This window comes from Mycobacterium sp. P7213 (genome assembly GCF_900604305.1).
Lineage (GTDB): Bacteria > Actinomycetota > Actinomycetes > Mycobacteriales > Mycobacteriaceae > Mycobacterium.
In genome coordinates, this window is record NZ_UWOA01000013.1 from 1 (window position 1) to 56116 (window position 56116).

Genomic DNA, 56116 nt, shown 5'->3' on the forward strand with positions numbered 1-56116 from the left:
CCGCACCCCCGCACCCACCGTCACACCCTGCCCCGGACCCACCGGYGAACGCGCCCACTGGTGGTGGTACCAACCCTTCCAACCCCAAGCACCACCAACCACCAACTGACTTGCTGCCTACTTCGCGATCGCCATCACCGCGCCCGGCCGTAGCCAACCGATGATCTTCACCAGCGTGGCGTCATCGATGGCCACGCAGCCCGCCGTCGGTCCCCCGTCGGTGGTGTGAAAGAAGTAGGCGGAGCCGTCGCCGGGCGTGCGGGATTTGTTGACGCCGATGACCACCGCGTGCCGGTACTGCGGGATGTTGAGGTTCTCGCTGGCCGCCGTGCTGAACGGGCACTGGGCTTTTTTGCAGACCTGCATGGTGTTGTAGGTCGGGCTGTTGGAGTCGCTGTCCCACCAGTGGTCGGATCCGACCTGCACATACGGCAGGCCTCCGCCGGGATTCGGCGCGGTGCCGAACGCCGAATCGAGCGTGTAAAACCCCATCGGGGTCGACGGCTCGCCTTCTTTGGTCCCTGGCGTGATGCCCGCCGAACCGACATGTGCCGGAATCCCTGCCGCGACCGCCTCCCAGCCCACCGGAGTCCGCTGATAGACATCGATCTTTGCAGTCGAATGACCCACTCCGACAACCGAAACCACCTGTGTGGCGTTGCCGACCGCATTGCCGAACCAGGGTTCGACGACCGCTGCGGCCAGCGGCGCGGTCGCCACGGTCACCCCCATCGCGCACAACGCGGCGCACAGCAGAACTACCAGTGGACGCACCGCACCATGGTCAGCGACCGGAGGCGTCAGCGTCAAACAATGATTGCGGCGCGGCGTGTCCAGCGCCGAGATCAGCCTGCTTCGCGGCAGCTGAATCGGGCAACCACCCGCTGCGCCTGCAACTCCCGGCAACCGTTGGCCAGCAGGCCGTCGTAATGGCTGGAACCCGCATAGATGGCCGGCAGGCCGATGGCGGCCGCGGTGCGGGCCCCAGACTCATAGCCGGCGATCACCAGCGCCTCCCCGGCCACAATGCCAAGCTCCCACAGCGCCAGCCGGTAGAGCTCGGCGTCCCCGGCGGGGCCGGTCAGGTCGTCGGCGCTCACCACCGTCTCGGCCATGCCGTCACCGATCAGCTCCCGCACCCGCTCCTGCACCCAGGCACGCGGGCCGGCGCCCACCACCGCGATCCACAGACCCGTCGCGAACAGGCTCAACACCAGGTCCACCAGGCCCGAGCGGGGTTCGCCGTCGGCGTCGGCGAGCGCGTCTAGATCGAAGATCACCGCTTGCAGGGGGTACACCTCGGCATCCGGGTGCGCCTGGTCCCACCAGAACGGGCGGCCCGGACCGGTCCATGTCGCGAGTTCAGTTGTGATCTGCATAACAGACACCGTGCCGGACGCGAGCCTCGGTGTCCTCCCCCATTGGGGGGATCTGGGTGGGGTAATCACCGGGGGCCTGATTCGGCGGTCCCAGCTTCACCTCGCCTCCGCCACCCCTACGGGCCGACTCCATCGAGCCTCGCTGAACCGCCGGGCTGATTCGGCGGTCCCAGCTTCACCTCGCCTCCGCCACCCCTACGGGCCGACTCCATCGAGCCTCGCTGAACCGCCGCAGGGCCCTATTGTCTTGCTATGCCCGTGCGCCTGGTCCTCGTCGACGACCACGAAATGGTGATCGAGGGCCTGCGGGCCATGCTCACCGCGTTCGCCGATCGGATCGAAGTGGTCGGCCAGGCGATCAATGCCGAGCAGGCCATGGCCGTGATCGCCGAGACCGACCCCGACATCGTGCTGTGCGACGTACGGATGCGCGGTGAGAGCGGCCTGGACCTGTGTCTGGCGCTGCGGGAACGCGACCCGGAACGCAAGGTCGTGATGCTGTCGGTCTACGACGACGAGCAGTACCTGTTCGAGGCGCTGCGCGTCGGCGCGACCGGCTACCTGCTCAAGAGCATCAGCAGCGACGACCTGGTGCATCAGATCGAGTTGGCCCACCGCGGCGAGACAGTGATCGACCCGGGGCTGGCGGCGCGGGCGGCCGGCACCGCCGCCCGGCTGCAACGCGATGAATTCTGGCCCGGCGCCCGCCAGGGCCTCACCCAGCGGGAAAGTGAGATCCTGGCTTACATGGTCAGCGGGCTGTCCAATCGCGGGATCGCCACCAAGCTGGTGATCGGCGACGAGACGGTCAAATCCCATCTCCGCTCCATCTACCGCAAGCTCGGGGTGTCCGACCGGACCGGTGCCGTGGCGACCGCGCTGCGCGAAGGCATCTACCGGTGAGCTCCAGCAACGGGCCGCGTTCCCGCCCCCGCAAGACCACGGCGGTGCGGGATTTTGTAGACGCGAACCACGAGCTGGCGCTGCTGCGGGAACTGATCCAGGCCGCCTCCAGCGGCCCCGGCGTGGAACCGCTGGCCGCCGCAGCGGCCCGGATGATCACCGCGGCCACCGGAACCGACGTCTGCTTCGTGCACGTCCTCGACGACACCGAGCGCTCGCTGACCCTGACCGGCGCGACCCCGCCGTTCGACACTGAAGTGGGCAAGATCCGGCTGCCGCTGGGATCGGGGGTGTCGGGCTGGGTGGCGCGGCATCGCGAGCCGGTGGTGATCAGCGACAACAAAGAGGCCGACTCGCGCTACCTGCCGATCGAGTCGCTGCGTGGGCGCGACTTCACCTCGATGGTGTCGGTGCCGATGGAGACCGATCCCGGCGGGCTGGTGGGTGTGCTCAACGTGCACACCGTGACCCGCCGCGAGTTCACCCCCGGTGACGTCGAGCTGCTTCGGGTGATCGGCCGGCTCATCGCCGGCGCCATGCACCAGGCCCGGCTGCACCGGCAGCTGGTGGCGCGCGAACGTGCCCACGAGCTCTTCGTAGAGCAGGTGATCGAAGCCCAGGAGATCGAGCGGCGCCGGTTGGCCGGCGACATTCACGACGGCATCTCGCAGCGGCTGGTGACGCTGTCTTACCGGCTCGACGCCGCCGCCCGCGCGGTCGGCAATGACCCGGATGAGGCGTCGGCGCAACTGGAGGCCGCTCGTGAACTCGCCGGGCTGACCCTGCAGGAGACCCGGGTGGCGATCAGCGGGCTACGGCCTCCGGTGCTCGACGATCTGGGCCTGTCCGGTGGCCTGGCCAGCCTGGCTCGGTCGATCCCGCAGCTCACCATCGAGCTGGACCTGGCCGAGACCCGGCTGCCCGAGCACATCGAGCTGGCGCTGTACCGGATCGCGCAGGAAGGCCTGCAGAACGTGGTCAAACACGCGGCCGCGACGACGGTGCGGCTGGGATTCGCGATCACCGCCGACCCCGACACCGCGCGGCTGGAGATCATCGACGACGGGGTGGGGTTCGACACCTTCGAGCACCCGGTGGGCGGCGACGAGATGGGCGGCTACGGGGTGCTGTCGATGGCCGAGCGCGCCGAGCTGGTCGGCGGCCGGCTCAATATCCGGTCACGGCCCGGGGCGGGCACCGCCGTCACCGCCACCATCCCGATCCCGTCCCCCGCCGCGCGAGAGTCCACATGAACCCGCCGGCCAGGGGCCTAGAAGTCTCCGGCATTGCGCCGCAACGTCTCAATCGCCGAGGACAGCGTTCGCGACTCCTCCTCCGACATGCCGACGTCGGCGAACACCTCCCGGTTCAGGCTGACCGTCGCGTCGGCGACCGTGGCCCGGCCCAAGTCGGTGATCGACACCAGCGTGGTGCGCCCGTCGGTGGGGTGCGGCAGCCGCTCGACCAATCCGGCCGCCTCCAGCCGCCGGATCGCGTGGGTGACGCTGGTGACGTGGACCTGCAGCCGGTCGGAGGCCTTGGTGATCGGCAACTCGCCAGAACGGCTGAACGCCAGCAACCGCAGCAGCTCGAATCGGGAGAAGCTCAAGTCGTAGGGCCGCAGCGTCGCCTCCACCCGTGCCAGCAGGATCTGGTGGGCGCGCATCACCGATGTCACCGCGACCATTCCGTCGGCGACCTCACCCCAGCCGGCCCGCTCCCAGTTGGCGCGGGCCAACGCGATCGGGTCGGCATCGCCGGAGGAACTGGAAGCTGCCACGCCCTTTTCTTACCGCACCGCGTGGCGCGGTCGCTTCGGTGTGCGGCAATTGACATCATGGCGCCGGTCGCTGCACGCGGAGGCAGGGCCGGAAGAGTCGTCGCGGTAGGGGAATTGAACCGATGAGTGCTCGGCTACGTGACACCGACATGACCCCCTCGTCGCCTTCGCTTGCCGCGGTAGCCGTTGAATTCCCACTGAACCGATACAGCCAAGACGAATCGGCCCAGGCATTGGGCGACATCGCCGGTCCCGAGTTTCGGCGGTTCTTCGATGCCAGCGGCGTCGCATCCCGGCACCTGGCGTTGCCGTTGCCCCGCTATGCCGAGCTGAGCGGTTTCACCGAGGCCAACAACACCTTCATCGATGTCGCCCTCGACCTCGGTGAGCATGCGCTACTGGCGGCCCTGGATGCCGCCAAGGTCAAGCCGGCCGACGTCGACCTGGTGGTGTCGACGACGGTAACCGGGCTTGCCGTACCGACTTTGGAGGCCAGGCTGGCGGCCAGGGTTGGACTGCGGCCCGACGTCAAGCGGATCCCGTTGTTCGGCTTGGGCTGTGTCGCAGGTGCTGCCGGGGTGGCCAGGATGCACGACTACCTGCGCGCCTACCCCGACCACGTGGCCGCGTTGCTCGCGGTCGAACTGTGCTCGCTGACCATCCAGCGCGACGACCGTTCGATGGCCAATTTCGTAGCCGCCAGTCTGTTCGGCGACGGCGCGGCCGCCGTGATCGCGACCGGGGCGAACCGGCGCCCGGTCCGGCCGAAGGCGCCGAAGGTACTGGCCACCCGCAGCAGGCTCTACCCCGACACCCAGGACGTGATGGGCTGGGATATCGGCACCAGCGGGTTTCAGATCAAGCTGTCCGTCGAGGTCGCCACCGTCGTCGAGAAGTATCTGGCCGAGGATGTCCGCAACTTCCTGGCCGACTGTGGCATGACCTCCGCTGACGTGTCGACTTACGTCTGCCATCCCGGTGGGCCGAAGGTCATCGAGGCGGTCCAGGACGTGTTGGACCTGCCTGCAGATGCGCTGGATCGAACCCGAACGTCGTTGCGCGAGAACGGGAATCTGTCATCAGCCTCGGTGCTCGACGTGCTGCGGGCCACCATGGCCGATCCGCCTCCGCCGGGCTCGTTCGGACTGATGGTCGCGATGGGACCGGGATTCTGCTCCGAACTCGTGCTGCTCGGCTGGTAGCCCGCGCGATCGGTTGATTCCGCCACCCGAAGACCGGCCCACCAGGATGCGCGAGGCTGATGCAGCGTTCCAGACGCGCACCCTCACCGTGGTGAGACGGTTCAGCGTGGAGTTCGGTTCTTTCTCGTTCCGGGGTCAGCCGGCGGCCGGGCTGGTCAGAATTCTGGGCCCGTCCTCGGTCACCGCGACGCTGTGTTCCCAGTGCGCGGCGCGTGACCCATCGGCGGTGACGACGGTCCACTCGTCTTCGAGGATCACCGTTTGATCGGTGCCCAAGGTGAGCATCGGCTCGATGGCCAGCACCGAGCCCGCCACCAGCAGCGGTCCGTGGCCCGGCGATCCCTCATTGGGTAGGAATGGGTCCATGTGCATCTGGCGGCCGATACCATGGCCGCCGTAGCCGGCCACGATGCCGAACGAGCGCTTGAACTCGGTCGACGCGGCCCGGGCGCCCATTTCGATAGCGTGCGACACATCACTGAGTCGGTTGCCGACCACCATCGCCGCGATGCCGGCCTCCATCGCCTGCCGGGTCGCCGCAGACAGGTTTTCGTCGGCGGCGCTCAGCGTCCCGATCCCGAAGGTCACTGCGGCATCGCCGTGCCAGCCGTCCAGGATCGCACCACAGTCGATGGACACCAGATCCCCGGCCACCAGCACCTCGGCCGCCGTCGGGATGCCGTGCACCACCCGGTCGTTGACCGAGCTGCAGATCGACGCCGGGAAGCCGTGGTAGCCCAGGAACGACGGCGTGGCGCCCGCGTCCCGGATCACCGATTCGGCGATCTCGTCCAGTTGCAGGGTCGAGACGCCGACGGCCGCCGCTTCGCGGACTGCGGCCAGGGCAGCGGCGACGACGGCGCCGGCCGCAGCCATCGCGTCGAGCTCACCCGGGCTGCGATGCGGCACCGCTTTGCGCCGCTTCGCCCACCCGATCACTACTGTCCCAGGGCGTTCAGGGCGCGGGTGAACACCTCATCGAGCGTGCCGAGCGCATCCACGACATGCAGGTCGTGCTCGTCCTGGTAGTAGTCCAACAACGGCGTGGTCTCCTCGCGGTAGACCATCATCCGATTGTGGATGACCTCAGCGGTGTCGTCGGCGCGACCGCGTTCCTTGAGCCGCTTGAGCAGTTCGCTCTCGGTGACCCGGAACTCCAGGACCGCATCCAGCTTGGTCTGACGGTTTTCCAGCATGGCGTGCAATGCCTCCGCCTGCTCCACCGAACGGGGATAGCCGTCCAGGATGAAGCCGTTGGCGGCGTCGGGCTGGTCCAGCCGATCTTCGACCAGCGCGTTGGTCAGCTCCGGCGGAACCAGGTCGCCCGCATCGAGGTACTGCTTGGCCTGCTTGCCCAGCGCGGTGCCCTCGGCGATGTTGTGCCGGAACAGGTCACCGGTGGAGATCTGTGGGACGCCCAGCTTCTCCGAGAGCTTCACCGCCTGGGTGCCCTTGCCTGCTCCCGGCGGTCCCAGCAGTACGACTCTCACTTGAGGAACCCTTCGTAGTTGCGCTGCATGAGCTGACTCTCGATCTGCTTCACCGTGTCCAGACCCACGCCGATCATGATCAGCACCGCGGTGCCGCCGAAGGGCAGGTTCTGAACGGTGCCCGAGCTGCCCATGTTCAGGAACAGGTTCGGCAGCACCGAGATCACGCCGAGGTAGATCGAGCCGGGCAGCGTGATCCGGCTGAGCACATAGCGCAGGTAGTCCGCGGTCGGGCGTCCCGGGCGGATGCCCGGGATGAAGCCACCGAACTTCTTCATCTCGTCGGCCCGCTCGTCCGGGTTGAACGTGATCGACACGTAGAAGTACGTGAAGAAGATGATCAAACCGAAGTACAGCCCGATGTAGACGAAGTTGGACGGGTCGGACAGGTAGGTGCTGACGAACTTGTCCCACCAGCTGTTGCCGGGGCCGCTGCCGCCACTGTGGACCAACTGGGTGATCAGCTGCGGAATGTAGATCAGCGACGAGGCGAAGATGACCGGGATAACGCCAGCCTGGTTGACCTTCAGCGGCAGGTACGTCGAGGTGCCGCCGTACATGCGCCGGCCGACCATGCGCTTGGCGTACTGCACCGGGATACGACGCTGGCCCTGCTCCACGAAGACCACGCCGACGACGATGATCAGTGCCGCCAGGCAGACCATGGTGAACACCACGGCGCCGCGGGAGTCGAGGATGGTCTTGCCCTCGATCGGAATGCGGGCGGCGATACCGACGAAGATCAGCAGCGACATGCCGTTGCCGATGCCGCGCTCGGTGATGAGCTCTCCGAGCCACATCACCAGGACCGCGCCGGAGGTCATCACCAGCACGATCACCATCAGGGTGAAGATGCTGTGGTCGGCGATGATGTCGTGCCGCAGGCTGCAGGTCTGCAGCAGGCCGCCGTTGGCGGCCAGCGCCACGATGCTGGTGGCCTGCAGAATAGCCAGCGCAACCGTCAGGTAGCGGGTGTACTGCGTCATCTTGTTCTGGCCGGACTGGCCTTCTTTACGCAGTTCCTCGAAGCGCGGGATCACCACGGTGAGCAGCTGCACGATGATGCTGGCGGTGATGTAGGGCATCACGCCGATCGCGAACACCGTCAGCTGCAGCAGCGCGCCGCCGGAGAACAGGTTGATCAGTGAGTACACCTGCGCGGCATCGCCACCACTGACTTCCTTGATGCACTGCTGCACGTTCTGGTAGTCGACGCCGGGCGACGGGATCGCGGCTCCCAAGCGGTACACCACGATGATGCCCAGCGCGAACAAGATCTTGCGCCTCAGGTCGACCGTCCGCAGTGATGAGATGAAAGCCGAGAACACTCTTCTCCTCCTGCGCAGCCGAGGTCCGGTCGCGGCGTTCAATGGGCTGTTGTGTCCCAGCCCCGGTTAGTCCTGGGTTAGTCCTGCGTTTTCGCGTCCACGGGCCAGCCGATCACGACGAGGCCACGCGTGTCTTATGCGCGTCAGCAGTCTACGAGAGTAACAGCTGCGCACCGCAGGCCGGGCGGGCGTTGGCGGCACTCCCAGCGCGTGATCAGCGTAGCGGCGTAGAGTCGTCGACGACTCGTTAAATACGCTAACTAACTTCCGGCGGCGCCCGACCGGCAGAGCTAGATAGGCGCTAGAGAGATAGGAGTATGCACCGTGGCAAGTACCGGCCGACTTCCTGGAGACACCTGGGACCTGGCCTCCAGCGTGGGCGCCACCGCCACCATGGTCGCCGCCGCCCGAGCCCTGGCCACCGCCGAAGCCGAACCGCTCATCTCCGACCCGTTCGCGGCGCCGCTGGTACGTGCGGTGGGCATCGACTTCTTCACCAAAATGGTCGACGGCGCCCTGGACCCGGCGGTGGCCGCCGAGGCCAAGACCGCCGCCGGCCCGATGACCGCCGTGATGGCGGTACGCACCCGGTTCTTCGACGACTTCTTCGGCCAGGCCGCGGACGCCGGCATCCGGCAGTCGGTCATCCTGGCCGCAGGACTGGATTCGCGGGCCTACCGGCTGGGTTGGCCGGCCGGCAGCGTGGTCTATGAGATCGACCAGCCGGACGTCATCGAGTTCAAGTCCCGCACGCTGGCCGACTTGGGAGCCCAGCCGACCGCCGATCGCCACGCCGTGGCCGTCGACCTGCGCGACGACTGGCCGGCGGCATTGCGCGAGAGCGGTTTTGACCCGACTAAGCCCACCGCATGGAGCGCAGAGGGCCTGCTCATCTATCTGCCGCCGGAAGCGCAGGACCGGCTGTTCGACCACATCACCGCGCTGAGCGCCCCGGGCAGCAGGATTGCCACCGAGTACCACCCCGACGGCGCGGCCACCCTGAGCGACTCGAACCAGTCGCTGGGTCAGCGCTTCGCCAACCAGGGCCTGGATCTCGACATCGCCACCCTGGTGTACTCCGGCGAGCGAAACCCGGTCGGGGCATACCTGACCGAGCGCGGATGGCAGGTGCGCGAACGCGGCCGAGAGACCGTGTTCGCCGACTACGGCCGCACCTTTCCCGACGGTGACATAGTGGCCCGGCTGCGCAACTCGGTTGCGATCGAGGCGATCCGGCTCTAAGCGGAATTTCGCCACTTACAACGACGATGGCCGCCGGTCTCGAAGGACCGGCGGCCATCGTCGTGTTGCGCGGTGGCCGCGCTATCAGCTCGGGGGGATGACCCCGCCGCCCTTGCCGCCCTCGCCGGGCTGCCCGGGCGGGCCGGCGGTGCCGCCGCCGGCAGCCGAACCGCCACCGCCGGCGGGGCCACCAGGCCCGGCGGCGCCGGGGCCACCCGGAGTGCCATCGGCGCCGTTGCCACCGTCTTGGCCCGCGGTGCCGTTGGGGTTGTTGGCCGCACCGCCTTTACCGCCGAGGTTGCCGCCGGCCGCGTTTCCGCCGCTGCCGCCGTTTCCGCCGCTGCCGCCGTTACCGCCGGCGCCACCGTTGGGGTTCGTCGCGCTGCCGTTACCGCCGCTCGCGCCGGCACCACCGGCGCCACCGTCGCCGCCCCTGCTGCCGTTACCGCCGGCGCCACCCTTGCCGCCGTCGCCGCCGTTGCCGGAGTTGCTGCCGCCGAGGCCGCCGTCGCCGCCCTTACCGCCGTAGCCACCGTCGGCGCCGTTGGACCCGTTGCCGCCGGTACCACCGGTGCCACCGGCACCTGCCGACTCGCCAGGCGCGCTACCGGCGTCGGCGCCGGTACCACCGCTGCCGCCGTTTCCGCCCTTGCCGCCGATTCCGGTGCCATTGCCGCCGGTGCCGCCAGTGCCGCCGTTGGGGTTGCCGGACTGATCGCCGTCGGTGCCGGCCGACCCGGTCCCCCCGGTCGTGCCGGGGCCGGTCGGGGCATTGGCGCCCTTACCGGCGTCGCCACCGTTACCGCCGTTTCCGTCGGCGCCGGCGTTGCCGCCCTTGCCGCCGTTGCCGCCGTACTGGCCAGTGCTGGTCGCATCGGCACCCTTGCCACCGTTGCCGCCGTTACCGCCGGTGCCGGTCGATCCGGCCTTGCCGTTCGCGGCTTGGCTCCCGTCACCGCCGGTGCCGCCCGTGCCGGCGGTTCCTGCTGTGCCACGGTCGCCGCCGTCACCACCGTTGCCGCCGTGGCCGCCGTGCGCGCCCGATCCGGTGGTGTTGGTGGCGATCCCGTCGCCGCCGTTGCCGCCGTTGCCGGCGTTACCGGCGTTACCGGCGTTGCCGCCCTTGCCGCCAGCACCGGCGCTGCCGCTGCCGCTGGCCCCGGTACCGGCCGCGCCACCGTTGCCGCCACTGGCGCCGTTGCCACCGTTGCCGCCGCTGCTGGCGTCGCCGCCGGCGGAGCCGTCCGGGTTCGCGGTGGTGCCATTGCCCCCGGTGGTGCCGTTGCTGCCGTGGCCGCCGTTGCCGCCGTTGCCACCAGCACCGCCGGTTCCACCGTTGCCCCCGACGCCGGAGTTGGTGCCGCCCAGACCGCCCGCACCGCCGTTACCGCCGGCGGTGCCGTTGCCGCCGTTGGTGCCGTCGACGCTCGAGTCCGTGGAGTTGGTGCCGTTGGCGCCGTTGAAGCCGTTGCCGCCCGCACCGCCGTTACCACCCCGGCCATCGGGACCGGCGTTACCGCCCTTGCCGCCGTCGCCGCCGGTCTGGTTCGCGTTGGTCGCCGTACCGCCCTTGCCGCCGGCGCCACCGTCGCCGCCGGTCGCATTGGCACCGGTGGAACCGTTGTCCGCCTGGGTGGCTCCGTCGCCGCTGGTTCCGCCCTGGCCGCCGGCCCCGGCCGTACCACGCACGCCGCCGTCGCCACCGTCGCCACCGTTGCCGGCCGCCGCACCGGCACCACCGCCTAGGCCGGCGCCACCGGCACCGCCGTTACCGGCGCTGCCGGCGTTTCCGCCCGCACCACCGACTCCGCCGTCGCCGGCGTTGCCATCCTTGCCGTCGGTGGCAGTGCCGCCGACACCGCCGTTGCCGCCACTACCACCCGTGCCGCCGATACCGCCGTTGCCGGCGTCGCCGCCGTCCGTACCGTTGCCGCCCGACAGGGTGGCGTCGATACCAGCGGTGCCGKTGGCGCCGCTTCCGCCGATACCGCCGACGCCCCCGGCCCCGCCGACACCGCCGTTTCCGGCGTCACCGGAGGTGGTGCCCCCTGCGCCACCGGCGCCACCGTTACCACCCTGGCCGCCATCGCCGCCGAGGGTGCCGTTGCCGTTGCCGTCGGTCACACCCGCCAGGCCGTTGGCACCCGTACCGCCGGCGCCGCCGTCACCACCGATGCCGATGGCCCCGGCGTTACCGCCGCCACCACCGTTACCGCCGTTGCTTCCCGGTGCGGTCGCGTCGAATCCTCGACCGCCGTTACCGCCGTTGCCTCCTGCGGTGGCGTCCGCGCCGACTGCGCCGTCAGTTCCGGCGGTACCGCCGCTGCCACCGGCGCCGGCTCCGGCGCCGGTGCCGCCCAGGCCGGCCTGTCCGCGGTTGCCGCCGTCGCCGCCCTTACCGCCGTCGGGGTTGTCGGCGTCACCGGCGGCACCGGTTCCGCCGTTGCCGGCGTTCCCGGCGTTCCCACCGTCACCGGCGTTCCCACCGTCACCGTTGCTGCCACCGTCGCCGTTGGCCGCGGTGCCGGCATTGCCGCCCACGCCGCCATTGCCGCCCACGCCACCGTTGCCGCCATCGCCGGCGTTACCGCCCGCGCCGTCGTCGACGCCGGCCACCCCGGTCGCTCCGTCCTGACCGGTACCGCCGCTGCCGCCCGTTGCGCCGTTGCCGCCGTCGCCTCCGTCGCCGGCGTTACCAGCAAGCGCACCGCCGTTGCCGCCGGCGCCACCGGCACCACCGTGGCCGCCGGCACCGCCGGCACCGCCGGCTGCGCCGGGCACGTCGCCGTCAGTACCGACTGCGCCCAGCGCACCGCTACCGCCGGCTGCACCGTTGCCGCCATTGCCGATCAGACCACCGTGGCCGCCGGCACCGCCGGCCCCGCCGTCGGCACCCGGAACGGCGTTCGGGTCAGCGGAGGCGTCATAGCCCGCGCCGCCGTTGCCGCCGTTGCCGTGAATGCCAGTCACTCCGGTCCCGGCCACGCCGTCGAGACCGTTGACACCGCTGGCCGGGTTGCCGCCGGTGCCGTGCACGCCGGCGACTCCGGCGACGCCCGCCGTACCGGGGTCACCACCGTTGCCGCCCTTGCCGCCGTTGGGGTTTTCGGCGTTGCCGGCCGCGCCGTTGCCACCGTTGCCGGGGGTGTTGGCGTTGCCGCCGTTACCGGCGTCGCCGCCGTTGCCGTTGAGCCCGACCACGCCGTTGTAGACGACTCCCGCGTTGCCACCGTTACCGCCGGCGCCACCGTCACCGCCACTGCCGCCGCGACCACCATCCTGGCCGTCCTGGCCCGGAAGGATCCCGTCCGCGCCGTTGGCACCGGCTCCGCCGTCGCCGCCATCCGCGCCGTTGCCACCGTTGCCGCCATTGCCAGAGTTCCCGGCATCGCGTCCACCGGCGCCACCGTGTCCACCGTTGCCGCCGTAACCGCCGACCTTGCCGTCCACACCGGCGTCGCCGGGGTTGGCGCCGTCGGCACCGGCGGCGCTGTCGCCGCCATGACCGCCGTTACCGCCGTTACCGCCGTCGCCGATCCGGCCTGCGGCGCCACCGTTTCCGGCAGCACCACCGTTCTGACCCTGGCCGTCGGCGAGCACGCCGCCGTTGCCGCCGTTACCACCGTGACCGCCGTTGCCACCACTGATGGCCACCGCACCGTCCGCGCCGGAGGCGGCGCGGGTGCCGTCGCTGTTCAGACCACCGAGGCCCGCGATGCCGACGATGCCACGGTCACCGCCGGCGCCACCGTTACCGCCGTCGCCGGCGGACAGGCCCGTTCCGTCGTTACCGCCGTTGCCGCCGTTGCCGCCATTGCCGGCATTGCCGGCGTCACCGGCGCTGCCGCCGGCCCCGGCCACACCGGACGCACCAGCCGGGTGGATGCCGAGGAATCCGCCCGCGCCGCCCTTGCCCGCGTTTCCACCGGCGCCTCCGTTGCCGCCGTTGCCACCGTTACCGGCGTCCATGCCGTCTTGTCCGGGCAGGCCGCTGCTGACGCCGGCGCCACCGGCGTTGGTGCCATGCAGGCCGTTCTGACCATCACCGCCGGCGCCGCCGTCGCCGCCGACACCACCATTGCCGCCGTTGCCCGCGGCACCGAACAGCAAGCCCGCGCGGCCGCCGGCACCACCGTTGCCGCCGATGCCGCCGAAGCCGCCGTGATCACCGCTCGCGCCGAACGTGGCTCCGTCGGCACCGTCGCCCCCGAAACCTCCGGCGCCACCGGCACCACCGGCCCCGCCGTTGCCGATGAAGATGGCCGCGCCGCCGGTTCCACCGAAACCACCTGCGCCACCGCCGATTCCACCGACACCGCCGGCACCGCCCAGGCCTCCGTTGCCCAGCAGCCAGCCACCGGCACCGCCGTCACCACCGTTACCGGCGTCGCCACCGGCAATACCAGCGAGTCCGGCGCCACCGGCGCCGCCGTTGCCGATCAGTCCGGCCGCTCCGCCGATCCCACCGTCGGCATTGATGGCGTCACCGGCCACCCCGGCGCCGCCGTCGCCGAACAGGAAGCCACCGTCGCCGAGGTTGCCGAAGAGTCCCGAGCTGCCCAGCAGCGAGTCGTTGACACCGTCGAAGCCGTCGATGCCGTTACCGATCAGCACCCGGCCGAACAGGTCGACGAAGGGCTGGTTGACGAGGTTGAGCAGCGGTTCGGCGTAGCCCATCAGGTCTTGGCTGATGGCGTACAGCGGTAGGTAGACGTAGTTCTGGAAGCCCGTGTAGAGCACATGGTCCATCTCCGCCAGCCAGGGGCCCAACGGCTGTGTCGGGTCGAAGGCGAAAATGCTGGAGTCGAACGCGGCACCCGCGTCCAGGCCGTCCAGGACGTCGGCCGACGACCCGGTGAGCCACAGGTCCGAGCCCGCGGACCACGAGTCGAACATCTCCAGGATGGGCTGCGAGAACAGGTCGTCGAAGTCTGCGCTGGCGGACGGAGCGGTTGCGACCGGGCTCACCCCGAAGGCCAGGAATGCGCCGACTGCGCTTCCGGCGCCGGCCACCCGCCCAGCGAAGCCACGGGCACTTTGCCGACGGTCACGACTCTGTTTCATGCCGAATCTCCCAATTTCTGAATTCATTGCCTAATTAATCGCCGGTTCAGCATGAAATCCGCGAACCGTTACGAATCACTCGCGCTGCAAGCTAGCCGAATTTGACGTCACCGAAGAATTGAAAATTAGGTAGTCCCAGAGCCTCGCGCTGCGATAAACCATGATTGACCTGAGAATTAGCCGAAATTGAGAGGTGCGCCATATGGGCGATATCACGATTTACAGAAGGCTGTGACCACCGTCACGCATTAGGTAATATTGCTTACGGGTCAGCCCCCATATTGAAATAGCAACGGCCCTGAAAAAGGACTAACGGCCCTATCGCACGATCGCAGGCCTCGGCAGGACAACCGTCTGGACCAGTTGCGGATGGGAAATCGCCATTCGGCGATAGCCGGGTGACCGGCAGCGGTATAACCACCCCATGGTGCTCAAGGTCAAGGTTCCCCAGGATCTGATCGACGGCGACGTCGAGGTGGGCTACGGCAAGGTCGCCGATGCATTCCGGACCAACTTCGCAGCAGGCCGTGAGGTGGGCGCCGCGGTCGCGGTGTACCGCGACGGCGTCAAGGTCGTTGACCTGTGGGGCGGCTACCGCGACGGGGTTACCCGCCAACCATGGCAGCAGAACACCATGGTCAACGTCTTCTCCACCACCAAGGGCGTGGCGGCCCTGACCGTGGCACTGGCGGTCTCGCGGGGACTCTTCGGCTACGACGACAAGGTGGTAACCCATTGGCCCGAGTTCGCCCAGGCCGGCAAGGGTGACGTCACGATCCGCCAGCTGCTGGGCCATCAGGCCGGACTGAGCTCGCTGAAGCCCGCCCCCACGCTGGCCGACGTCGCCGCCCCGGCACGACTGGCGCCCATGCTGGCCGCCCAGAAACCCCTGTGGGCGCCCGGCACCCGGCACGGCTATCACGCGATCACGTTGGGCTGGTATGAATCTGAGCTGATCCGTCGCACCGACCCGGCGGGTCGCACCCTGGGCCGGTTCTTCGCCGACGAGATCGCCCGGCCGCTCGGGCTGAACCTGCATATCGGCCTGCCGACTTCGGTAACCCGCGATCAAGTGGCGGTGCTGCACCAGTGGAAGCGCGCCGAGTCCCTACTGCACCTCAATGTGATGCCGGCGGCCCTGGTGGCCGCGTCGTTCAATCCGTTCGGGCTGCTGGGACGAGCCAGCTCCATGCCACGCGACGTCAAACCCTGGGACGGCGACTACAACCGCGACGAGGTGCGCGCCGTGGAGATCCCGTCCGCTAACGGGATCGGTTCCGCTTCGGCGATCGCGCGGCTCTACGGCGCAGCGGCCACCGCGGATCCAGCACTACCGCTGAGTCCCGGTGTGCACGACGAACTCACCGCGAAGCCGGCACCACCGGCTCGCGGGGAACGCGACAAAGTGTTGGGCGTCGAGGTGGTGTTCTCGCTGGGCCTGTCCAAGCCGGCGTTTGGTTCCGCCTTTGGGTCGTCGGACAGGGCTTATGGCACACCGGGTTTCGGTGGCTCTTTCGGATTCGCCGATCCCGACACCGGTATCGGCTACTCGTATGTGATGAATCGCCTGGGATTTCACCTCTACAGCGATCCGCGCGAACTCGCGTTGCGCCAGGCATTGTTCCGCGACGTGTTGAGCTGCCGGCTGCAGTCCTAACGACGACGGCGTGCAGACCGAACTACATGTATTGGGGGCAGTAGTGCGCCGTCGAGATCGCGGCGAACTGTCCAGCCGTCTGGATGGTGAAGCCCGGGTTGGTGGCCTGCACCGCGACAACGGTGTCCATCGGGGACAGTCCGGCGTCCATCAGCTGGCACACCGCACGGCCGGCCGACACGGTTGCCTGGTCGCCGGCGCGGTGGCTCAGCCCGGCACCGGAGAGGGTGGCCAGAAACTGCCCATCGACGCCCGACGGCGCGGCGTTGGCGGGGGCGGCCAAGACGACCATCGCGCTCAAGCCTGCCAGCAGCAGTAACCGTTTCATGGCTCTAAGCATGGGCGGCGTCGGTTAAAGACGTGTTTCCGAGCTTTTACTGCGGCGAAGAGAATTGTTGCTTCTGCGTTACGCCTTTCACCAGCGCGACTCCCCCAGCCACAGCACCTGCGCGCCGTTGACCGAGCGTTCGACCTGGTCGACCATCCCGGTCAGCGACCGCACCAGCAGACCGGCGACGGCATCGGACAGCGCTGCCGCCGGCTGCGACGATTGGCGCGGCCGGACGAACTCCCACAACGACGAGCCGGGATAGGACACGGTGCGGACCTGCGCGTCCGCGTCGAGCCCGGCCAGCACCTTGGCGCGGCGTACCGCCGTGCGCAGCCCGCCCAGTTCGTCGACCAGCCCACGTTCGGCCGCGTCGGCACCGGTCCATACCCGTCCGCGTGCCACCGCGTCCACCGCATCGGTGGACAGGTTGCGCCCTTGCGCCACCCGAGCCACGAAATCGTTGTAGAACAGGTCGGCTTCGGTCTCGACCTGTCCTTGCTGCTCGGCGGTGAACGGGGCGTTAATCGACCAGGCATCGGCGTTGGCGCCGGTACGTACCGTGTCGGTTCCCACTCCAAGGCGGTCTTTGAGCTGACGGGCGACCAGCTTGCCGGTCACCACCCCGATGGATCCGGTGATGGTGCCGGGATTGGCCACGATGGCGTCGGTGCCCGCGGAGATGTAGTACCCGCCGGAGGCCGCGACCGCGCCCATCGAGGCCACTACCGGCTTGCCCGCCGCGCGGGCCTGCTGCACCGCGCGCCAGATGGTCTCGGACCCGGTGACCGAGCCGCCCGGGCTGTCCACCCGCAGCACGATCGCGGCGACCTCGTCACCGGCCGCGGCCTCACGCAGCGCCGCGGCGATCGTGTCGCCACCGACATTGCGGTTGCCCAGCGGCGACAACTGCGGCCCGCCCGAGCCACTGACGATCGCCCCGGAGACCGTCACTACCGCGATCGCCGGCTTGGGCTTACGCCCAGGCAGGGTGGGCCCCGAACCGCCGGCCGTGGCGTGGGCATAGCGCCCCAGATACAGCCGCGGTGGTGCGTCGTCGTCGGCACCGGTGGTGTCCTGCGCACCGGCCAATACCGCGATCCGGTTGTAGGCCTCGTCGCGGAATCCGATCCGGTCGATCAGGCCCGAGGCCACCGCGTCGTCACGCAGCAGCGGCGCCTTGTCGGCGAGGGCATCGACCGCGCCGGCGTCCAGTTTCCGGGATTCGGCGACGGCCGCGCGCACCTGGGCGTGCAGGCTCTCCACCAACGCGGTGTCGGCCTCGCGGTGCGCGTCGGTGTAGGAGTCCTGGGTGAACAGATTGGCCGCCGACTTGTACTCGCCGCGGGCGACGAACTGCGCCTCGATGCCGGCCTTACCCAGCGCGCTGCGCAGGAAGGTCGCATTGGTGGCGAAGCCGATCAGCCCGACCGTCCCCGACGGCTGCATCCAGACCTCGCCGAACGCCGAAGCCAGGTAGTACGACAGCGTGCCCGGGTAGGTTTCGGCCCACGCCAGCGATGGCTTCACGGCCGCGAACTCGGCGATCGCCGCCCGCAGCTCCTGCACCGGTCCGGCGGCCGCCGCCGACAGCTGCACGCGGGCGATCAATCCCGCGACGCGCGGGTCCTCGGCAGCCCGGTGGATGGCGGCCACCACATCACGCAGCACCGGTGGCCGGCCACCGGATCGGATCAGGGCCAGCGGGTCGAAGGCACCGGTCTCGTGGGGCAGCTCCTGCAGGTCGAGTTCGAGGATGACGCCATCGGGCACGCCGTGGTGCCGGGCGGTGTCGATGCGACGGGCGACGCCGCGCAGGTCGTCCAGGCCGGGGACGCCGGTCAGCAAGGAGAACATGATTTTGAGCCTACCGGCGCGGCCGGACAGATTCGGCTCACCCGGTGCGCGCAGGAACTCGCCGTCGAACGCAGAATCGCACCCCACCGGGCCGGTGGAGTGCGATTCTGTAGCTTCGTCGCGCCGCGGCGATCTACAGCTCGGTGGCGGTGCCCCCGGCTGCGGTGATCTTGTCTCGGGCACTGCCGCTGAACTTGTGCGCGGTGACGTCGGCCTTGACTGTCAACTTGCCGTCGCCGAGCACCTTGACCAGGGTATTCTTCCGGACTGCGCCCTTGGCGACCAGCTCGTCGAGACCGATGGTGCCACCCTCCGGGAACAACCGGTTGATGTCACCGACATTGACGACCTCGTACTCGGTGCGGAACCGGTTACGGAAGCCCTTCAGCTTGGGCAGCCGCATGTGGATCGGCATCTGCCCACCCTCGAACCGGACCGGCACGTTCTTCCGTGCCTTGGTGCCCTTGGTGCCGCGACCCGCGGTCTTGCCCTTGGAACCCTCACCGCGGCCGACGCGGGTCTTCTTGGTGTTCGACCCGGGCGCTGGGCGCAGGTCGTGCAACTTGATGGTCATTCTGCTTCCTCCACTTGCACGAGGTGGTGAACAACCCGGATCAGCCCACGAGTCTGCGGGTTGTCCTCACGCACCACCGACTGGCGGATCTTGCGCAAGCCCAGGGTGCGCAGGCTCTCGCGCTGCTTCCAGCGCGCACCGATGGTGCCGCGGACCTGGGTGATCTTCAGGTTAGCCATGATTACGCCGTGCCTTCCCGCGCCGCGGCGGCAGCCAGAGCTTCGCTCTCGCGACGTGCCTTGAGCATCGCGGCCGGCGCAACATCTTCGATGGGCAGGCCACGACGGGCCGCCACCTCTTCGGGACGCTGCAGCATCTTCAGCGCGGCAACGGTGGCGTGCACCACGTTGATCGCGTTGTCGCTGCCCAGCGACTTGGACAGGATGTCGTGCACGCCCGCGCATTCCAGCACGGCACGCACCGCGCCGCCGGCGATCACACCGGTACCCGGGCTGGCCGGGCGCAGGAACACCACGCCGGCGGCCGCTTCACCCTGGACGGGGTGGGTGATGGTTCCACCGATCAGCGGCACCCGGAAGAAGCCCTTGCGGGCTTCCTCCACACCCTTGGCGATCGCGGCAGGCACTTCCTTGGCCTTGCCGTAGCCGACGCCGACCAAGCCGTGGCCGTCGCCGACGATCACCAAAGCGGTGAAGCTGAACCGGCGGCCACCCTTGACCACCTTGGACACCCGGTTGATCGCGACGACGCGCTCCAGGTAGTTGCTCTTGTCGCCGTCCCGGTTGTCGCGGCCGCCACGGCCGCCATCGCGGCCACCACGTCCACCGCGGTTGTCACGGTTGTCGCGCCCGTCGCTGCGGGGGGCACTGCCCGTGTCGGGACCTGCCGAGGAGGCCCCTGTCGGCTGCTCCGCCATCATGCGGTCCTTCCAGTCATCTTCACGTCAGTCATCAGAAGTTCAATCCGCCCTCGCGCGCCGCGTCGGCCAGCGCCGCAATGCGCCCACCGTAGGTGTAGCCACCGCGGTCGAACACCACGTTCTCGACGCCGGCGGCCTTGGCACGCTCAGCGATCAGCTGGCCGACCCGCACACTGTGGGCCTTCTTGTCGCCGTCCACACCCCGCACGTCGGCCTCGATCGAGGACGCCGCGGCCACCGTGTGACCAGCAAGGTCGTCGACCAGCTGGACGTGGATGTGCCGCGAGGAGCGGTGCACGACCAAGCGCGGACGCTCGGCGGTGCCGGACACCTTCTTGCGCAGCCGCGCGTGCCGACGAATCCGGTGCGCACGCCGAACCTCGGAGATGTTCTGCCCGACGGGTTTGCGGTCCGGGGTGCCTGTTTGTGATTGCGCCATGACTACTTACCTGTCTTTCCGACCTTGCGGCGAACCTGCTCACCCTCGTAGCGCACGCCCTTGCCCTTGTAGGGGTCGGGACGACGCAGACGGCGGATGTTCGCCGAGATCTGGCCGACCTTCTGCTTGTCGATGCCCGAGACCGAGAACTTGGTGGGCGTCTCCACCGCGAAGGTGATGCCCTCCGGAGCCTTGATCAGCACCGGGTGGCTGTAGCCCAACGCGAACTCCAGGTCGCTGCCCTTGAGCGCGACGCGGTAGCCGACGCCGAAGATCTCCATCTTGCGGACGTAGCCCTCCGACACACCGGTGACCAGGTTGGCCAACAGGGTGCGGCTCAGGCCGTGCAACGACCGGTTGCGCCGGTCGTCGTCCGGCCGGGTCACCACGAGGGCGCCGTCATCGTTGCGAGCAACGTTGATGGGCTCCGCCACCGCGAGCTCCAGGGTGCCCTTGGGCCCCTTGACCGAAACGTTCTGACCATCGATGGTCACGTCGACCCCGGCAGGAACCGGGACCGGCTGCTTACCAATACGCGACATGTCTGCTACTCCCTCACCACACGTACGCGAGGACTTCGCCGCCCACGCCCTGCCTGGCCGCCTGACGGTCGGTGAGCAGACCCGAGGACGTGGAGATGATCGCCACGCCCAGGCCGCCGAGCACCCGTGGCAGGTTGGTCGACTTTGCGTAGACCCGCAGGCCCGGCTTGGACACCCGGCGCAGACCGGCGAGGCTGCGCTCCCGGTTCGGGCCGTACTTGAGGTTGACCACCAGCGCCTTGCCCACCCGGGCGTCTTCGACGTGGTAGTCGGTGATGTAACCCTCACGCTTGAGGATCTCGGCGATGTTCGCCTTGATCTTCGAGTGCGGCAGGGTCACCTCGTCGTGGTACGCCGAGTTGGCGTTACGCAGACGGGTCAGGAAGTCCGCGATCGGATCCGTCATAGTCATTTAGGCTGCTCCTCCACCCTCACCAGCTGCTCTTCTGCACACCGGGCAGCTCGCCGGCGTGCGCCATTTCGCGCAGGCAGATTCGGCACAGGCCGAACTTCCGGAGCACCGCGCGTGGGCGGCCGCACTTGTTGCAGCGGGTGTAGGCGCGCACCGCAAACTTGGGCTTGCGGGCCGCCTTGATAACCAACGCCTTCTTAGCCATGGTCAGTTCTCCTTGAACGGAAAGCCGAGCGCCCGCAGTAGCGCTCGTCCTTCGTCGTCGTTGGTCGCCGAAGTGACGACGGTGATGTTCATCCCCCGCGGACGGTCGATGGAGTCCACGTCGATCTCGTGGAACATCGACTGCTCGGCCAGCCCGAAGGTGTAGTTGCCGGAACCGTCGAACTGCTTGGCCGACAGTCCGCGGAAGTCGCGGATACGCGGCAGAGCGATCGAGGTGAGCCGGTCCAGGAACTCCCACATCCGGTCACCGCGCAGGGTGACCCGAGCACCGATCGGCATGCCCTCGCGCAGCTTGAACTGTGCGATGGACAGGCGGGCCTTACGGATCTCCGGCTTCTGGCCGGTGATCGCGGCCAGGTCGGTGACCGCGTTGTTGATCAGCTTGGCGTCCCGGGCGGCTTCGCCGACACCCATGTTCACCACGACCTTCACCACGCCCGGGATCTGCATCACGTTGGCGTAGTTGAACTGCTGCTGGAGCGAGTCACGAATCTCTTCGCGGTACTTCACCTTCAGCCGCGGCTGAATCTTCTCTGCAGTCGTCATCTCTAGATGTCCTTGCCGTTGCGCTTGGAGACGCGAACCTTCTTGCCGGACTCGGCGTCCACGCGGTAACCGATCCGGGTGGGCTGTCCGTCGGAGTCGACGACCATCACGTTGGAGACGTGGATCGGGGCCTCTTGGGTGACGATCCCGCCCGATGAGGCGCCGGCCTGGTTGGCCGAGTTCGCGACGTGCTTCTTGATCCGGTTGACGCCCTGGACCAGCACGCGGTTGCGGGTGGGGAAAGCCTGCAGGACCTTGCCCTTGGCACCCTTGTCCTTGCCGGCGATGACCAGGACGGTGTCGCCCTTATGGACCTTCATCTACAACACCTCCGGTGCCAGCGAGACGATCTTCATGAACTTCTTCTCGCGCAGTTCGCGACCGACCGGCCCGAAGATGCGGGTTCCGCGCGGGTCGTTGTCGGCCTTGATGATCACGGCCGCGTTCTCGTCGAACTTGATGTAGCTGCCGTCGGCGCGGCGACGCTCCTTGACGGTGCGCACCACGACGGCCTTGACGACATCACCCCGTTTGACGTTGCCGCCCGGGATGGCGTCTTTGACGGTTGCGACGATGACATCACCGATGCCTGCGTATCGCCGCGACGAGCCGCCGAGCACCCGGATGCACAAGATCTCCTTGGCGCCGGTGTTGTCGGCGACCTTCAACCGCGATTCCTGCTGAATCACCAGATCTCCTAAATAATCGAGTCGACGCGCGGCACGCCAAGCGGCATGCCGGATTCTCCCCGGTCGTGCATGGTCTTCTTCATTGCCGAAGTGCACGCAGGGCCAACTTGCGCTGGCCGAGGTCTGCTGACGGCAACCCCTTGAGCTTAGGCGACGGATCTCTCAACACCAAATTGCTGGCCAAGCGGGACGCAGGGCGCCAGCGCCTCCTGGGGACGACGGCCGCCGTTCTGGTCCAGGCCAGCCCTCTGCTCCAGCATCCCAACGACCCCGGGGCAGGTGGCGGCTAGCGCAGATCGGCCGCGCACCGAAACCCGATATGGCTGGTGGCGGTGTCCTGCGACTGCGGGGACCGGGCCGCGGGCCGGTAGCGGTGGCAGTACTCCGGCGCGCACAGATGCGATCCGCCCTTGAGGGTCTGACTGATATCCGGGTGGGCGGGGCCGGCCGGCGCGCAGCAGGCCTTCGGCGGGGTGTCGAGCCGGTGGTGGGCCGAGAACTCGGTGGCCGTCCACTCCCAGACGTTGCCGATCATGTCGACCAGTCCCCAATCGTTGGGCGGAAACGTGCCCACCGGCGAGGTCCCGGCCCAGCCCAGGGCGCCGTCGTTGCGGTAGGGAAAGTCGCCCTGCCAGGTGTTGGCCATCAACGCACCGCTCGGCTTCTCCTGCTGCCCCCACGCATAAGTGCTCGTGCTCCCGGCCCGGGCGGCGTACTCCCACTCGGCTTCGGTCGGCAATCGCCGCCCCGCCCACCGGGCGTACGCCGCCGCGTCGGGATAGGCCACCTGGACCACCGGGTGGTCCGGCTTGTCCTCGACGGAGCTGTCCGGTCCGAACGGATGCCGCCAGCTGGCGCCGGGGATCCAGCGCCACCACTGCCGCCAGTCGCGCAGGTCGACCGGTCCGTCACTGCGGTGAAACACCAGTGCGCCCGGTTCGGTGTCGCCGTACCGTGCGGCATCGAGTTCCTGCTCGGCCAGCGTCACATAGCCGGTTGCGGCGACGAATGCGTCGTACTGCGTGTTGGTCACCGGATGACGTTCCAGCGCGAACGACTGCACCGCCACGGTGTGGATGGGCGCCTCTTCGGGGTAGAAACTCGTCGAGCCCATCCGGAACACCCCGGCCGGGATCTCGACGAGGTCCGTCAGCATCACATCAGTCTCGCGAAAATGCTGCCGCAACAGTCCTTTTCACATCCAGGTACGGCTCGCCGCTGACATCCACGGCGACGTCGGCGATGGTCCCGCCGGTGAAGGGGAACGGTGCACGGTACGCCGAAGACACCGCCTGGCCGGTGTTACGTCCGACGCTGACTCCACCACCGGCCAACGCGAACGCGCCCGGCTGGGCGACCATGTCGGGCAGGGTGGCGACCACCTCATCGTCGATGTACAACGAGGCCTCTCCGACCGGCGTGTGGCTGCCTTCGACCGTTCCGGTGCGCTCGAACCGGATTCCGAAAATGCGCTGACCCGACGGAATCGGACCGGGCGATGACAACCACTGTTCGCGCTCGCCGAGGAAGTTGTAGACGTAGTGCAGTTTGCCGTCCTGGACGAACAGTGCGTGACCGCCGTGCCGGGCGCCCTGCTTGAACAGCAGTCCCTCCGCAGCAGCGGAATCGACCGTGACACGCGCCAATACCGAGAATGACCGGCCACGCAGCTCCACGCACGCCCCCAACGGCACCTCGGCGGTGTTCGGGTAGTAGGTGTAGCCGTTACGGTCGCCGGACAGATAGGGCCGCTGGCGGGTGGTCATCTCGAAGATGTTCAAGTCCGCCAACGGCAAACCGTTGTACTTCTCGGCCTCGGCGAACCACAGCGCCTGCAGCTCTTCGAGTTTCTCCGGATGCTCTGCGGCCAGGTCGTGGCACTGACTGCGATCCTCCGCGAGGTGGTAGAGCTCCCACCGGTCGTCATCGAAGTGGCTCCAGCCCGACGGGGTCGCCGCATGCACCGTGTTGGCGAACCAGCCACGGTGCCAGATTCCGCGGGTGCCCAACATCGTGTAGAACTGGGTGTGCTTGCCGGTGTCCGCACCCGGATCAAGCAGCGCCGCTTTGAAACTCACGCCTTCCAGCGGTTGCTGGGCGACGCCGCGCACGGTCTCCGGCGGCGTGATACCGAGCAGGTCATAGACCGTCGGGGTCACGTCGCACACATTGACGTAGGTGTCGCGCACCTCGCCGCGCGCGGCGATACCGTTGGGCCAGCTGACGATCGCCGGGTCGGCGATGCCACCCTCATGGGAGGCATAGCGCTTGTAGAGCTTGTAGGGCGTGTTGAACGCCATCGCCCAACCGACCGGGTAGTGGTTGTAGGTCTCCGGACTGCCCAGCTGGTCGAAGAGCTTCATCGCCTCTTCGACCGTGTCGATGTAGCCGTTGAAGAACTTGTTCTCGTTGGGCGAGCCGTTCGGACCGCCCTCACCGCTGGCGCCGTTGTCGGAGATCACCACGACGATGGTGTTGTCGAGTTGACCGGACTCCTCCAGGTAGTCCAGGATCCGCCCGATCTGGGCATCGGTGTAGGTCTGGAAACCCGCGAACACCTCGGCCATCCGGGCGAACAGCCGTTTCTCGGAGTCATCGAGGCTGTCCCACGGGCGGACCGTGTCCAGCAGCGGCCAGGGCTGGCCGTCGGCACTGGTGACGCCGGCGTAGGGGTTGACCTCGGACAGCTCGGTGTCCTGCGGTACCAGCCCCAGCTTCTTCTGGTTGGCCAGCACGACCTCTCGGTACGCTTCGTAGCCCATGTCGAAGCGTCCGGCGTAGCGGTCGGCCCACTCGGCGAACACATGGTGCGGGGCATGGCCGGCACCCGGGCAGACGTAGCCGAACCAGGGCTTGCCGGGTGCGATGGTCTGCGCATCGCGGATGAATTCGATTGTCTTGTCGGCGATGTCCTTGGACAGGTGGTAGCCGTCCTCGGGTGTGGCCGGCGGCGCGACCGGGTGGTTGTCATACACCAGGTCCGGGTACCACTGGTTGGTCTCGCCGCCCATGAAGCCGTAGAACCGCTCGAAGCCCCGCTGGGTGGGCCAGTGCCGGCGGGTGGCGGCCAGGTTGGACTCTTCCAGCGGGGTCAGGTGCCACTTGCCGACACAGAAGGTGTTCCAGCCCTGTTCGGCGAGAACCTCGCTGAGCAGGGCGGTTTCGAACGGAATGCGCCCGCTGCAGTTGGGAAAGCCGTCGGTGAACTCTTCGATGGTGGCCATGCCGACACTGGTGGCGTTACGCCCGGTCAGCAGCGAAGCCCTGGTCGGAGAGCACAGGGCGGTGGTGTGGAACTGCGACAGTCGAACGCCACGCTCGGCGATCCGACTCATGGTGGGCATCTCCACCAGGCCGCCGAAGCAGTCCCAGGTGGCGATGCCGGTGTCGTCCCAGACCAGATACAACACGTTGGGCGCGCCTTCGGGAGCCGTCGGCGCCGCGAACGGCCCCCAGTCCGGCTCCGAATCCCGGATATCGAGACTGACCTTGCCCGTGAATTCCACCATTGCTCACTCCGTCGTCGACCCCCGGAACGGATGAGACACTACCGGCCCGGTGACGGTGCGGCAGCGTTTGAAGGCCGGGGCCGCTCGCGCGTCCTCGATGTTCGGTTGTCCCCGGCCCGGCGGTGATCGGGCGGGCTCCTCGGAAGCGGTGGATCTTGGATGTTTGGCTCGCGCCCGCAGCGGGTCGCCCGGTCACCGCATTTTCATGCAGTTCTGGCGGGAACCATGAGACGGACACATCGATGAGGGCGCAGCATTCATTGGGGCTCAATCCGTCCTGGCTGCGGGTGACCACGGTGTTTCTGATCGACATCGCCATCTTGTGGGTTGCCGGTCATTGGCCGGTGCAGCTCGGGCCTGCCGAACGCGCCTGGTGGCCGGCGGTGGGCCTGGCGGCCGTGCTCACCACGGCAGCACTGATCACCCACCGCAGGGTGCCGCTGACGGCAATCGCGCTGGCTCGGCTATTCGATGGATCCGCCGACGCCGACGCCGGCTGAAGCAGAAAGAGCGCAAGGGGCCCAAGCGGTTCGCGGCCACGTTCTGGATGTCGCCGCGCGACATCTGCACACAGAATCTGGAGAAGCTGTGGCTGCCGGAGACCGACACGACCGCGGTCACGGTGCGCCTGACGCGACACCAGGGCCGCACCCGGATCGCGGTGCTGGTGCGCTATCACAGCGCGAGCAGATTGCGCAGGAACGCGTCGGCCGGATTGAACCGTCTCAATGGCCGCCAATTGACGGCGTTGAGTACCAGCCTGCCGACGCCGAAACAACGCACCCTGGCGGTGCCGGCGCGAGTGCTCAACGGCCAGGATTCGGTGCAGGTTCCGCTCGGTGCCACCGCGCCGCAACCGTTGGCGCGCGTCACAGTACCGGCGTGACCTGACCCCAGGCACGACGAAGCCCCGCGACGCAGGTCGCGGGGCTCGGTCGTTACTACGGCGTCGTTACGACGGCGCCGAATTACTTGGCCTTTTCCAGGATCTCGACCAGGCGCCAGCGCTTCGACGCCGACAACGGACGGGTCTCCATCAGCGACACACGGTCGCCGATGCCGGCCGTGTTGTTCTCGTCGTGCGCCTTGACCTTCTTGGTGGTCCGGATGATCTTGCCGTACAGCGGGTGCTTCACGCGGTCCTCGAGCTCGACGACGATGGTCTTTTCCATCTTGTCGCTGACCACGTAGCCGATCTGGGTCTTGCGGCGGCCCCGCGGGGTCTCGGTGCGCGCAGTGTGCTTGGGACCCTTCTCCGCGGCGTTAGCCTTTGCAGCCTGTGCCATTACGATGCCTCGCCTTCAGAACCAGCGGGACCGGACGCCAGGCCCAGTTCCCGTTCGCGCAACACCGTGTAGATGCGCGCGATCTGGTGGCGCACCGTGCGGAGCCGACGGTTGTTGGTGAGCTGCCCGGTCGCCATCTGGAAACGCAGGTTGAACAGCTCCTCTTTGGACTCGCGCAGCTGCTCGACGAGTTCGTCGCCGTTCAGCTCGCGCAGTTCGCCAGCGGTAACTCCCACTGCCATCAGAACTGCTCCTCTCGGGTCACGATGCGCGCCTTGATCGGCAGCTTGTGGATCGCCCGGGTCAGTGCGGCGCGGGCAATGGCCTCATTCGGGTAGCTCAGCTCGAACAGCACCCGGCCCGGCTTGACGTTGGCTACCCACCATTCCGGCGAGCCCTTACCGGAACCCATGCGGGTCTCGGCGGGCTTCTTGGTCAGCGGACGGTCCGGGAAGATGTTGATCCACACCTTGCCGCCACGCTTGATGTGCCGGTTGATGGCGATACGAGCCGACTCGATCTGCCGGTTGGTGACGTAGGCGTGCTCCAGTGCCTGGATGCCGTACTCACCGAACGTCACCGCGGTGCCGCCGCTGGCGATACCGCGCTGCTTGGGGTGGTGCTGCTTGCGGTGCTTGACCTTACGGGGAATCAACATGACTAGCTCTCCGTGCTCTGCGTTGCCTGCGGCTCCGCGGTCACTGCGCTTTCCTGGACCGTTTCTGCAGCAGCGGTGTTCTCGGTGCTCTCAGCGGCCCGCCCGGCGTCGGTGCTGGTCGCGGTGGTACCCGAGGCGCCGCTGCGGCGCGGGCGGGTGCCTGTCGGTCGCTCCCGGCGCGGACGGTCGGCCGACGGTGCGGCAGCGGCCAGCTCGCGCTTGCCACCGACGATGTCGCCCTTGTAGATCCAGACCTTGACGCCGATCCGGCCGAAGGTGGTCTTCGCCTCGTACAGCCCGTAGTCGATGTCGGCCCGCAGCGTGTGCAGCGGCACCCGGCCTTCGCGGTAGAACTCCGAGCGGCTCATCTCAGCTCCGCCCAGACGACCCGAGCACTGCACCCGGATGCCCTTCACGTTGGGCTGACGCATCGCCGACTGGATCGCCTTACGCATCGCGCGACGGAACGCCACGCGGTTGCTCAGCTGCTCGGCAACGCCCTGGGCCACCAGCTGCGCCGTCGACTCCGGGTTCTTGACCTCGAGGATGTTCAGCTGCACCTGCTTGCCGGTCAGCTTCTCCAGGTCGGCACGGATCCGGTCGGCCTCGGTGCCGCGGCGGCCGATGACGATGCCCGGGCGAGCTGTGTGGATGTCCACGCGGACCCGGTCACGGGTGCGCTCGATCTCGACGTCGGCGATGCCGGCGCGCTCGAGGCCACTCGACAGCAGCCGGCGGATCGCCACGTCTTCCTTGACATAGTCCGCGTACTGCTTGTCGGCGTACCACCGCGACTTCCAGTCGGTGGTGATCCCGAGCCGGAAGCCGTGCGGGTTGATCTTCTGGCCCATTACTCCGAGCCCTCCTTCGCGTCGGACGTCTCAGGCGCCTTCTTGGTTGCCGCCTTCTTGGCGGGCGCCTTCTTCGCCGCCGCTTTCTCAGTCGTCTTCTCGGCAGCCTTGGCTGCGGAAGCCTTCTTCGCCGGCGCCTTCTCGGTCGCCTTGGCCGCCTTGGTGGCCGGGGCCGTCGCAGCGGCGGCCTTGCTGCCCTGTGCACGGCGCGCCCGGGCAGCGCTGGCCGACTGCGCCGAACCGCCGCCGGAGGACGGCCGGCTCTCCACCACCACAGTGATGTGGCTGGTGCGCCGACGGATCCGGTACGCACGCCCCTGGGCGCGCGGCTTGATCCGCTTGGCGGTCGGGCCCTCGTCGGCGTAGACGGAGGCCACCACCAGGGTGGACGGGTCCAGGCCGTTGTTGTTCTGGGCGTTGGCCGCCGCGCTGGCGATGACCTTGGCCACCGGCAGGCTGGCCTGCTGCGGTGCCCAGCGCAGGATGTCCAACGCGTCGGACACCGACTTGCCGCGGACCAGGTTGATCACCCGGCGGGCTTTGCTGGCCGAGATACCCACATGGCGGGCCTTGGCGACAGCGGACGGAAATTCAGTCGTGGCACTCACCGGCGCTTAGCCTTCCGGTCGTCTTTGATGTGTCCCTTGAAGGTGCGCGTCGGAGCAAATTCGCCGAGCTTGTGCCCGACCATCGACTCGGTGACGAATACCGGAACATGCTTGCGGCCGTCGTGTACGGCGAACGTGTGCCCGATGAAGTCCGGGATGATCGTCGACCGACGTGACCAGGTCTTGATGACCTGCTTAGTGTTCTTCTCGTTCTGGACGTCGACCTTCTTGAGCACATGCTCGTCGACGAACGGACCCTTCTTGAGGCTGCGTGGCATCGCTTTCCCTCCGATTCCTAGCGCTTCTTGCCGGTGCGCCGGCGTCGGACGATGAGCTTGTCGCTGGGCTTGTTCGGCCGGCGGGTGCGACCCTCCGGCTTGCCCCACGGGCTGACCGGGTGCCGGCCGCCGGAGGTCTTGCCCTCACCACCACCGTGCGGGTGGTCCACCGGGTTCATGACGACGCCACGGACGGTGGGGCGCTTGCCCTTCCACCGCATACGTCCGGCCTTACCCCAGTTGATGTTGGCCTGCTCGGCGTTGCCCACCTCGCCGACAGTGGCGCGGCAGCGCACGTCGACGCGGCGGATTTCACCGGAGGGCATACGCAGCGAGGCGTAGGCGCCTTCCTTACCCAGCAGCTGAATGCTGGACCCAGCGGAGCGGGCCAGCTTGGCGCCGCCGCCCGGGCGCAGCTCCACGGCGTGCACCAGGGTGCCCGCGGGGATGTTGCGCAGCGGCAGGTTGTTGCCCGGCTTGATGTCGGCGTTGGCGCCCGACTCGACCACGTCGCCCTGCGACAGACCCTGCGGGGCGATGATGTAGCGCTTCTCGCCGTCCAGGTAGTGCAGCAGTGCGATGCGGGCGGTGCGGTTCGGGTCGTACTCGATGTGCGCGACCTTGGCGTTGACGCCGTCCTTGTCGTGGCGACGGAAGTCGATCACGCGGTAGGCACGCTTGTGACCGCCACCCTTGTGCCGGGTGGTGATCCGGCCGTGGGCGTTACGCCCACCGTGGCCGTGCAGCGGCCGAACCAGCGACTTCTCCGGGTGAGAGCGGGTGAGCTCAGCGAAATCGGAGACGCTGGCACCGCGACGACCGGGGGTCGTCGGCTTGTACTTGCGGATTCCCATGTCAGTTAGATCTCTCTCTCACTCCGGTCAGGCCGGTGCGGCGAACAGGTCGATCGGCTTGCTGCCGGGCGCCAGAGTCACAATGGCGCGCTTGGTGTCCTTGCGCTTGCCGTAGCCGGTCCGGGACCGCTTGCGCTTGCCCGGCCGGTTCGCGGTGTTCACCGACGCAACCTTGACCGCGAAGATCTTCTCGATCGCGATCTTGATCTGCGTCTTGTTGGTGTCGGGGTGCACGACGAACGTGTACACGTTGTTCTCGATCAGCCCGTAGGACTTCTCGGAGATGACCGGCGCGAGGATGATGTCGCGGGGATCGGTGATGGTCGCCATCAGGCCGAAACCTCCTCGGTTTTGGCGGTGTGAGCCTCGATGTAGGAGTTCAGCGCCTCGACACTGAACACCACGTCGTCGGCCCGCAGCACATCGTGGGTGTTGAGCTGGTCCGGGGACAGGATGTGCACACCCGGCAGGTTGCGCACGCTCTTGGCGCCCGTCTCGTCGGCCCGGCCGATGACCACCAGCACCTGCTTGCGGTCGGTGATCGAACCCAGGAACGTCTTGGCGTCCTTGGTCGACGGGGTCTGTCCGCTCACCAGCTCGGTGACCGCGTGGATCCGGCCGTTGCGCGCCCGGTCCGACAACGCTCCACGCAGGGCGGCGGCGATCATCTTCTTGGGGGTGCGCTGGCTGTAATCGCGCGGCTTGGGGCCGTGCACCACGCCACCACCGGTGAACTGCGGCGCCCGGGTCGAACCCTGGCGGGCCCGGCCGGTTCCCTTCTGCCGGTAAGGCTTACGGCCACCGCCGCTGACCTCACCGCGGGTCTTGGTCGAGTGCGTACCCTGACGGGCCGCGGCCAACTGAGCGATCACCACCTGGTGCATGAGCGCGATGTTGGCGGGAGCGTCGAACAGCTCGGCGGGCAGCTCAACCGAGCCACTCTTCTTGCCGTCCGGAGTCTTGACGTCAATCTTGATGCCGGCCATTACTTCTCACCCTTTTTGATCGCGCTGCGGACCAGAACCAGCCCACCGTTGCGGCCCGGAATGGCGCCCTTGATCAACAGCACACCGTTCTCGGCGTCAACCTTGTGCACCACCAGGTTCTGAGTGGTGACCCGGTCGCTGCCCATCCGGCCCGACATCCGGGTGCCCTTGAACACCCGGCCCGGGGTGGAGCAGCCACCGATCGAGCCCGGCCGGCGGTGCACGGCCTGAGCGCCGTGACCGGCGCCCTGACCGCGGAAGCCGTGCCGCTTCATGGTGCCGGCGTAACCCTTGCCCTTGGAGGTTCCGGTGACGTCGACGTAGGCGCCGTCGGCGAAGATCTCAGCGGTCAGCTCCTGGCCGACCTCGTAGGCGGCTGCAGCGGCCTCGTCGTCGAGTCGCAGCTCGGCGAGGTGACGGCGGGGGTTCACGCCCGCAGCGGCGTACTGACCGGTGACCGGCTTGTTCACCTTGCGGGGGCTGATCTCGCCGTAAGCGAGTTGGACGGCGCTGTAGCCGTCGCGCTCCGGGGTACGGATGCGGGTCACCACGTTGGGCCCGGCCTTGACGACCGTGACCGGCACGACCTTGTTGTTCTCGTCGAACACCTGCGTCATGCCCAGTTTGGTACCCAAAATACCTTTGCGTGCCATGGTTTTCGGTGCTCCTACTGAATGTTGACGTCGACGCTGGCCGGCAGATCGATGCGCATCAAGGCGTCAACGGTCTTCGGCGTGGGATCGAGGATGTCGATCAGCCGCTTGTGGGTGCGCATCTCGAAGTGTTCCCGCGAGTCCTTGTACTTGTGCGGGGACCGGATGACGCAATACACGTTCTTTTCGGTCGGCAGCGGCACCGGGCCGACTACGGACGCACCGGTACGAGTGACCGTCTCAACGATCTTGCGCGCCGAGGCGTCAATCGCCTCGTGGTCGTAGGCCTTGAGCCTGATGCGGATCTTTTGTCCCGCCACGCTTCTGCTACCTCACTCCTGCAAAGGGGGTTCGTTTTTCGAACCCTTCGTGCCCCAGCTCGTCTGTTTCGGACCCGTGGGTCCGGTGTCGACACTGCGCTGGGCGCTGCCGCCGCTGTTTACCTGTCCTGGTCCACCGGTCCCCGCGGTCGGGCGTGTCGCCCTCACACGGACCCGTGCACGGCGAAAAAGCTCCGTACCGCGAGAATGGGACCGGACGCGCCCGGGTGGGCGCTGGTCGTATGCCCAGCCAGGGACAACCCCGGCGCAGGCGAACCTGAATAGTATGCCCCAGATCGGGTCAGCGGCCAAATCCCCGCGGTTTGGCGACGCTCGACGAAGGAGAGCCGACTCTGGAACCGCGGCATCAACCCCGCGATCGAGCTCCCGAGCCTTCGGCCCGGCTGCCCCCGAGCCGCCCGCCCGCTGAACTTACTTGCCGGTAAGGTAGCTCGATGTGACCGGATCTACCAGTACTTATCGGGCCTGGCGACGGCTGGCGGGGATCCCCGGCGGCACTCGACTGTTCTCTGCCGCGGCGATGGCCCGGGTCCCCTACTTCGCGTCGGTGCTGCCGCACGTGGTGCGGATGGAGCCCGGGCTGGCAGAAGTGCTGGTGCCCAAGTGGCCCTTCGTCTACAACCACCTGCACACCGTGCACGCGATTGCGTCCTGCAACGCCGCCGAGGTCGCGATGGGGATGCTGATGGAGGCCACCGTCCCGCGCAGCCACCGCTGGATCCCCAAGGCGATGAACGTGGCCTACCTGGCCAAGGCGACCACGTCGTTGCGGGCGACCGCCCGGTTGGATCCGCCGGAATTCGGCTTGATCGTCGAAGGCACCGAGGTGGTGGTGCCGGTCAGCATCACCGACAAGTCCGGCGTCGAGGTGGTGCACGCCGACATCACCACCTGGGTGACGCCGGCCTGAACTGTGCTCTGCCCGCCGAGCCGGCCCGCCCAAGAAGAAGTGAGAGTCAGCCGCGCAAGGTCGCCCAGAAGTCGCACTGGTGCTCGGCGGCGAAGTCGGTGATCGTCCGGCTGCCGTCGGTCCGCAGCGACATCCACCGCCGGTCGGGGCCGGTTCCGATCGCGGGCCAGTCGGGTTGATCCACGGCGATCGGCGCACCGGTCACCACGAACCCGGTCCAGTACTCGATCATCTGGTCGGACAGCCGGCGCTGGGCGGGGTCCAGCGGCGGGGCACCGCCGATGTCGAAGAGATAGCGCATCTCCAGCGAGTGGGTCGCGCCGATCGGGAACGGCACCTGGTCGAACAACTCCGGAGCCGGTGCGTGCGGGTCATCGAATTCGTAGCCGTAGACGGGCGCGCCGCCGCTCAGGCCCCGGGCCATCCGGTCGGCCAGGCAGGCGAAGATGTCGTCCGTCGCAGCGCCCGCGTAGGCCAGCGAGACGCTGCCGTCGAACCGGCCCGGCGGATAGTGCTCGGCGACCGCGGCGGCCGAGTCGCGGCCGAAGGTATCGCGCAGCTCCTCGGGGTATTCCGCGGCGGTGATCTCCTGTCCGACGCGGAGATATCGCAGCGCGACGAACATGGTGAACTCATCACGGTTGACCCCCAGCAGCACCGGCGTGCCCGCCGGCCCGCCCTCGGCCGGCGACTCCCGGAACACCCGCACCGGATCCTTGGGCAGCAGCGCGCCGCCGACCACCGGCCCGCTGAGGCGATCCGTGCCGAACCGCGAGTACCACAACGGCTTGGCCAGCCGCTCGGGCGGCAACGCCCGCAGGCACGACGCCGTCTGCTCGTCCGGGTCCTGCGGTGCGGTGGCTCGCTCGCCGCATCCCAGCGATTCGGTGTACTCACGGCTGATCCGCTGCGCCTCGGATACCTCGACCTGGGCCTGGCACGGCCCGCTCTGAATGATGGCGGCCCGGAACAGGCCGGCGGAGTCGGGGGCGGCCAGGTGGTCACAGACCGACATACCGCCGGCAGACTCGCCGGCGATCGTCACTTTGTCTGGGTCACCGCCGAATTCGTCGATATTGTCGCGAACCCAACGCAGGGCCGCCTGCTGGTCGGCCAGGCCATAGTTGCCGGGGTCCCCCAGCGCCGGGTCGGCCAGGAAGCCCAGCGCCCCCAGCCGGTAGTTGATCGTAACGACGATGACGCGTCCGCGGACGGCAAGCCGTTGCGCGTGGTAGATGTCGCCGGCCCCCCGCATGAAACTGCCGCCGTGGATCCACACCATGACCGGGAGCGGTTCGGCGGCTGAGCCGGTGGGCGTCCAGACGTTGAGCGTCAGGCAGTCCTCGCTGATCGGGTCCACGTCGGCGGCGTCCGGTTGGATGCACCAGGGCCCGCGTCTGACCGCGTCACGCACGCCCGGCCACGCCGGCATCGGCGCCGGGCGTTGCCACCGCAACGGCCCCACCGGCGGCGCGGCGTACGGGATCCCTTGAAACAGCCGGTGATCCGGACCCACGGCGCCCCTCAGCAGGCCAGAGCCGGTCCGCACCACGTCGGCGTTGAGCGCGACCGCCCGGGGCCCCACGCTCGGGTGCGACGCCGCCCCGTCCGAGCGCGCGCACCCGCCGGCCAGCACCGCGGCCAGCGCCAAGACGACGGCGCCGACCCGGCGACCCCACCGACACGATCCGATCGACATGGTCGAAGAGCCTAATCGGGGTGGATCAGCCCAAAGCGCCGCCACGACGGCCGGAGATCCGCAACACTGGCTTCAAACCTGACACGTGTCAAAAATATTGTCGAGGAGCAGGGTATGAGCACACCGATCATCGACCAGGCCGCCCAGGTGTTCGTCGACCCCAGCGCCTATGCCGATGAGCCCCGTCTGCACGCAGCCCTGACCCATCTGCGCGCACACGCACCGGTGTCGCTGGTCGACCATCGGCCCTACCGCCCGTTCTGGGCCATCACCCGCCACGCCGACATCATGGAGATCGAACGCGACAACCAGCTGTGGATCAACGCGCCGCGTCCCCTGCTGGCGCCCGCCGACGCCGACGACCTACAGCAATCCCTGCTGGAGTCCGGGATGGGTCTGCGAACGCTGATCCACATGGACGATCCGCAACACCACAAGATGCGCGCAATCGTCTCAGACTGGTTCCGCCCCAAGGCCATGCGAATGCTCAAGACCCGCATTGACGAGCTCGCCGCACAGTACGTCGAGAAGATGGTGCAACTCGGCCCGGAGTGCGACTTCGTCCAGGAGGTCGCGGTCAATTACCCGCTGTTCGTCATCATGTCGCTGCTGGGGCTGCCGGAGACGGACTTCGGTCGCATGCTGCGGCTGACCCAGGAATTGTTCGGCGGCGACGACGAGGAGTACCGCCGCGGCCTGACTCCCGAGGAACAGCTGCCGGTGCTGCTCGACTTCTTCTCCTACTTCGGAGCGCTGACCGCGGCGCGGCGCGCACAACCCACCGAGGACCTGGCCTCCACGATCGCCAACGCGACCATCGACGGCGCACCGCTGTCGGATGTGGACAGCGCCTCTTACTACGTCATCATCGCCACTGCCGGCCACGACACCACCAGCGCGGCGATCAGCGGTGGCCTGCGGGCACTGGTCGAACACCCCGATCAGCGCGAGCGGCTGCGAGCGGACCTGCGTCTGATGCCGACCGCGGTCGAGGAGATCATCCGCTGGGTGACGCCGGTCAAGGAGTTCATGCGCACCGCCACCGCCGATACCGAGGTGCGCGGTGTGCCCATCGCCGAGGGCGAATCGGTTTATCTGTCCTACGTTTCGGCCAACCGCGACGAGGACGTGTTCGACGACCCGTTCGCCTTCGACGTCGGGCGCGACCCGAACAAGCATCTGGCGTTCGGCCATGGTGTGCACTTCTGTGTGGGATCGGCTTTGGCGCGTATGGAGATCAGTAGCTTCTTCAACGCTCTGTTGCCGCGGCTGGAGGCCATCGAACTGGCCGGTGAGCCGCAGTTGGTGTCGACGACGTTCGTCGGCGGCCTCAAGCACCTGCCGATCCGCTACCGGCTGCGGTCCTGACCGCACAGCAGTGTCACGGCACGGTGCGCGAGCATCGCGATCGTCGCGTGCGGCCCGCGACTGGTGATCCGGGGCAGCGCCGAGCCGTCGATCACCCACAGCCCGTCGATGCCACGCACCCGGCATTGCGCGTCGAGCACCGCCGTCTGGTCGCCGTCCGCTCCGATCGGCGCACTACCGCACAGGTGCTGTGATGTCGACCAGCGTGGTTCTGCACCAACATCGCGCAACGGCAGCATCTGCTTGACCAGGTCCACTCCGCGGCGCAACGCCAGCAGATCCTCGGGCTCGGTGTCATAGCGGTGTTCGATGCGAGGCGCTACCTGCGGGTCCGCCGAGATCAGGCTTATCCGGCCGCGAGCACGTGGAGTCATCAGCGCAACCCCGATCTGCCGCTGATCGGGCGTGACAGCCTCACCGACCATGGTGGCGAAACCTGCTGTGTAGGGCCGGATCTCCAAGTTCTCATAATGCAGCACGGTCTCCAACACGGGGCGACCCGGCGTGCCCGGCCATTCCGCCGCCACCAGCCATTCCGGGTGATCCGCACAGTGCGCGCCGACGGGAAGCGCTGCCCGCACCGCGACACCCGCGTCGCGCAGCATCGTCTCCTCACCGACACCGGACAGCATCAACAGGTGTGCTGAACCAATCGCCCCGGCGCACAGCACGATTCGGTCCGCCGTCAGTGTGAGGGGACCCTGATCGCCGATCGCTTCGACTGCGATGGCTCGGCCGGCTTCGATGGCGATGCGGACCGCCCGAGTCTGGGTGAGCACCGTAAGGTTGTCCCGCGACAGCGCCGGCCGCAGGTATGCGATACCCGGCCCAGCGCGTACGCCGTCGGCAGTGATGTTGAGCGGCACGGCGCCCGCGCCGTACTTCGTGGTCAGCGTCGCGTCGTTGAGATCGTCGATCCAATCGAACCCTGCTCGCTGCACGGCATCATTGAATCGCTTTGTGTTATCGCACATTTCACGGGTGCGACGAACCGGTATCGGGCCGGCGTCGCCGTGCTGGGGGCCCTGGAAGTCGAGGTCGGTCTCGACGGCCCGAAAGGACTCCAGCAACTGCTCCCACGCCCAGCCCGCCGGGTAGCCGGCGAAGTCTGCCGGCAGCCCCCGGCAGAAATACCCCCCGTTGACCGCGCCGGAGCCTCCCACAGCCGCCCCCCGCACGATCGTCAGCGCATTGCCGGCCCCGCTGATCAGCTCGGCGCGGTAGCGATGCACCAGCCGGCTGGCAGGGCCGATCGGCAACGTCAGCGCGTCGGCGGCCTGGGCGGCTAGGACCGGATCCTGGAGCCCTGGGCCCGATTCCAGCACCGTGACGGTGTACGAAGGATCCGACGAGAGCATGGCCGCGACAATCGATCCCGCGCTTCCAGCCCCCACCACCAGCGCATCGCTGTGTACCACCGGAACGGTCAAGGCGGCCTAGCTGCGAATCTGCGGCTTGAGCGCGGCAAGGTTGCGTTCGCGCACCACCCCGGTCCACAGGCCGGCGCCGTAGGCCAGATCGTCGACTCGTTTGAGCAGCAGATAGGCCGGCAGCCCCAGGGGCCGGGAGTCGTCTTCACTGCGGGCGTGCCGCAGCCAGTCCACCACCCCGTCGGCGACGGCCGCCAGCAGGAGCGCCTTGCGGCACCGCTGTGACACACACGCTGCCAGTATGGCGACCGGCCAGTAGTGCCGGCACAGTGCCGAGGCGAGCTGCAGCCCGGCGCTCGCCAGTCCGCGCACCGTCACCATCAGGACATCCGCCGGCGCGGTGTCTGGGCCTCGCATAGACCGGGCCACCCGGTGTCCGGTCAGCGCGGCGATCGCCAGCGAGACCAGATAGCCCAGCGCCGAGCCGAGCGCCATCAACGCCCAACCCGCCAGCGCCCAACCGGAGATCACCATGGGTGCGGCTTTGTCGGGATGACGGGCCGACAGCGGTGCCGCCGAGCCTCCGTAAAAAGCTTTGCGCGCCACCCAGTCCCGCAGATCCACCCGATGATCGTGGGCAACCTGCGCGATCGGCTCGTAGCGCAGCCTGCTGCCCGCGTCCACCAACCGCCAGCACAGGTCGACGTCTTCACCGGAGTGCAGTGCCTCGTCGAAGCCACCCAGCTCGCGTAGCGTGCTGGAGCGGCAGATGATGGCCGCGCTGGGGACGTAGGCGACCTTGCCGTATGGCACCACCGGCGCTTCGCAACCGCCCAGGTCCAGCGACGAACGGATCGCCTCGTACCGCGCGACCAGGTGACCGCTGTCGGCCATGCCGACGATGCGGGGGGCGACCAGAGCCACGGCCGGGTCGCAGAAGTGCCCCAACAGGGCCTCCAGCCAGCCCCGGCGCGGCACCACGTCGGAATCCAGGAACGCCACGAAATCCGTCGTGCAGGCCCTCAACCCGGTGTTACGTGCGGCCGCCGGGCCCCGGTTCTCCTCGTGGCGCAGCACCTGCACCTCGCAGCAGTGGGCTGCGGTCAGATCTTCCTGGCGGATCGGGATCTGCGATCCGTCGTCCACCACCACGACGCGCAGTCCGCGCAACGCCGTTACCAGCCGTTGCAGCCCGATGATGTTGTCTCGCACCGGAATAACCACAGTTACGTCTCGATATGATGGCCCGCCGGCGGGCCGTGGGTGGGCGACGGTGGCGTCGAGCAGGGTTCTGGCCAGTTGTGCGCTGACGGCGTCGCGTACTTCCAACCGGCCATCGGACAGCATCCCCTGGGCGGCCGGCGCCAGCCGGAGCAGCCGGGTCGGCGAACCGCCCAGCAGGGTGGATCCCCGCCCCAGGACCCGCACCTTCCGATCGACCTGCACGGCGAAGCCGTCCGGCAGCCGAGCCGCGCTCATCGCAGCATCCCATCCGGGCCGGGGGCCCAGGCACCGATGGCCGCCTGCCCGGCGTCGACCATCTCGCGGAAGATTCGCTGTCCCTCACCGGCGGTAGCGGTGGTGGGGTCCCCCAGCACCCCGACGGCGCTCACCGCGGCGACGCCGCCGTCGCGCATTGCGGGCAGCAACTCCGCCAATGGCGCGCGATTGCCCGGCAACGCCCGGTCGAACCTCACGCTGTCCGGCGAAAGATGCAGCAGCAGAGACGTTTCGGTGTGACCTGCGTGAGCATCGGCGCCCGGGGCGGCGCACGGAAGCCAGGCCACGTCGCGGCCTTCGAACCGCAGCAGGCGTACCGCTTCGACCAGGGCCGGCACATTGCCGCCGTGGCCGTTGACGAAGACCACCCGCTGCGCCCAGCAGCAGGCGGAGCGGCCGTACTCCAGCAATAGCTGGATCAGCGCCTCGGTGCCGATCGAGATGGTGCCGGCAAAGCTCTGATGCTCGCCGCTGGCCCCGTAGGCAATGGCCGGCGCGACCGCCGTGCCGGGCCCCGCCCCGGCACCCGCCGACCGCTCSGCCWGCTGCTGGGCGAGCGCCCGCGCGACCCGGGTATCGGTGTCCAGCGGTAGGTGCGGGCCGTGCTGCTCGGTCGACCCCACCGGGACCAGAAGCATCATCCCCCGCCCCGGCAGCTGACCTTGTAGCTGGTTCTGCAGCTCGCTCCACGTCGATCTACCGAGCTCGCCGCCAACCGCCATCGGACGATGGTAAGCGAATTCACCTGTCGTACACCAGTTGTTGGCGACTACGACAGGCGTTAATTTTTCGCGGCAGAGGCCCGAAATGGTCTCAGCTGATCACGTCCGTCCCGTACGCCACGGGCGTATCAGGACTGGCGCCGATTAGCAGGTGGATACGCAGCTCCGACGAGAGGCGGACCCCGGCCGGCCGCCTAGACCCCGGCGGCGGGCACGCCGAGCGCCCGGGTGAATCCGGCCGGAATCAGGATGTCGTCCGCAGTCAGATCGTGCACCGAGGCCCGGCCGAGGCCCATCAGGGCCGAGTCGATGCCGCCCCGGAGGATGTCCAAGACGTTCTCCACCCCGGGCTGTCCGGCGGCGCCCAGCCCCCACAGGTAGGCGCGTCCGATCATCACCGCACGCGCTCCCAGCGCCACCGCCTTGACGACATCGCTGCCCCGCCGGATGCCACCGTCCAGCAACACTTCGATCTGGTCGCCCACAGCCTCGGCGATGGCCGGAAGCGCCCGAATCGTCGCCGGGGTGCCGTCCAGGTTGTTGCCGCCGTGGTTGGAGACTGAGATGGCCGAAACACCCGCGTCCACAGCACGTTTCGCATCGTCCACCCTCATCACGCCCTTGAGCATGAAGGGCCCGCCCCACAGCTCACGCAGCCAGGCGATGTCTTCCCAGGTGGGCGGCGGGGTGCCCATCCACTCCCCGTAGGCCTGGAAGAACGGCGGCCCGGCCTCGCCGGGGCCCGCTTGGTTGGGCACCCGCAGGCTCGGCGGACGCATGGTCTTGGCCCAGCGCAGGAACCATCCGGGCCTGGTGAGAGCCTCCGGCATCATCTTGACCATGGTCTTGAGGTCCATCTTCTCCGGGATCGTGGGACTGCCCCAGTCCCGCCCGTGCGAGAAGCTCCAGTCGGTGGTGGCGATCATCCCGACGGCCCCGGCCGCCCGGGCACGCTCTGCCCGCTCGGCGATCGCGTCGCGTCCGCCCAGCCAGTAGATCTGAAAGAAGGTCTTGGGGTTGGCCGCGATGACCTCTTCCATCGGCTTGCTGGCAAACGATGAGAGACCCATCGCGGTGCCGCGCGCCGCGGCCGCCCGCGCGACGGCCACCTCGCCCTCCGGGTCGACCGCCTGCACGCCGGTCGGCGAGATCATCACCGGCATCGAGATCTCTTGCCCCATCACGGTTGTCGACAGTTCGCGGCTGGCCGGTACACCCACCACGTGCGGGGCGAATCCCAGTTCGCTGAACGCCGCCACGTTATCGCTGACCGTCAGACCCTTTTCGCTGGCCGAGATCAGCGAGGAGTAAGCGGACTTCGGGAGCCGCTTTTTGGCTCGTTCCTGGGCGATAGCGACAGTTTCGAACCAGACATTACGAGCCATGATCAGATTGGACTTTCATTGCAGAGGCGGGCCGGCGGACGCATCGACAGCGTCAACGGCACCACAGTGGTGATCGGCTTGCCGCGGGAGTGGTCCGTGGCTGGGCGGGGCTTGGTGCGATCGGCGGCCAGCGCTGGTGCACCGTAACCCTGGACGCATTCCGGATCGGGTCCATCCAGTGGCAGGCCGGTGAAGAACTTTGCCGCCATGCAGCCGCCCCGGCAGCTGTCGTAGTGGTCGCAGCTTCCGCAGGCGCCGGCGGACTGCGGCTCCCGCAGTTCACGAAACAGCGGGGCGTTCTTCCAGACGTTGCCGAAGCCCGTCCCAAATCCTGAGTCGGACAGCACGTTTCCGGCCAGAAAACGGTCGTGGATGGCGAATGGGCAGGCGTAGACATCACCGATGGGGTCGATGAGGCACACCACGCGCCCCGCACCACACATGTTCAGCCCGGCCAGCGCGCCGGGCGCGCCGAGGCCGGACAGGTGGAAGAAGGAGTCGCCGGTGAGCACCCGCTCCCCGTTGGCCACCAGCCAGTCGTAGAGCTGAACCTGCTGGTCGGCGGTCGGGTGCAGGTCATCCCACACGTCGGCGCCTCGTCCCGATGGCCGCAACCGGGTGATGCGCAGCGTGGCGCCGAAGCGGCTGGCCAGGGCGGCGAAGTCGTCAAGCTGGTCGATGTTGTGGCGGGTTGCGACGACTGAGATCTTGGCGTCGGAGAATCCGGCCGCGGCGAGGTTCTCCAGGGCCCGGATCGCCATGTCGAACGAGCCGGGGCCGCGGATCGGGTCGTTGACCGCTGCGGTGGCGCCGTCCAGGGAGATCTGGACGTCGACGTAGTCGCTGGCTGCCAGCTTGGCCGCCACCTCGGGGGTGATTCGCAGACCGTTGGTGGAGAACTTCACCCCGACGTGGTGCTCGGTGGCGTAGTCCACCAGTTCCCAAAAGTCCGAGCGCACTGTGGGTTCCCCGCCACCGATGTTGACGTAGAACACCTGCATGCGTTCGAGTTCGTCGATGATGTCCTTGCATTGCTGCGTGGACAGCTCGCGGGGGTCGCGCTTACCCGACGAGGACAGGCAGTGCACGCACGCCAGGTTGCAGGCGTAGGTCAGCTCCCACGTCAGGCAGATCGGAGCGTCAAGCCCGTGCTCGAACTGTTCGATAAGCCGGGGCACCGGTGCCACGGATGTCATTGGCCCTCCCTGGGCATCAGCATCTTCGAATCCGCCAGCACGCGCAGCGCATGCAGGTACGGACCCTGATCGGCATCGTCGACTCCGGCTGCGCGGCAGGCGGATCGGACATCGTCGTGGTCCGGAAGAGACCGCACCACCTCGACGATGGTGCGGTTCTTCAGGAACGACAACTTACGGGTGCCGAAGTGGTACAGCAGCGCACCAAACGGCTCCGGGCGGAGCGCCACCTGCGGGTGCAGCTCCCAGCCGCGGTCGGGGTCGAACGCTGTTGCCTCCGAGGCCACGGCGACCTCCGGCATGGTCAGTAGACGCCGCACATGCCGTCGATGGACACCTCTTCGACCAGGCTTTCGGTCACGAGCTCGGCATTGGTGTCGTTCTGCTGGTTCTGGTCCATGACGCGGGCCTTTCTCACGTTCGGGTTCGACAAAGGACTGTCGTGTCGGTCACAATCTCGGACAGAATATGGCATCGAGTGCCGTAAAGGAAGTGGGGCTGTCAGATGGGCGGTACGCCGGGTCCGCAGCCACGCGCCGGGCGGCGTCGCTCCACCACCCCGCAGCACATCACCGACGTGGCGATCGACCTGTTCGCCGCCCGCGGATTCGGCGAGGTCAGCGTTGATGACATAGCGCAGGCCGCCGGCATCGGCCGTCGCACGGTGTTCCGGTACTACGCCAGCAAGAACGCCATCCCGTGGGGAGACTTCGACGCGCACCTGCACCAATTGCGGGAACTGCTGGACGCTATCGAGCCCGCGGCGCCACTCGGTGACGCGCTGCGTGCGGCGCTGTTGGCGTTCAACACATTCGGCGCGAGTGAGACAGCGCGGCACCGCCGGCGGATGCGGGTGATCCTGCAGACCGATGAGCTGCAGGCCTACTCGATGACGATGTACGCCGGCTGGCGCAACGTCATCGCGGAGTTCGTGGCACGCCGGGCGGGTCTGGACGCCGATGAGCTGCGTCCGCAGACGGTGGCGTGGATGATGCTGGGGGTGGCGCTCAGCGCATACGAACGCTGGCTGGGCGATGAGTCGCTGGTGTTGCCACAGGTCCTCGGCGAGGCGTTCGACGCCATCCGCGGTGGCCTGGACTGAGCCATGCTGCCATCATCGGCAAAACACTGACCCTGCCGGCGACGATCACCACCACCGAGGAGCTGATGCACACGTGGCACCCTTGACCCAGTTCACCGTGCCGGAGGTCACCGACGCGGTGGCCGCGGCGATTCCCGACCGCGACATGATCGTCCAGGGCGATCGGCGCTACACCTACGCGCAGATCCTCGAGCGCTCCAACCGGCTGGCGTCCTACCTGCACTCCCGCGGACTGGGATGTCACACGCCGCGGTCGGACCTGCCTGCGCACGAGATCGGCCAGGATCTTCTGGGGATCTACGCCTACAACGGCAACGAGTTCGTCGAGACCCTGCTGGGCAGCTTCGCAGCCCGAGTGGCGCCGTTCAACGTCAACTACCGCTACGTGCGCAATGAATTGGCTTACCTGCTGGCTGATTCCGGTGCCACCGCGCTGGTGTATCACGCCGCGTTCGCGCCCACCCTGGCCGAGGTACTCCCCGACCTGCCCCAGCTCAAGGTGCTCATCCAGATCGCCGACGACTCCGGCAACGCCCTACTCGACGGGGCGGTCGACTACGAGACGGTGCTGGCCGACAGCTCACCGGAACCGCCTCCGGTGCAGCCCTCGCCCGACGATCTGTATGTGCTCTACACCGGCGGCACCACCGGGATGCCCAAGGGGGTGCTCTGGCGTCAGCACGACATCTTCATGGGGTCGTTCGGCGGCCGTAACCTCATGACTGCCGAAGAGGTCAGCTCCATCGACGACATCGTGGCGCCGGTCCGGGAGAACCCGGGCGTCAAGCTGATGATACTGCCGCCGCTGATCCACGGCGCCGCCCAGTGGGCGGTGATGACCGCCATCAACACCGGCCAAACCCTGGTTTTCCCGTCGGTTGTCGACCATTTCGATGCCGACGACGTGGTTCGCGCCATCGAGCAGGAGAAGGTGCTGTCGGTGACCGTGGTAGGCGACGCAATGGCCCGGCCGCTGCTGGACGCGATTCGCAAGGGCAGCGCCGATGTGTCGTCGCTGCTGGTGGTGGCCAACGGCGGGGCCCTGCTGACGCCGTACGTCAAGCAGCAGATCGTTGAGACGCTGCCCGGCGCAATGGTGATCGACGGGGTCGGTTCGTCGGAGACCGGCGCCCAGATGCGTCACATGTCGACGTCGGGGGCGGTCTCTACCGGAACCTTCGCCGGCGGACCGGACACCTTGGTGGTGGCCGAGGACCTCGCAACGGTGTTGCAGCCCGGGCACGATGGCCTGGGTTGGCTGGGTCAACGCGGCTATGTCCCCTTGGGCTACAAGGGCGATGCCGCTAAGACCGCGGCGACTTTTCCGGTGATTGACGGGGCACGCTTCGCCGTCCCCGGAGACCGGGCGCGGCACCTGGAAGACGGATCGATCGAGTTGCTCGGCCGGGATTCGGTGACGATCAACTCCGGTGGGGAGAAGATCTTCGCCGAAGAGGTCGAGACGGCAATTGCGTCGCATCCGGGTGTCGTCGACGTGGTGGTCGCGGGCCGGCCCAGCGAACGGTGGGGCCAGGAGGTGGTGGCCGTGGTGGCCCTCGCCGATGATGCCGCCGTGACGGCTGCCGAACTCATCGAGCATGCGGGTGGGTCACTGGCCCGCTACAAGTTGCCCAAGGCAATCGTCTTCCGGTCGGCGATCGTGCGCAGCCCGGCCGGCAAAGCCGATTACCGGTGGGCGCGCGAACAGGCCGAGCAGGGCTGACCCGAGCTCACTCCGTTTGCCGACCGGCCGGTTCGTAGCGCAGCATCGTGACATCGTGGTCCGGGTAGTCGCAGAACACCGGCTGCACCCGCATCCCCACCACCAGATCAGCGGGATCGACGTTGATCAGTTCGGTGGAGAACCGCGGGCCCTCATCCCATTCGACGATCGCCAACAGCTGCGGAACGGCATCGGCGAAGTGCAGCCCGACCGGCCGGCGGGCCACCGTGAAGGAATACAGCGTGCCCATCCCGGAGATCTCGCGCCATTCCAGATCATCGGCCAGAGTGCGCGGCGCCGGGACCCGCGGATAGAACACGTAGCTCTCGGTAGACGGTGAATATTGGATGACGATGCGATGCTGCGCCAGCGCATCCCAGAACGGAGCGGTGGTGGGCGTCTTGACCGGCATCGGCCGCTCAAAGGTGGTCATCGGTTTCAGTCCCCTTCCAGGATGAGGGTTGTCTGTTCCGACAAGATCCCGCCATTGCCCGAGACGAAGGCCCGGTTGCAGTCGGCCACCTGTGCGGCCCCGGCCCGGCCCATGATCTGGCGGGTGGCGTCGCAAACGTGGTGCATGCCGCCGGCTAGGCCGGCCTGGCCGAATCCGAGCTGGCGATCACCACCGCGGCGCCGCCGACGCAGGGCATCACGATCTCCAGCATGTGCAGCGGATCGGCGATGACCGGGCTGGCCAGCACGTCTTCAACGCTCAGCGGAGTGTCGCGCCAGATGGCGCCGTCGGTGTGATTGGCGTTGACGCGCTGATCGACGACCAGTTTGGCCATCGCCCGTTCGTCGTAGCCGTAGACGGCACCGTAGCGGGTGGCGACCTGGCCGTAGGGGCCGTTCTGCCCCAGGTTGCCGTAGGGAATCTCGAACTCGGCTTGCGGAGAACCGTATTGGTTGCTCGAGGACCCGAAGAACATGGCATCGGCAACTCGACATAGCCGACGATCGCGGCGTCTCCACGTAGTCCCATGCAGCGGTCCTTCATCTCATTTGCGGGGCAGGCCGAGAATCATCTGCGCGATGATGTTCAGCTGAATTTCCTTGGTACCGCCGCCGATCAGCTCGGCCGGCGACAACAGATACGGTTCGACGACGGCCGGGTCGGAATCGGCGACCATCGCCAGTCGCCCGACGGTTGCCAAGGTGGCGTGGAAGGTGCGGCGCAGCAGCACGTTCATCGCGACCTTCGCGATGCTCGACGAGGCCCCCATGCCCTCGCCGTCCAGCAACCTGATGGTCTCGCGCACTCCGAGCGCCCGGATCGCGTTGGCGTAGGCGTCGAGTTCGCCCAACGCGCGCAGTGCGTCATCGCGCGATCGCCCCGGGGCCGCGGCGATGGCCCGCAGCGCCACGGCCCGGTCGTTCTCGACGTATCCGCTGATGGCGGTGCGCTCCTCGGCCATGGTGGCGATCGCCAGCTGCCAACCCTCGGTGGGCTCCCCGAGCAGCATCTCGTCGGGTACGAAGACATCGGTGAGGAACACTTCGTTGAATTCGGCTGCCCCGGTGGCCATCACGATCGGCTGGATTTCGATGCCCGGCGAGCGCATGTCCACGATGAAATAGCCGATCCCGCGATGCTTGGCCGCCGCGGGGTCGGTACGGGCCAGCAGTGCGCCATAGTCGGCGCGCTGCGCCGCCGAGGTCCAGATCTTGTGGCCGTTGATGCGCCATCCGCCGTCGACCTTGACCGCGCGAGTGGTCAGCGACGCCAGGTCGGAGCCGGCACCGGGCTCGGAGAACAGCTGGCACCAGGCGAGTTCGCCGCGCTGGGTCGGCGGAATCAGCCGCCGCTGCAGCGCGGCCGGTGCGGCTCGTACCAGCGAGGGCAGGATCCATTCGGAGATTCCTAGTGACGGCCGGACCAGTCCGGGCCGGTTGGCGAACTCCTCGATGATGATCAGCTGCTGCAACGGGGAGGCATCGCGTCCCCACGGCGCGGGCCATTGCGGGGCGATCAGGCCGGCCTCGGCGATCAGCGTCCGCTGCGGGCCCGTTTCAAAGTGCGGGTAGTCGCCTTGGCGTCCCGGACCGTCGTTGGCCAGCTTTTGGGCGGCGTCGAGAGTCGCGGCGACCCTCGCCCGGAAGTCGGCTTCCGCACCGCCGAGATCTACGGTGAAGTCTCGCTGCCGCGCAACGGTCAGCTCGCCGAGCCGGCGCGCCCAGTCGGTGGCCGCGCCGATCGAAGCGGCGATGCTGGTGGCGCGGCGCCAATACAGGTGCAAATCGTGTTCCCAGGTGAACCCGATCGCGCCGAACATCGTCAAGGTGTCGAATACGATGTCCGGACACGGCGCCACCGCCGTCAACGCCGCGGTGGCGGCGGCGATGCGGTGCTGTTCAACGGAGTCGGTGGCGGCGCGCAGTGCGTCCCACGCTGCAGCACAGGCCAGTTCGGCGCTGACCAGCAACATGGCGGCCTGGTGCTGCAATGCCTGGAATGTACCGATCCGGACGCCGAACTGTTCGCGGGTGCGCAGATGCGCGGTGGCCGCCTCGACGCACCAGCCGGCGATGCCCGCACACACCGCCGCGGCGAGGCCGACGGCGAGGTACTCCGCACGCTCGGTGTCGATCCCGGCCAGTTCGTCGCCGGCGCGGACCGGGTGATCAGCCAGGGTGATGGTGGCCAGATCGGTGAGCAGATCGGTGCCGGCCACCGGCTGGGTCGCCGCCCGGTCGGTGTCGACGACCACCCAGAGGTCGGTTCCGTCCTCACAGCGGGCGCAGATCAGTGCCAGGCGTGCCGAGCGGGCACCGGAGATCACGTCGGAGGCACCGCTGATCAGCCAGCCGTCGTCGGCGCGCCACGCGGCGAAATCCGATTGTTCACCAAGCACGACGGTCGCCGGCGCACCGGCGGCAAGGGCACGCAGGTACTGCTCCCGTGCCGGCGTGGGCTCGGCCAGCAGACCGACCGCGCCGGCGGTCACGGTCGGCAGCAGCGGACCCAGCACAGACACTGTTCCCGCGGCCTCCAGGACCGCGGCGGCGTCGAGCAGCCCGCCGCCCTGCCCGCCGTATTCTTCAGGAAGGTGAATCGCGTGAAACCCGTTGGCGACCAAGTCGTCCCACCACGACGGCAGTTCCCCGGCAGCCAGCGCATCGAAGGCCTTGCGGGTGTCGGCCATCGGCGCGTGCCGGCCGGCGAACTGCCGCAACGACTCGCCGAGCTGGCGTTGTTCCGCACTGAGCGTCACGCTCACGAGCTCTCCTCACGTTCTCCGCGTGCAGTCGACTGGGATTGGATACGTGCGGCGGTCTCTCGCACGGCGGTACCGAGGTCGGCCACCTCCGCGGCGGTCAGGGCCGCGAAGGGGGCGACTCCCACCGACATCGTCACCGTCCCGTCGATGTCGCGGACCGGAGCCGAGACACTGGCGATCGGATGCCGCTCGGCGTTGCCGAGTTCCTCGGGCAGGTAGTCGACCTCGGTGAGATCGGCGAAAGCCGTGGCCAACCGCGCGGTGATCTCGTCAGGCTCGCCATCGGCCGCCAGCGCCTGCAGCGCCGAGTACACCCGGACGTATTCGCGGCTCATCCGGTCGATCGCGTAGCCTCGCCGGCCGACCTCGTCGACCACGGCGGCCAGCCGTCGCCGCAACCGCGGCGACGGTGCGCCCAGCCCACTGACCCATTCTTTCCTGACCGGTTCGCCTGCGCCGGCGATGAACTCACGGCCGAACGGCGCCACCAGCGGTATCCGGAAGCCGGCGCCCAGCCGGAGACCGGCGATCGACTCCCCGACCGAGTCGGTCACCACCACGGTCGCGCCCTGGCGAGCACCGAGGATCACCTGGCGGCCGACCGCGCCGAAAAGCCGCTGCAGCTCCGGCCGGAAGGCCTGCCGGTTGATGGGGCGAGCCAGTGCCGCCAGGGCGGGGCCCCAGGAATATCCGCCCGACCGCCGGTCCCGTACAAGCCACTGCCGGCTGGCCAGGGTGGCGAGGATCGCGTGGCAGGTGCCGTGACTGATGCCCAGGGTCTGGGAGATCTCCGACAGGGAGCAGTGCCGTTCCGGGTCGGCGGCCAGCAACTCCAGGATCCGCATCACCCGCTCGGTCGGCGGCGAGGGGACCGTCATATTTCCGAAAGGTACGTCGAATAGTCGACGTCTGCAAATCCGCGGGCGCCCTCAGCCGGATGCACCCCCAGCGCTTCCGACGGCAACCCCCCCAACACAAGCGTGAGGCTCATCGAGCCTCAGGGAGCAATGGAGAAGGCCGCAAGGTCCGGACCATCGCATCGCGTCCGACCGGCCTATAGGGCGCCGCCCCGAAACAGGCATGCAAAATACCGGCCGCACGCTGAGCTCGCCGAACAGATCGGCGTCGACAGGCGTCGCGCCGCGCCGGCTTCGTCAGCAAAGACTCGTTGGTCCTGCATCATCACCGCGCCAGGCTGGCCGACGTCAGCCGAACTGGCGGCTTCACGACCGGCGCCGCGCCGCCCGCCGAATCACCAAGATGCCGGCGACCAGCTCGTGGTCGCCACCGAGCGCCCGCCGAGACACTAGTCAACCGCGACACTGGATGGTGGCGCATCCGGCGGTTCGCCCTCGATCCGGCGCAGCCAGCGCTCGACGAACTCGACGGTCTCGGAATGGCCGAGGGTCATGCCAAGAGCCTCCTTTTCGATGACCAGCATCCGCGCGGCGCCGGTCATGAGCACCATCAGCACCGTCGGCGGGAGCTCGGCCTCGTCGATGCCGTAGCGCATCAGCAGCGCGGCGACCGCGGCGATCTGCTCAGAGCGCAGTCGCTCCGCGTTATGGGCAATCTCGGCGCGTAATACCTGACGGTCGTTGGCCACGGTAATGAATTGCATGCTCAACGCCGTCCACGTCGGGTCGGTATTGAATCGCCAGAGCGCCCACAATGGCTGCGGCGAACCCAACACTGCCGCCTGCTCCCGCAACGCCTGATCGGCGCGCCGGCGAAGCATCGCCAGGAGCAGGTCGTCCATGGTGCGGAAGTAGTAGTGCACAAGCTGATGCTTGAGACCGGCCCGCTCGGCAACACGACGAGAGCTGACAGCACCAGCACCGTCAGTCAAGAGAAGATTTTCTGCTGCGTCGAGTAGCAGAGTCCGATTCTTCGCATCCGGGGCTCCAATTCTGCGCTGCGTTTTACCCGATTCGGACATACGGCCTTCTGCGCATCATCACCTCTATCCTCCGGCGGCCACCGCAGCGACGCCTCTCCCTTGCCCTCATAGCTACCCATGCTAAGCAGACGCGCAGTACCCGGCAGCAGGTCCAGCAACGGGCCGCGGCGACCGTTGCCGGCATCGGGGCCAGGATGGCAATGGGAACGGCACTTCGGAACACCGCAGCGAGACAACCGAGCGGGACATGATCAGCAACAACCTAAGATTTGGCTCAATTCAGGTTAATACCATTGCGCTGCAACCTATTTCTCGAGAATCGAACAGGTCCTGGCCACCACCTTGATCGGCACCCCCGCTATGGTCCGGGACCGCCTACAGGTCTGGTGCGATGCCCTGGCCGCATGGTGCCAACAGTCAATCCGGCCAATGCCACCGGCGCGGACCAGTGCGTGCGACCCATCGAAACGTGTTGCAAACGAAGGCGGCTCGACCAACGCCGATTACGAAATGAGCCGCCGCCGTCTCAGCCGGCGGCACCCACCCCGTAGCCCAAAATGCTCTTGGTCTCCAGGTATTCGTGGAATCCGGCGTCGCTCCACTCCCGGCCGTTGCCGCTGCGCTTGTAGCCGCCGAACGGTGCGTTCAGGTCGAAAGCGTGGTTGATCGCCACCCAGCCGGCCCGGATCCGGCGGGCGATGCCACGCGCGGCGTCGAGATCGGCGCCCGAGACGTAGCCGGCCAGACCGTACTCGGTGTCGTTGGCGATCTCGACAGCATCGTCGAGGTCGTCATAGCCGAGGATGCACAGCACCGGGCCGAAGATCTCTTCGCGCGCGATGGTCATCTGGTTCGTCACCCGCGCGAAGACAGTCGGCCGGACGAAGTAGCCGATCTCAATCCCGTCCGGCCGGCCCACGCCGCCGGCGGCGACCGTAGCGCCCTCGGCGATGCCCTGCTCGATCAGGCCCTGCACCTTGACGAACTGCGCCGCTGACGCCACCGGGCCGATCGCTTTGGGATCGGCGGGGTCGCCGACCTTGACCTGTTCGGCGACCGCATGGGCGATCGCGATGGCCTCGTCCATGCGCGAGTTCGGCACCAGCATCCGCGACGGGGCATTACAGCTCTGCCCGGAGTTGACCATCATGGTCGAAACCCCGGCGGTGACACTGTCGACGAACGCGTCGTCGTCGAGCACGATGTTGGCGCTCTTGCCGCCCAGCTCCTGGGTCACCCGCTTCACGGTCGGTGCGGCGTTCTCCGCCACCGCCACGCCGGCGCGGGTGGAGCCGGTGAACGACACCATGTCGACGTCCGGGTGCCGCGACAACGCCACCCCCACCCCGGGGCCGTCGCCGTTGACCATGTTGTACACGCCGGCCGGGACACCCGCGGCATGCATGATCTCGGTGAAGACGTAGGCCGAGAACGGCGCGACCTCCGACGGCTTGAGCACCATGGTGCAGCCGGTGGACAACGCCGGGTACACCTTCACCGCGATCTGGTTCAGCGGCCAGTTCCAGGGTGTGATGAGACCGCACACCCCGATCGGGTCGCGTTCCACCAAGGTGTCACCGCGCTGCTCGCTGAACGAGAAGTTCTTCAGGGCATCGATCGCGGTGACGAGGTGACCCGCCCCGAGATTGACCTGGACTCCGGCGGCCAGGCTGGGTGGTGCCCCCATCTCTTCGCTCACCGCGTCGGCAAGATCGCCGCTGCGACGTTGATACTCGGCCAGGATCGCCTGCAGCAGCTCCAGCCGCTCCGCGCGGCTGCTCTGCGACCAGCTGTCAAAGGCCCGCCGGGCCGCCGCGACCGCGAGGTCGACGTCTGCCGCGGTACCGAGTGCGATTTTCCCGCAGACCTTTTCGGTTGCTGGGTTGTCGACATCGAGCGTCTTCCCGTCAGCCGGTTCCACCCACCGGCCGTCGATGTAGAACTGGGTGTACTCGCGCATCACAAACTCCTTCGACTACTGGGTTCCGTCTGTCTTGGCCATCCCGAAGCGGTACCTGATATTTGCCGCGTGCCCGTCCGGAACCACCGGGAAGGTCACCGGCTCGCTGACGTCGCGGATTGCCCCGCTTTGCGCGTCGACGTCCTCGATCGCCCAAGACGGTTGATACTTCGCGGCCGCGTAGACGGCCGCGTCGGCGTTGCCACAGATTCCGCCGATCGAGGACGTCAGCACCATGCGACCGTAGCCTGCGTCACACATCGGACCGAAGACCGCCCGCACCACATGGAACGCGCCACGCAGATGGACGTCCAGGACCGCGTCGAAGTCTTCCTAGCTCATCGCACGTAACGGGGTCCGCCGGACGTTTCCGCCATGTAGATGACGATGTCGACCCGCCCGTAGTGCTCCAGCGCAGACGAACGACTTGCGGGCGCACGCAAGCGTTCTTCGCCCCAGCGGGGATTTCCACGAGTCGGCGGCCGCGGTGCATGCAGACGTTGTGGAGGGCCCGAAACTCGTCCGGCCCTGCACGACGATGACCGAGTCGTGGAGCGTAAAGATCTTTCGCCAATCGGCGCGCGCCACCCTGGTCGACGGCATCCAGGTCGCCGGCTCCGCACCACCGGCGACGTTGACCAGTCCGTAGAGCTGCCCATTGGCACCTTGCGCCGCTTCGAGCACCGTGGCGACACCCTCGTCGGTGGAGGCGTCGGCGGCCACGGGTATCACCGCCAGACCCCGCTCGGCCAGCGGCGTGATGTGCTCGCGGAGGTTTTCCTGCGAGCGGCTCACCGCGATCACGGTGGCTCCCGCCTGGGCGGCCATCGCGGTGATCGTCGTGCCGATCCCGCCGCCGCCGGCGCCCGACACCACCACGATCCGGCCGCGAAGGTCCAGGAGGTTGAAATCGCTCGACAGGCTGGGAGGAGTGCAATGATCCGCAATGACCCGCTTTCACCTGGCACAGAACGCGATTCGGATGCCCGACCGACACCGAGATCGCGGATTTGTCCGGACAACATATGTCATTCTTCGTTCTGAAGAATACTATTCCGCAGGGGCAAGCGCAGAGTCAAGAGCGGAACCCGTGAGCCGGCCGGCGCTATTGTCTGGACCAATGCGATGTTGACTAGCCACCCGGTCAGCGCCGCCGGTCCACCTGCCCCGGCGGGGCGACCACCCGCCCAAAACGCCTTGCACCATGATGGAACCGACATCGAGCGTCGCCGAGGTCGGCCACGCGCGTCGCCAGGCCGAGCCGAGGGGAGATGCCGAAGTGTCTTCCAGCCAACGCCGGGGCCGCTGGGCGGGAGCCTCACTGATCGAACGTCAGGCCCTGCGCCGAGATGAGTTCCTCGCCGTCGGCGTGCAGTTGCTCGGCGACCCACGCGGGCCCGCCCTGACCATCCGGTCGGTATGTCGCGCGGCCGCACTGACCGAGCGCTATTTCTACGAGAGCTTCGCCGACCGCGACGAGTTTGTGCGCGAGGTATATGACGACGTGTGCACACGGGCGCTGGCGGCGATGCTGTCGGTCCGCAGCCCCCGAGAAGCCGTGGAAGGCTTCATCACCCTCATGGTCGATGACCCAGCGCGTGGCCGGGCGTTGCTACTGGCCCCGGAGCGCGAGCCTGCGCTGGCCAGCGCGGGCGCCAAATGGATGCCGGACTTCATCGTGATGCTGCAGCGCACCCTGACTCGTATCGATGATGCGGCAGTCCAGCAGATGGTGGCGACCGGCCTGATCGGCGCGCTGACCACCCTGTTCGCGGCCTACCTGGACGGCCGACTCCAGGCCAGCCGCGGCCAGTTCATCGACTTCTGCGTCGGCATGCTGCTCAGCGCTCAGATCTCGCGCTAAGCCGGGGCCGCAAGTTCACAGCCAAACACGCATCGGGAAAACTTGATGCTACCGACAGGTACAGATATATTGCCTGCAACTAGTCGACACAGATATCTGGGGAGCTGGCATGACGCGGGAATGGACCGACGTAGAGTTGCTGCACGAGCTCGAGCCTGTCGTGGAGAAGCTCATCAACCGACACTTCTCGATGGCCAAGGACTGGAACCCCCACGACTACATCCCCTGGTCGGAGGGCAAGAACTACTACGCGCTCGGTGGGCAAGATTGGCATCCTGAGCAGTCGAAACTGTCCGAGGTCGCTCGGACCGCAATGGTGCAGAACCTGCTCACCGAGGACAACCTGCCTTCGTATCACCGCGAGATCGCGATGAACTTCACCATGGACGCCCCCTGGGGCACCTGGGTCAACCGCTGGACCGCTGAGGAGAACCGGCACGGTATCGCCCTGCGCGACTACCTGGTGGTCACCCGCAACTGCGACCCCATCGAACTGGAAACGCTGCGGATGGAGACCGTCAACCGCGGTTTCAGCCCGGGCCAGAACCACCAGGTCTCCGGCGACCTGTTCGCCGAGAGCCTGTTCGACTCGGTCATCTATGTCAGCTTCCAGGAACTGGCCACCCGGATCTCGCATCGCAACACCGGCCAGGCCTGCAACGACCCGATTGCCGACCAGCTGCTGGCCCGGATCTCGCACGACGAGAACCTGCACATGATCTTCTACCGCGATGTCAGTGCCGTCGGCTTCGACATCGCGCCGGAACAGGCGATGCGCTCGCTGCACCGGGTGCTGGCCAACTTCCAGATGCCCGGATTCGTCGTCCCGGAGTTTCGCCGCAAGGCCGTGATCATCGCAGTCGGCGGCGTCTATGACCCCATCATCCACCGCGACGACGTGGTGATGCCGGTGCTGAAGAAGTGGGGCATCCTGGAGCGAGAGTTCAGCGGCGAGGCAGCCCGCTACCAAGAGGAGATCGGCAAGATCGTCGCCGAGTTGGACGACACGTGCGAGAAGTTCGAGCTGGCCAAGCAACGCCGGCTCGAGCGCGAGGCCAAGATGGCCGAGAAGCGCGCCGCCAAGAAGGTGTTGGAGCCATCAGCGCCGTAGTCAATGGTGGCGGCCTGGTCGAGACGCAGCCCGCACTGCGGATCGGATCGCTCCAGCTCGCCAGCCCCGTGGTGCTGGCACCGATGGCCGGCGTCACCAACGTCGCGTTCCGCACTCTGTGCCGCGAGTTGGAACAGTCCCGGGTCGGAACGGTGAGCGGGCTCTATGTCTGCGAGATGGTGACCGCACGCGCGCTCGTCGAACGACACCCCGCCACCCTGCACATGACAACGTTCGGGCCGGAGGAGTCACCGCGCTCGCTGCAGCTCTACACCGTCGACCCCGACACCACTTACGCCGCGGCGAAGATGATCGCCGATGAAGGACTCGCCGACCACATCGACATGAATTTCGGCTGCCCGGTGCCCAAGGTGACCCGCCTCGGCGGCGGGTCGGCGCTGCCCTACAAGCGCCGGCTCTTCGGCAATATCGTCGCCGCGGCGGTGCGCGGCACTGCCGGCACCGATATTCCGGTGACCGTGAAATTCCGGATCGGCATCGATGACGCCCACCACACCCATCTGGAC

At 67.9% G+C, this 56116-nt stretch carries 59 protein-coding genes and 3 pseudogenes (1 of these 62 cut by a window edge); 14 read left to right on the forward strand and 48 right to left on the reverse strand.

Annotation, left to right across the window (positions count from 1 at the left end):
* Window positions 1–117 precede the first annotated feature (117 nt).
* On the reverse strand, window positions 118–774 hold the full coding sequence (locus tag EJK91_RS06555; RefSeq protein WP_024440319.1) for a L,D-transpeptidase family protein: 657 nt from the start codon (window positions 772–774) through the stop codon (window positions 118–120).
* Between the two features lie 71 nt (window positions 775–845).
* A complete protein-coding gene (locus EJK91_RS06560) occupies window positions 846–1379 on the reverse strand; it encodes an HAD family hydrolase (protein ID WP_024440320.1) in 534 nt (177 codons plus the stop codon).
* 252 nt (window positions 1380–1631) lie between these two features.
* Between EJK91_RS06560 and EJK91_RS06565 the strand changes: the two genes are divergently transcribed.
* Together EJK91_RS06565 and EJK91_RS06570 are read left to right on the forward strand one after the other, a co-directional pair.
* Window positions 1632–2282 carry a response regulator gene (locus EJK91_RS06565; protein ID WP_024440321.1) on the forward strand — a complete coding sequence of 217 codons (651 nt, stop codon included), beginning with the start codon at window positions 1632–1634 and terminating at the stop codon, window positions 2280–2282.
* A 44-nt stretch (window positions 2283–2326) separates the two neighbouring features.
* Entirely contained in the window at window positions 2327–3535 is a 1209-nt protein-coding gene (locus tag EJK91_RS06570; protein ID WP_036456954.1) for a GAF domain-containing sensor histidine kinase, read from the forward strand.
* 17 nt (window positions 3536–3552) lie between these two features.
* Here EJK91_RS06570 and EJK91_RS06575 read toward each other — a convergent pair whose 3' ends face one another.
* Window positions 3553–4062, reverse strand: coding sequence for a MarR family winged helix-turn-helix transcriptional regulator (locus EJK91_RS06575; protein WP_024440323.1), 510 nt, complete (start codon window positions 4060–4062; stop codon window positions 3553–3555).
* A 122-nt stretch (window positions 4063–4184) separates the two neighbouring features.
* Here EJK91_RS06575 and EJK91_RS06580 point away from each other — a divergent pair, with 122 nt between their 5' ends.
* A complete protein-coding gene (locus tag EJK91_RS06580) occupies window positions 4185–5264 on the forward strand; it encodes a type III polyketide synthase (RefSeq protein ID WP_046302049.1) in 1080 nt (359 codons plus the stop codon).
* A gap of 135 nt (window positions 5265–5399) precedes the next feature.
* Here the strand turns inward: EJK91_RS06580 and map are convergent, their stop codons facing one another.
* Genes map through secY form a run of 3 tightly spaced genes read right to left on the reverse strand, consistent with a single transcriptional unit; the run spans window position 5400 to window position 8082 of the window.
* The gene (gene map / locus EJK91_RS06585) at window positions 5400–6203 is read right to left on the reverse strand and encodes a type I methionyl aminopeptidase (RefSeq protein ID WP_024440325.1); all 804 of its coding nucleotides are present in this window, start codon (window positions 6201–6203) and stop codon (window positions 5400–5402) included.
* Window positions 6203–6754, reverse strand: a complete 552-nt coding sequence (locus EJK91_RS06590) for an adenylate kinase (protein ID WP_024440326.1) — start codon at window positions 6752–6754, stop codon at window positions 6203–6205. Before EJK91_RS06590 ends, map begins: the two co-directional genes overlap by 1 nt.
* The gene (gene secY, locus EJK91_RS06595; protein WP_024440327.1) at window positions 6751–8082 is read right to left on the reverse strand and encodes a preprotein translocase subunit SecY; all 1332 of its coding nucleotides are present in this window, start codon (window positions 8080–8082) and stop codon (window positions 6751–6753) included. Before secY ends, EJK91_RS06590 begins: the two co-directional genes overlap by 4 nt.
* Window positions 8083–8475: 393 nt before the next feature.
* Between secY and EJK91_RS06600 the strand changes: the two genes are divergently transcribed.
* A complete protein-coding gene (locus EJK91_RS06600; RefSeq protein WP_125078564.1) occupies window positions 8476–9324 on the forward strand; it encodes a class I SAM-dependent methyltransferase in 849 nt (282 codons plus the stop codon).
* A gap of 84 nt (window positions 9325–9408) precedes the next feature.
* On the opposite strand, the gene EJK91_RS21695 is transcribed toward EJK91_RS06600, so the two are convergent.
* Window positions 9409–14388 (reverse strand): PE family protein, encoded by a 4980-nt coding sequence (locus EJK91_RS21695; RefSeq protein WP_164517903.1) that lies wholly within the window; start codon window positions 14386–14388, stop codon window positions 9409–9411.
* 424 nt (window positions 14389–14812) lie between these two features.
* Between EJK91_RS21695 and EJK91_RS06625 the strand changes: the two genes are divergently transcribed.
* Window positions 14813–16045 carry a serine hydrolase domain-containing protein gene (locus tag EJK91_RS06625; protein ID WP_125078533.1) on the forward strand — a complete coding sequence of 411 codons (1233 nt, stop codon included), beginning with the start codon at window positions 14813–14815 and terminating at the stop codon, window positions 16043–16045.
* Between the two features lie 22 nt (window positions 16046–16067).
* On the opposite strand, the gene EJK91_RS06630 is transcribed toward EJK91_RS06625, so the two are convergent.
* The 14 genes from EJK91_RS06630 to EJK91_RS06695 form a co-directional block, all read right to left on the reverse strand.
* Window positions 16068–16373: a DUF732 domain-containing protein gene (locus EJK91_RS06630; RefSeq protein WP_052739997.1), complete on the reverse strand. Its 306-nt coding sequence runs from the start codon at window positions 16371–16373 to the stop codon at window positions 16068–16070.
* Between the two features lie 87 nt (window positions 16374–16460).
* Window positions 16461–18230 carry a signal peptide peptidase SppA gene (gene sppA, locus EJK91_RS06635; protein WP_024440394.1) on the reverse strand — a complete coding sequence of 590 codons (1770 nt, stop codon included), beginning with the start codon at window positions 18228–18230 and terminating at the stop codon, window positions 16461–16463.
* 133 nt (window positions 18231–18363) lie between these two features.
* Window positions 18364–18804 (reverse strand): 50S ribosomal protein L15, encoded by a 441-nt coding sequence (gene rplO / locus EJK91_RS06640; protein WP_024440395.1) that lies wholly within the window; start codon window positions 18802–18804, stop codon window positions 18364–18366.
* A complete protein-coding gene (gene rpmD / locus EJK91_RS06645; protein WP_019738973.1) occupies window positions 18801–18983 on the reverse strand; it encodes a 50S ribosomal protein L30 in 183 nt (60 codons plus the stop codon). Before rpmD ends, rplO begins: the two co-directional genes overlap by 4 nt.
* 2 nt (window positions 18984–18985) lie before the next feature.
* Window positions 18986–19681 (reverse strand): 30S ribosomal protein S5, encoded by a 696-nt coding sequence (gene rpsE, locus EJK91_RS06650; RefSeq protein WP_105295603.1) that lies wholly within the window; start codon window positions 19679–19681, stop codon window positions 18986–18988.
* 34 nt (window positions 19682–19715) lie between these two features.
* Window positions 19716–20123 (reverse strand): 50S ribosomal protein L18, encoded by a 408-nt coding sequence (gene rplR, locus EJK91_RS06655; protein ID WP_024440397.1) that lies wholly within the window; start codon window positions 20121–20123, stop codon window positions 19716–19718.
* Between the two features lie 2 nt (window positions 20124–20125).
* Window positions 20126–20665 (reverse strand): 50S ribosomal protein L6, encoded by a 540-nt coding sequence (rplF, locus tag EJK91_RS06660; RefSeq protein ID WP_024440398.1) that lies wholly within the window; start codon window positions 20663–20665, stop codon window positions 20126–20128.
* A gap of 13 nt (window positions 20666–20678) precedes the next feature.
* Window positions 20679–21077 (reverse strand): 30S ribosomal protein S8, encoded by a 399-nt coding sequence (gene rpsH, locus EJK91_RS06665; RefSeq protein ID WP_013830245.1) that lies wholly within the window; start codon window positions 21075–21077, stop codon window positions 20679–20681.
* Window positions 21078–21096: 19 nt separating this feature from the next.
* Window positions 21097–21282: a type Z 30S ribosomal protein S14 gene (locus EJK91_RS06670; protein ID WP_024440399.1), complete on the reverse strand. Its 186-nt coding sequence runs from the start codon at window positions 21280–21282 to the stop codon at window positions 21097–21099.
* Between the two features lie 2 nt (window positions 21283–21284).
* A complete protein-coding gene (rplE, locus tag EJK91_RS06675) occupies window positions 21285–21848 on the reverse strand; it encodes a 50S ribosomal protein L5 (protein WP_024440400.1) in 564 nt (187 codons plus the stop codon).
* A 2-nt stretch (window positions 21849–21850) separates the two neighbouring features.
* Entirely contained in the window at window positions 21851–22168 is a 318-nt protein-coding gene (gene rplX / locus EJK91_RS06680; protein ID WP_024440401.1) for a 50S ribosomal protein L24, read from the reverse strand.
* Entirely contained in the window at window positions 22169–22537 is a 369-nt protein-coding gene (rplN, locus tag EJK91_RS06685; RefSeq protein WP_024440402.1) for a 50S ribosomal protein L14, read from the reverse strand.
* Between the two features lie 286 nt (window positions 22538–22823).
* A complete protein-coding gene (locus EJK91_RS06690; RefSeq protein WP_024440403.1) occupies window positions 22824–23693 on the reverse strand; it encodes a formylglycine-generating enzyme family protein in 870 nt (289 codons plus the stop codon).
* 4 nt (window positions 23694–23697) lie between these two features.
* On the reverse strand, window positions 23698–26046 hold the full coding sequence (locus EJK91_RS06695; protein WP_125078534.1) for an arylsulfatase: 2349 nt from the start codon (window positions 26044–26046) through the stop codon (window positions 23698–23700).
* 242 nt (window positions 26047–26288) lie between these two features.
* Between EJK91_RS06695 and EJK91_RS22310 the strand changes: the two genes are divergently transcribed.
* Together EJK91_RS22310 and EJK91_RS22315 are read left to right on the forward strand one after the other, a co-directional pair.
* A complete protein-coding gene (locus tag EJK91_RS22310) occupies window positions 26289–26546 on the forward strand; it encodes a hypothetical protein (RefSeq protein ID WP_241178637.1) in 258 nt (85 codons plus the stop codon).
* A 47-nt stretch (window positions 26547–26593) separates the two neighbouring features.
* Window positions 26594–26932, forward strand: coding sequence for a hypothetical protein (locus EJK91_RS22315; RefSeq protein ID WP_024440406.1), 339 nt, complete (start codon window positions 26594–26596; stop codon window positions 26930–26932).
* Window positions 26933–27014: 82 nt separating this feature from the next.
* Here EJK91_RS22315 and rpsQ read toward each other — a convergent pair whose 3' ends face one another.
* The 11 genes from rpsQ to rpsJ are packed head-to-tail and all read right to left on the reverse strand — an operon-like array spanning window position 27015 to window position 32540.
* Complete coding sequence (gene rpsQ / locus EJK91_RS06705) at window positions 27015–27332, reverse strand: 30S ribosomal protein S17 (protein WP_024440407.1); 318 nt, start codon at window positions 27330–27332, stop codon at window positions 27015–27017.
* A complete protein-coding gene (rpmC, locus tag EJK91_RS06710) occupies window positions 27332–27574 on the reverse strand; it encodes a 50S ribosomal protein L29 (RefSeq protein WP_024440408.1) in 243 nt (80 codons plus the stop codon). Before rpmC ends, rpsQ begins: the two co-directional genes overlap by 1 nt.
* A complete protein-coding gene (gene rplP / locus EJK91_RS06715; RefSeq protein ID WP_024440409.1) occupies window positions 27574–27990 on the reverse strand; it encodes a 50S ribosomal protein L16 in 417 nt (138 codons plus the stop codon). Before rplP ends, rpmC begins: the two co-directional genes overlap by 1 nt.
* Before the next feature lie 2 nt (window positions 27991–27992).
* Window positions 27993–28841, reverse strand: a complete 849-nt coding sequence (gene rpsC, locus EJK91_RS06720; RefSeq protein ID WP_024440410.1) for a 30S ribosomal protein S3 — start codon at window positions 28839–28841, stop codon at window positions 27993–27995.
* Entirely contained in the window at window positions 28841–29449 is a 609-nt protein-coding gene (gene rplV / locus EJK91_RS06725; protein WP_024440411.1) for a 50S ribosomal protein L22, read from the reverse strand. The genes rpsC and rplV overlap by 1 nt, the downstream gene beginning before the upstream one ends.
* Window positions 29446–29727, reverse strand: coding sequence for a 30S ribosomal protein S19 (gene rpsS / locus EJK91_RS06730; protein ID WP_024440412.1), 282 nt, complete (start codon window positions 29725–29727; stop codon window positions 29446–29448). The genes rplV and rpsS overlap by 4 nt, the downstream gene beginning before the upstream one ends.
* Window positions 29728–29744: 17 nt before the next feature.
* Window positions 29745–30581, reverse strand: a complete 837-nt coding sequence (gene rplB, locus EJK91_RS06735) for a 50S ribosomal protein L2 (protein WP_024440413.1) — start codon at window positions 30579–30581, stop codon at window positions 29745–29747.
* A 27-nt stretch (window positions 30582–30608) separates the two neighbouring features.
* Entirely contained in the window at window positions 30609–30911 is a 303-nt protein-coding gene (gene rplW / locus EJK91_RS06740; RefSeq protein WP_024440414.1) for a 50S ribosomal protein L23, read from the reverse strand.
* Window positions 30911–31567 (reverse strand): 50S ribosomal protein L4, encoded by a 657-nt coding sequence (gene rplD / locus EJK91_RS06745; RefSeq protein ID WP_024440415.1) that lies wholly within the window; start codon window positions 31565–31567, stop codon window positions 30911–30913. The genes rplW and rplD overlap by 1 nt, the downstream gene beginning before the upstream one ends.
* Window positions 31567–32220, reverse strand: coding sequence for a 50S ribosomal protein L3 (gene rplC / locus EJK91_RS06750; protein ID WP_046301586.1), 654 nt, complete (start codon window positions 32218–32220; stop codon window positions 31567–31569). Before rplC ends, rplD begins: the two co-directional genes overlap by 1 nt.
* Before the next feature lie 14 nt (window positions 32221–32234).
* The gene (gene rpsJ / locus EJK91_RS06755; protein WP_003883485.1) at window positions 32235–32540 is read right to left on the reverse strand and encodes a 30S ribosomal protein S10; all 306 of its coding nucleotides are present in this window, start codon (window positions 32538–32540) and stop codon (window positions 32235–32237) included.
* Between the two features lie 457 nt (window positions 32541–32997).
* Between rpsJ and EJK91_RS06765 the strand changes: the two genes are divergently transcribed.
* Window positions 32998–33471, forward strand: coding sequence for a hotdog fold domain-containing protein (locus tag EJK91_RS06765; protein ID WP_125078535.1), 474 nt, complete (start codon window positions 32998–33000; stop codon window positions 33469–33471).
* 46 nt (window positions 33472–33517) lie between these two features.
* Here EJK91_RS06765 and EJK91_RS06770 read toward each other — a convergent pair whose 3' ends face one another.
* Window positions 33518–35170, reverse strand: coding sequence for a carboxylesterase/lipase family protein (locus EJK91_RS06770; RefSeq protein WP_125078536.1), 1653 nt, complete (start codon window positions 35168–35170; stop codon window positions 33518–33520).
* A 114-nt stretch (window positions 35171–35284) separates the two neighbouring features.
* Between EJK91_RS06770 and EJK91_RS06775 the strand changes: the two genes are divergently transcribed.
* Window positions 35285–36538, forward strand: a complete 1254-nt coding sequence (locus tag EJK91_RS06775; protein ID WP_024440419.1) for a cytochrome P450 — start codon at window positions 35285–35287, stop codon at window positions 36536–36538.
* Here EJK91_RS06775 and mftG read toward each other — a convergent pair.
* The 7 genes from mftG to mftA form a co-directional block, all read right to left on the reverse strand.
* Window positions 36520–37968: a mycofactocin dehydrogenase MftG gene (gene mftG, locus EJK91_RS06780; protein WP_125078537.1), complete on the reverse strand. Its 1449-nt coding sequence runs from the start codon at window positions 37966–37968 to the stop codon at window positions 36520–36522. The genes EJK91_RS06775 and mftG overlap by 19 nt on opposite strands.
* Window positions 37969–37974: 6 nt before the next feature.
* Complete coding sequence (mftF, locus tag EJK91_RS06785) at window positions 37975–39387, reverse strand: mycofactocin biosynthesis glycosyltransferase MftF (protein ID WP_125078538.1); 1413 nt, start codon at window positions 39385–39387, stop codon at window positions 37975–37977.
* A complete protein-coding gene (gene mftE, locus EJK91_RS06790; RefSeq protein ID WP_125078539.1) occupies window positions 39384–40130 on the reverse strand; it encodes a mycofactocin biosynthesis peptidyl-dipeptidase MftE in 747 nt (248 codons plus the stop codon). The genes mftF and mftE overlap by 4 nt, the downstream gene beginning before the upstream one ends.
* Window positions 40131–40324: 194 nt before the next feature.
* Entirely contained in the window at window positions 40325–41515 is a 1191-nt protein-coding gene (gene mftD, locus EJK91_RS06795; RefSeq protein ID WP_024440423.1) for a pre-mycofactocin synthase MftD, read from the reverse strand.
* A gap of 2 nt (window positions 41516–41517) precedes the next feature.
* A complete protein-coding gene (gene mftC / locus EJK91_RS06800) occupies window positions 41518–42711 on the reverse strand; it encodes a mycofactocin radical SAM maturase (RefSeq protein WP_024440424.1) in 1194 nt (397 codons plus the stop codon).
* Window positions 42708–43013, reverse strand: coding sequence for a mycofactocin biosynthesis chaperone MftB (mftB, locus tag EJK91_RS06805; RefSeq protein WP_047318339.1), 306 nt, complete (start codon window positions 43011–43013; stop codon window positions 42708–42710). Before mftB ends, mftC begins: the two co-directional genes overlap by 4 nt.
* A 2-nt stretch (window positions 43014–43015) precedes the next feature.
* Window positions 43016–43111 carry a mycofactocin precursor MftA gene (mftA, locus tag EJK91_RS06810; protein WP_081654424.1) on the reverse strand — a complete coding sequence of 32 codons (96 nt, stop codon included), beginning with the start codon at window positions 43109–43111 and terminating at the stop codon, window positions 43016–43018.
* Between the two features lie 105 nt (window positions 43112–43216).
* On the opposite strand from mftA, the gene mftR reads away from it, so the two are divergent.
* Window positions 43217–43813, forward strand: a complete 597-nt coding sequence (mftR, locus tag EJK91_RS06815; RefSeq protein ID WP_024440426.1) for a mycofactocin system transcriptional regulator — start codon at window positions 43217–43219, stop codon at window positions 43811–43813.
* 73 nt (window positions 43814–43886) lie between these two features.
* Window positions 43887–45536 carry an acyl-CoA synthetase gene (locus EJK91_RS06820; RefSeq protein WP_125078541.1) on the forward strand — a complete coding sequence of 550 codons (1650 nt, stop codon included), beginning with the start codon at window positions 43887–43889 and terminating at the stop codon, window positions 45534–45536.
* 7 nt (window positions 45537–45543) lie between these two features.
* Here EJK91_RS06820 and EJK91_RS06825 read toward each other — a convergent pair whose 3' ends face one another.
* The 8 genes and pseudogenes from EJK91_RS06825 to EJK91_RS21705 form a co-directional block, all read right to left on the reverse strand.
* Window positions 45544–45969 carry a Zn-ribbon domain-containing OB-fold protein gene (locus EJK91_RS06825; RefSeq protein WP_125078542.1) on the reverse strand — a complete coding sequence of 142 codons (426 nt, stop codon included), beginning with the start codon at window positions 45967–45969 and terminating at the stop codon, window positions 45544–45546.
* A gap of 5 nt (window positions 45970–45974) precedes the next feature.
* A pseudogene (locus tag EJK91_RS06830) lies at window positions 45975–46477 on the reverse strand (thiolase C-terminal domain-containing protein); the annotation flags it as partial.
* A gap of 57 nt (window positions 46478–46534) precedes the next feature.
* Window positions 46535–48754 carry an acyl-CoA dehydrogenase gene (locus tag EJK91_RS06835; RefSeq protein ID WP_125078543.1) on the reverse strand — a complete coding sequence of 740 codons (2220 nt, stop codon included), beginning with the start codon at window positions 48752–48754 and terminating at the stop codon, window positions 46535–46537.
* Window positions 48751–49632 (reverse strand): IclR family transcriptional regulator, encoded by an 882-nt coding sequence (locus EJK91_RS06840; protein ID WP_125078544.1) that lies wholly within the window; start codon window positions 49630–49632, stop codon window positions 48751–48753. The genes EJK91_RS06835 and EJK91_RS06840 overlap by 4 nt, the downstream gene beginning before the upstream one ends.
* A gap of 428 nt (window positions 49633–50060) precedes the next feature.
* Window positions 50061–50693, reverse strand: a complete 633-nt coding sequence (locus EJK91_RS06845; protein WP_125078545.1) for a TetR/AcrR family transcriptional regulator — start codon at window positions 50691–50693, stop codon at window positions 50061–50063.
* A 487-nt stretch (window positions 50694–51180) separates the two neighbouring features.
* On the reverse strand, window positions 51181–52614 hold the full coding sequence (locus EJK91_RS06850) for an aldehyde dehydrogenase family protein (RefSeq protein WP_125078546.1): 1434 nt from the start codon (window positions 52612–52614) through the stop codon (window positions 51181–51183).
* 15 nt (window positions 52615–52629) lie between these two features.
* A pseudogene (locus EJK91_RS22320) lies at window positions 52630–53036 on the reverse strand (SDR family NAD(P)-dependent oxidoreductase); the annotation flags it as partial.
* A gap of 136 nt (window positions 53037–53172) precedes the next feature.
* Window positions 53173–53535: pseudogene (locus EJK91_RS21705) on the reverse strand (SDR family NAD(P)-dependent oxidoreductase); the annotation flags it as partial.
* 358 nt (window positions 53536–53893) lie between these two features.
* On the opposite strand from EJK91_RS21705, the gene EJK91_RS06860 reads away from it, so the two are divergent.
* The 3 genes from EJK91_RS06860 to dusB form a co-directional block, all read left to right on the forward strand.
* The gene (locus EJK91_RS06860; protein WP_125078566.1) at window positions 53894–54478 is read left to right on the forward strand and encodes a TetR/AcrR family transcriptional regulator; all 585 of its coding nucleotides are present in this window, start codon (window positions 53894–53896) and stop codon (window positions 54476–54478) included.
* A gap of 109 nt (window positions 54479–54587) precedes the next feature.
* Window positions 54588–55589 carry an acyl-ACP desaturase gene (locus tag EJK91_RS06865; protein ID WP_024443913.1) on the forward strand — a complete coding sequence of 334 codons (1002 nt, stop codon included), beginning with the start codon at window positions 54588–54590 and terminating at the stop codon, window positions 55587–55589.
* Window positions 55590–55603: 14 nt separating this feature from the next.
* A protein-coding gene (gene dusB / locus EJK91_RS06870; RefSeq protein WP_277424715.1) for a tRNA dihydrouridine synthase DusB crosses the window boundary here: on the forward strand, window positions 55604–56116 show its beginning. Its footprint extends 642 nt past the window's final position; the window shows 513 of its 1155 coding nt (coding positions 1–513); the start codon lies at window positions 55604–55606; its stop codon lies off the right edge, out of view.

Excerpts from the sequence above, each read along its gene's own strand:
- EJK91_RS06770 (WP_125078536.1), bottom strand. The coding sequence starts at position 35,170 with ATGTCGATCGGATCGTGTCGGTGGGGTCGCCGGGTCGGCGCCGTCGTC.
- rplW (WP_024440414.1), bottom strand. The coding sequence starts at position 30,911 with ATGGCGACCATCACCGATCCCCGCGACATCATCCTCGCGCCGGTCATC.
- rplB (WP_024440413.1), bottom strand. The coding sequence starts at position 30,581 with ATGGGAATCCGCAAGTACAAGCCGACGACCCCCGGTCGTCGCGGTGCC.
- mftF (WP_125078538.1), bottom strand. The coding sequence starts at position 39,387 with ATGAGCGCGGCTCGGCTGCCGGACGGCTTCGCCGTGCAGGTCGATCGG.
- EJK91_RS22310 (WP_241178637.1), top strand. The coding sequence starts at position 26,289 with ATGAGGGCGCAGCATTCATTGGGGCTCAATCCGTCCTGGCTGCGGGTG.
- mftA (WP_081654424.1), bottom strand. The coding sequence starts at position 43,111 with ATGGACCAGAACCAGCAGAACGACACCAATGCCGAGCTCGTGACCGAA.
- mftC (WP_024440424.1), bottom strand. The coding sequence starts at position 42,711 with ATGACATCCGTGGCACCGGTGCCCCGGCTTATCGAACAGTTCGAGCAC.
- rplO (WP_024440395.1), bottom strand. The coding sequence starts at position 18,804 with ATGACCATCAAGTTGCACGACCTGCGCCCAGCGCCCGGGTCGAACACC.
- rplP (WP_024440409.1), bottom strand. The coding sequence starts at position 27,990 with ATGTTGATTCCCCGTAAGGTCAAGCACCGCAAGCAGCACCACCCCAAG.
- EJK91_RS22315 (WP_024440406.1), top strand. The coding sequence starts at position 26,594 with ATGTCGCCGCGCGACATCTGCACACAGAATCTGGAGAAGCTGTGGCTG.
- EJK91_RS06695 (WP_125078534.1), bottom strand. The coding sequence starts at position 26,046 with ATGGTGGAATTCACGGGCAAGGTCAGTCTCGATATCCGGGATTCGGAG.
- EJK91_RS06600 (WP_125078564.1), top strand. The coding sequence starts at position 8,476 with ATGGTCGCCGCCGCCCGAGCCCTGGCCACCGCCGAAGCCGAACCGCTC.
- rplX (WP_024440401.1), bottom strand. The coding sequence starts at position 22,168 with ATGAAGGTCCATAAGGGCGACACCGTCCTGGTCATCGCCGGCAAGGAC.
- rplD (WP_024440415.1), bottom strand. The coding sequence starts at position 31,567 with ATGGCCGGCATCAAGATTGACGTCAAGACTCCGGACGGCAAGAAGAGT.
- EJK91_RS06580 (WP_046302049.1), top strand. The coding sequence starts at position 4,185 with ATGAGTGCTCGGCTACGTGACACCGACATGACCCCCTCGTCGCCTTCG.
- rpsC (WP_024440410.1), bottom strand. The coding sequence starts at position 28,841 with ATGGGCCAGAAGATCAACCCGCACGGCTTCCGGCTCGGGATCACCACC.
- EJK91_RS06845 (WP_125078545.1), bottom strand. The coding sequence starts at position 50,693 with ATGTCCGAATCGGGTAAAACGCAGCGCAGAATTGGAGCCCCGGATGCG.
- EJK91_RS06865 (WP_024443913.1), top strand. The coding sequence starts at position 54,588 with ATGACGCGGGAATGGACCGACGTAGAGTTGCTGCACGAGCTCGAGCCT.
- EJK91_RS06630 (WP_052739997.1), bottom strand. The coding sequence starts at position 16,373 with ATGAAACGGTTACTGCTGCTGGCAGGCTTGAGCGCGATGGTCGTCTTG.
- EJK91_RS06775 (WP_024440419.1), top strand. The coding sequence starts at position 35,285 with ATGAGCACACCGATCATCGACCAGGCCGCCCAGGTGTTCGTCGACCCC.
- EJK91_RS06850 (WP_125078546.1), bottom strand. The coding sequence starts at position 52,614 with ATGCGCGAGTACACCCAGTTCTACATCGACGGCCGGTGGGTGGAACCG.
- rplC (WP_046301586.1), bottom strand. The coding sequence starts at position 32,220 with ATGGCACGCAAAGGTATTTTGGGTACCAAACTGGGCATGACGCAGGTG.
- mftD (WP_024440423.1), bottom strand. The coding sequence starts at position 41,515 with ATGGCTCGTAATGTCTGGTTCGAAACTGTCGCTATCGCCCAGGAACGA.
- EJK91_RS06840 (WP_125078544.1), bottom strand. The coding sequence starts at position 49,632 with ATGACGGTCCCCTCGCCGCCGACCGAGCGGGTGATGCGGATCCTGGAG.
- EJK91_RS06560 (WP_024440320.1), bottom strand. The coding sequence starts at position 1,379 with ATGCAGATCACAACTGAACTCGCGACATGGACCGGTCCGGGCCGCCCG.
- rpsE (WP_105295603.1), bottom strand. The coding sequence starts at position 19,681 with ATGGCGGAGCAGCCGACAGGGGCCTCCTCGGCAGGTCCCGACACGGGC.
- EJK91_RS06565 (WP_024440321.1), top strand. The coding sequence starts at position 1,632 with ATGCCCGTGCGCCTGGTCCTCGTCGACGACCACGAAATGGTGATCGAG.
- sppA (WP_024440394.1), bottom strand. The coding sequence starts at position 18,230 with ATGTTCTCCTTGCTGACCGGCGTCCCCGGCCTGGACGACCTGCGCGGC.
- EJK91_RS06825 (WP_125078542.1), bottom strand. The coding sequence starts at position 45,969 with ATGACCACCTTTGAGCGGCCGATGCCGGTCAAGACGCCCACCACCGCT.
- mftR (WP_024440426.1), top strand. The coding sequence starts at position 43,217 with ATGGGCGGTACGCCGGGTCCGCAGCCACGCGCCGGGCGGCGTCGCTCC.
- rpsH (WP_013830245.1), bottom strand. The coding sequence starts at position 21,077 with ATGACTATGACGGATCCGATCGCGGACTTCCTGACCCGTCTGCGTAAC.
- rpmD (WP_019738973.1), bottom strand. The coding sequence starts at position 18,983 with ATGGCTAACCTGAAGATCACCCAGGTCCGCGGCACCATCGGTGCGCGC.
- rplF (WP_024440398.1), bottom strand. The coding sequence starts at position 20,665 with ATGTCGCGTATTGGTAAGCAGCCGGTCCCGGTTCCTGCCGGGGTCGAC.
- rpsS (WP_024440412.1), bottom strand. The coding sequence starts at position 29,727 with ATGCCACGCAGCCTCAAGAAGGGTCCGTTCGTCGACGAGCATGTGCTC.
- rplE (WP_024440400.1), bottom strand. The coding sequence starts at position 21,848 with ATGACGACTGCAGAGAAGATTCAGCCGCGGCTGAAGGTGAAGTACCGC.
- rplR (WP_024440397.1), bottom strand. The coding sequence starts at position 20,123 with ATGGCGCAATCACAAACAGGCACCCCGGACCGCAAACCCGTCGGGCAG.
- EJK91_RS06625 (WP_125078533.1), top strand. The coding sequence starts at position 14,813 with ATGGTGCTCAAGGTCAAGGTTCCCCAGGATCTGATCGACGGCGACGTC.
- rpsQ (WP_024440407.1), bottom strand. The coding sequence starts at position 27,332 with ATGGCACAGGCTGCAAAGGCTAACGCCGCGGAGAAGGGTCCCAAGCAC.
- rpmC (WP_024440408.1), bottom strand. The coding sequence starts at position 27,574 with ATGGCAGTGGGAGTTACCGCTGGCGAACTGCGCGAGCTGAACGGCGAC.
- EJK91_RS06690 (WP_024440403.1), bottom strand. The coding sequence starts at position 23,693 with ATGCTGACGGACCTCGTCGAGATCCCGGCCGGGGTGTTCCGGATGGGC.
- mftB (WP_047318339.1), bottom strand. The coding sequence starts at position 43,013 with ATGCCGGAGGTCGCCGTGGCCTCGGAGGCAACAGCGTTCGACCCCGAC.
- EJK91_RS06670 (WP_024440399.1), bottom strand. The coding sequence starts at position 21,282 with ATGGCTAAGAAGGCGTTGGTTATCAAGGCGGCCCGCAAGCCCAAGTTT.